Source organism: Methylocella silvestris (genome assembly GCF_002891535.1).
GTDB lineage: Bacteria > Pseudomonadota > Alphaproteobacteria > Rhizobiales > Beijerinckiaceae > Methylocapsa > Methylocapsa silvestris_A.
The window spans coordinates 1-47,015 of the sequence record NZ_PDZR01000027.1 but is presented as its reverse complement, the minus strand read 5'-3'; the positions used below and the strand labels follow the sequence as shown (position 1 = coordinate 47,015).

Here is a 47,015-nt window from a genome sequence, read left to right as displayed (position 1 = left end):
GCCGCGAACCCCGACGTCCCGGTCCGGCCGGCTGAAGCAAGGCTGTAGGCGGAGGATGCGCCACCGGCCACTGCCGCTCCGCCGCGCGCGGCGGCGGCGGTGCCGGAAGCCGCAGCCATCGCCCCCCTTCCGGCCAGGCCGAGCGCGCCGGCGCCGGCCATCGCCGTGCCAGCGACGGCGAGGCCAGTCCCAACAGCGGCGCCCGCGCCGAGCTGGGGGGCGCCGGAGACCAGGCCCGTTGCAATGCCAGGGCCGAAGATTCCGAGGCCTAGCATGGCTAGCGCGGCCAGCACGACGGACAGTGCCTGCTCGACGGTCGGCTGGCCGCCGGCGTAGGTCTGCGTGAACTGCGAGAAGAGGCCGGTGCCAATGCCCACGATCACCGCAAGCACCATCACCTTGACGCCCGACGCCACGATGTTGCCGAGCACCTTCTCAGCCAGGAACGCGGTCTTATTGAACAGCGCGAAAGGAATGAGGATGAAACCGGCGAGCGTCGTTAGCTTGAACTCGATCAGCGTGACGAAGAGCTGCACGGCCAGGATGAAGAAGGCGATCAGCACCAGCAGCCAGGACACCATCAGCACAGCGATCTGCACGAAGTTCGCAAAGAACGAGGTGAAACCCATCATCTGGCTTGCCGCATCGAGCAGCGGTTGACCCGCATCGAGGCCGACCTGGGCGAGCCGGCCCGGCCGGAGGAAGTCGGCCGTACCAATCGACGATCCACCGGCCTTCAAACCGAGACCCGCGAAGCTGTTGAAGACGATGGCGGAGAGGTTGTTGAAGTTGGTGATGATGAAGGCGAAGAAGCCGATATAGAGGGTCTTCTTCACCAGGCGCTGGAGGATGTCCTCATCGGCGCCCCAGGCCCAGAAGAGGCCCGCGAGCGTGATGTCGATGACGATCAGCGTCGACGACAGATAGGTGACTTCGCCCTTGATCAGGCCGAAGCCGGAATCGATGTAGGTCGTGAAGGTATTGAGGAAGGTGTCGATGACGCCGACATTGTTCATCGCGCGTCTCCTGGTGTGGGGTTGGCCGGCGCGGCCGACGGGGGCAACGACCGCACCGGCCTGCCGAAGAAGCGACGGCGGTTCTCCTCCCAGACCGCTTGGCAGCGTGGGTCTTCGGCATCCTGGGGGCCGAGCGCGCTGCACCGGCGCAGCTCGGCCGAAAGATCATCAGGCGTGGAGGTAGACTGAACGTCGGGCGCAGCGGGCGTGGCAGGACGCCGATTGATCGCGAAGAGCGTGGCGATGAAGACGCCGATCAGCACGACGATCGCCAGCGCGCGGAAGATGTCGGGCCGCCCCACGATCCGCGCCTCAGTTGCCGCTGAACATGGTGACGTTGCCGGGCTGGTAGCCGCTGCGCGTCGAGAAGATCTTGTATTGCTGCTGGCCCTCGGACTCCGACGCGGCCGTGCGCGCCTGTTCGAGCGCATCGGCCCGACCCTTGGCGGAGAGCACCGCGACGAGGTCGGAGAGCTGTTGGGATTGCAGGGCAAGGAGCTGGTTGCCGGCCTGTGCGGCTTGCAGCGCACCCGATGCTGACTGGCTGGCCGAGACCAGCGAGGACATGGCGGTCGAGTTGGTGGAGATGTTGCCGACGACGCCGGCCTGCACCTTCAGGCTATCCTCGAACGCGCCGACGGAGTTCTGCCAGCGGGTTTGGGCGGCGGCGAACAGCGTTGCGTTGGACCCTGTCGTCGGCGCTGCGCCGTAGGTGGACGAATAGGTGGTTTGAATCTGCTGGACGTTGAAGGAAATGTTCTGGGCTTGGGTGAGAAGGGATTGGGTCCGCGCGATGGTCGACTGAAGCTGAGCCAGCGTCGACATCGGCAGGCTGGCGAGGTTCTTCGCCTGGTTGATCAGGCTCTGGGCCTGGTTGGTCAGCATCTGGATTTGATTATTGATCTGCTGCAGCTCACGTGCGGCCGTGAGGACGTTCTGCGAGAAGTTGGTCGGGTCGTAGACGATCCACTGCGCCGAAGCCGGCGGCGCCATCAGCGGCGACATCGACAGGGGAAGCGTGAGAGCGGCGGCGAGCAGACCCGCGCGCAGCGTTTTGCGGGCAATCATGATTGCACCTCCAGATTGGTCAGGTCGGGGATGAGATCGGTGGCCCACAGGAGTTCGCGGTCCGCCAGCCAGGTGGGTGTGAAGGCGTCGCGGCCATGCTCGGTGAGCACGCGCTCGATCGCGGCGTGATCGGCCTTGGAGGACGCGGCACAGAAGGCGAGCGCGACAGGGCCGAGCCCCAGCTCGAACAGGCGATTGCCGCGCCGCGACTGGCAGTAGTAATCGCGCTTGGGGGTCGCCCGCGCGATGATCTCGATCTGCCGGTCGTTCAAGCCGAAGCGGCGATAGATGGCGGTGATCTGCGGTTCGATCGCGCGCTCGTTCGGCAGGAAAACGCGCGTCGGGCAGCTCTCGACGATCGCCGGCGCGATGCTGCTGCCATCGATGTCGGAGAGCGATTGTGTGGCGAAGACAACGGAGGCGTTCTTTTTTCTCAGCGTCTTCAGCCACTCGCGGAGCTGTTGGGCGAAGGCGGGATCGTCGAGGACGAGCCATCCCTCGTCGATGATGAGCAGCGTCGGGCGGCCGTCGAGCCGGCCTTCGATGCGGTGGAACAGGTAGGTGAGCACGGCGGGCGCCGCACCGGCCCCGATCAGCCCCTCGGTCTCGAAGGCCTGGACGGAGGCCGAGCCGAGATGCTCGGCCTCGGCGTCGAGCAGCCGGCCGAAGGGACCGCCGACGCAATAGGGTTGCAGCGCCTGCTTGAGGGCAGTCGATTGCAGCAGGACCGCGAGCCCGGTGATCGTCCGTTCCTGCACGGGCGACGAGGCAAGCGAATTCAGCGCCGACCAGATATGGTCCTTGGCTGTCGGATCGATCGGCACGCCTTCCTTGGCGAGGATCGCCGCGACCCATTCGGCCGCCCAGGCGCGCTCAGCCGTATCATCGATGCGCGCCAGCGGTTGCAGCGAGACGGAATCCTCGGCGCCAGCCGACAGGCTGCCGCCGAGATCGTGCCAGTCGCCGCCCATGGCGAGCGCCGCGGTCCTGATCGAACCGCCGAAATCAAAGGCGAAGATCTGGTTGTTGCGGTAGCGCCGGAACTGCATCGCCATCAGGGACAGCAGCACCGACTTGCCGGCGCCAGTCGGGCCGACGATCAGCGTGTGGCCGACATCGCCGACATGGAGCGAGAAGCGGAACGGCGTCGAGCCTTCGGTCTTGCCGAAGAAGAGCGGCGGCGCCTGGAAATGCTCGTCCCGCGCCGGGCCGGCCCAGACCGCCGAGAGCGGAATCATGTGAGCCAGGTTCAAGGTGCTGATGGGCGGCTGGCGGACATTGGCGTAGGCGTGCCCCGGCAGCGAGCCGAGCCAGGCCTCGATCGCATTCACGCCTTCGGACATGCAGGAGAAGTCGCGGCCCTGGATCACCTTCTCGACTAGCCGCGCCTTCTCGGCCGCGACGCCGGCGTCCTCGTCCCAGACCGTGATGGTGGCGGTGACATAGGCCTGGCCGACATCGTCGGTACCCAGTTCCTGCAGCGCCATATCGGCATCGATCGCCTTGTTGGCGGCGTCGGAATCCACGAGGGTCGAGGCCTCGTTGGTCATCACCTCCTTGACGATCGCGGCGATGCTCTTGCGCTTGGCGAACCACTGGCGCCGGATCTTGGTCAGCAGCTTTACCGCTTCGGTCTTGTCGAGCAGGATCGCGCGCGTCGACCAGCGGTACGGGAAGGCCAGCCGGTTCAGCTCGTCGAGAATGCCGGGATGCGTCGCGGTCGGGAAACCGACCACGGTCAGCATGCGCAGATGCGCACGCCCCAACCTCGGCTCGAGGCCGCCGGTCAGGGGCTCGTCGGCAAGCAGCGCATCGAGGTGCATCGGCGTCTCGGGGACGCGGACACGCTGCTGCCGGGTCGAGATCGTGGAATGCAGGTAGGTCAGCGTCTCGCGATCGTCGAGCCAGCCGATTTCGGGCATGAAGCCCTCGACCAGTTGCAGCACCCGGTCGGTGCGATCGGTGAAGCTGCGCAGCAACTCCCATGGATCGACGCCGGTCTGCGCGCGCCCCTCGTAGAGCCAGCCTTCGACACGCGACGCGTCCTCGGCTGGCGGTAGCCAGACGAAGGTCAGGAAATAGCGGCTCTCGAAATGCGTGCCGGCCTCCTCGAACGCATCCTGGCGTTCGAGATCGACCAGCGCTGACGCTGCGTCCGGGAACATGCTGTGCGGGTAGGTCTGGGCCGCAGCGCGCTGCGCCTCGACGAAGACCGCCCAGCCGGAGCCGAGGCGCCGAAGCGCGTTGTTCAGGCGCGCCGTCACGCCGACCAGTTCGGCCGGCGTGGCGCTGTCGAGGTCCGGTCCGCGAAACCGCGCGGTGCGCTGGAGCGAGCCGTCCTTGTTGAGGACGACGCCTTTCTCGACCAGGGCGGCCCAGGGAAGGAAATCGGCGAGGCCGGCGGGATGGCTGCGATATTCGGCGAGGTTCAGCATCGGAGCCTCACACGCCGAAATAGGGCGGATAGCGCAGATGCCGCCGCACCACGTCGACGAACTGCGGATCGCGCTTGGCGGCCCAGACGGCGGCGGTGTGCCCCACCGCCCACATCAGCGCGCCGGGAATCCAGAGGCGAAGGCCAAGAGCGATGGCGGCCGCCAACGTGCCGTTGGCAATCGCCACGGTACGCGGCGCGCCGCCCATGAGGATCGGGTCGGTCAGCGCCCGATGCACGGGCGCGAAGAAGCCGGGGACGTTCGGATCGCCGATCGTCGCCATCAGATCAGCGCCCCGCCGGAGAAGGAGAAGAACGACAGGAAGAAGCTCGACGCAGCGAAGGCGATCGACAGGCCGAAGACGATCTGGATCAGCCGGCGGAAGCCTCCGCTGGTGTCGCCGAAAGCCAGCGTCAGGCCGGTCACGGTGATGATGATGACCGAGATGATCTTGGCGACCGGCCCCTGCACCGATTCCAGGATCGAGTTAAGCGGGGTCTCCCAGGGCATCGACGAGCCCGAGGCATAGGCCGCCGGCGCGAAGGTCAGCGAGATGGCGGTGATCAAGACGAGGTCGGCGAGGCGCCGATGGGCACGGCGGACGGCGGCAACGGAACGGATCATGACGGCTCTCCAGGAAGCATGGGTTCGCCGCCCGCCCCGGCGGACAGGACGCGGTAATCGCCGGTGGCGGGATCGAGACCGGCGACGATGGCGAGTTCGGAGAGGCGGCGTTCGCTGCCGCGGCCGCGCAGCACGGCGACGAGATCGATGGTCTCGGCGAGCAGCGCCTTGGGGACGGTGACGACCGCTTCCTGAATGAGCTGTTCCAGGCGGCGGAGCGCGCCGAGCGCAGTGCCGGCATGGATCGTGCCGATGCCGCCTGGGTGTCCCGTGCCCCAGGCTTTCAGAAGGTCGAGCGCCTCGGCCCCACGCACCTCGCCGATTGGGATGCGATCGGGCCGCAGCCGCAGCGAGGAGCGCACGAGGTCGGAGAGCGACGCCACCCCGTCCTTGGTGCGCATGGCGACCAGGTTCGGCGCCCGGCATTGCAGCTCGCGCGTATCCTCGATCAGCACGACGCGATCGGTGGTGCCGGCGATCTCGGCGAGCAGCGCGTTGGTCAGCGTCGTCTTGCCGGTGCCGGTGCCGCCGGCGACGAGGATGTTCTTGCGGGCGGCGACGGCCTCGCGCAGCAAGACCGCTTGGCCGACCGTCATGGTGCCGGCGGCGACGTAGTCGTCGAGGGTGAACACCGCGACGGCGGGCTTGCGGATGGCGAAGGCGGGGGCGGTAACGACGGGTGGCAGAAGCCCCTCGAACCGCTCTCCCGTCTCAGGTAGCTCGGCCGAGACGCGCGGGCGTCCGGCATGCACCTCGGCGCCGACATGGTGGGCGACGAGACGAACGATCCGCTCGCCATCGGCGGCGGACATCGTCCGTCCAGTATCCTCCAGGCCTCCCGACAACCGGTCGATCCACAGCCGACCGTCGGGGTTGAGCATCACCTCGACGATCGAGGGATCTTCGAGGAAGGTTGCGATCGCCGGGCCGAGGGCGGTGCGCAACATGCGCGTGCCTCGGGAGAAAGCCTCGGAATGGAGTGGAGTGACCGCCACGATCGTCCCCGTCATAGGCCAATCGCGACATGCGATTGGCGACGGGGATGATTAGAAAAAGCAGAGAATGAGGTAGATCAACAAGGTTTTGATCGTCGTAGGAGCCCAGCGTAAAGCAGAGAAAAAATACTTGCTGGGTGCGGATTCGCATCCGGCCCGCTAGACACGCTTCGAATTATTTGTCGTACCGGATCATCCCTGCTGATGCATTGTCAGACCGCTTTCGATCTTCCGGTGTGAAAAGCTAATCACTAAAATCTGCTGCTGGTACCTCGAAATGCCTCTCAAGGACTTCGTTCATGGCGACTTCGAAGGTTTCTTGGGAAGCAAGCAGTGACGCCGTCTTATGCGCCCCTGATGTGTCTCCCATGGCGAATTGCAGAGCTGACGCGCGAAATAGGTACCGCGCTTCTTTCCCGGCCCCGATGTGGCCAGTGAACCGGCTCTTTTTGCCAGCGATGCCAAAATACAGTCCTGATGCTGCACCTCGTAGCATCGTCGTACTTAACCTTCCTTTGGGAAGACCCACGTCCGGCGTGATAAGGCTATTGAGGGTCGTGTTTCGCGTGCCGATCAGATATCCGACAAACAGGGCTGCTGACTTGACCCAGGTGAATTCTTTTTCATGACATGAATTTCCTTTTAGGCGGCAGATGTTCGAGTGGTGCTGAACGAAGGTTATTTTTTGACAAAAGCTTATCGCGAGGTTGTCCTCGATCATGAATTCCGATGTGAGGGCGGAATTTCGGAACCAATCGCTCCCTCTCCTTTTCAAGGGGCCGTCGTCCACGTCAGGATCATACAGGACAGCTTGAGGTATTGATGGCCTACCTCGGTCTGTGATCAGAAATCGAAACGCCGTCGGGCGATAATCGATTGCCTCAATCCAGTAAATTTCTTTCCCAGAAATGAGACGATCCCACGAAAACGCAAACTCTACGGTTCCGTATATTGAGCCGTTGCTCCAGGTGTTGCCAGAAACCCAGCTCACATGGACGCGAGTCTTATTCAGTCGGCTTTCGTCGTAGATCGGTCGCGCGGTAACCTGACCATCATCAGCAATCTTTCGGGCGTCGGGGATGTGGGCGACATGGGTCACTTCCGTCACGCTGGCGCTATTCCGACCTAAGATTGTGAAATCATATGCGCTCCACTCGGCCATCCGATTCGCTCCCGGTTCTTCAGCATCGCCTGCCATCTCGCTGACGAAGCCGGCAATCAATCAACTGGTCAGTGTGTAGATGAATTCTCGGGCTTTCGTCTCGCATGGACCTTGGTGGTCTGCGTCGGCGCTGATGGCTGGGCAGCGAGGTTGATGGTGACGGCATCGACTGTATGCCTCGTTTCCGCGCCACCTCTCGGTTTAGGAAGATCTAGGGTCGGAAAACGTCTGGATTCCATCCTAAACGGATAAGGCGAGGAAATCGATAAATGCGGCGCTTCATTGCGTGTCGTCGCTATTCGAGAACGACTCCTGAATATCGTCCGGGATTTCCTGCCGCAGCTTCGGTCCTTGGTTGAGTCGACGACCCAGCGCGGCGACGAAGTTATCGTAGCGCGCGCCGGCCTGTGCCCGCGCCGCCTGGGCGGCAGGTTCAGGCAATGGTGGCGTTGTGGTCAGCCAGAACCGGACGAACAGCGCCAGGGTCTCGACACAGATGCCGACATCGCGCTCGAGCCGTGCCAGGCGCCGGTCCTGTTGATCGAGGCGTTTGGCAATGGCGGCCTCGCGCCGCTCGTCAGCGTCGGGGGAGAGGAATGAAGCGATGGCGGCCTCGGCGATCAGCGACATCGGCTGCTCGCGCCGCGCGGCGTAGGCCGACAGGGTCTTCATCACTTCCGGATCGAGGTAGACCGAGAGCTGGGTCTTCTTCATCGGCGCGGCCATGCTTGCCTCACATGCCGAGATCGTCGCTGCGATCGAGCGGCGCCAGCCGGGCGGCGCCCTGCATGAGATCGTTCATCCGTCGGACGCGCGGAGCGTCCTCCTCCAGCTCGTCGGCAGTATCCGGCGAGAACTCGTTGTCGAGTCGCTCCTTCTTCTCGACGGATTTCGTCGGGTCCAGCTCGGGCTGCCGCCGCCGATCCGCCGTCGTCGGATCGTCATCCTCCGCCTGCTCGCCCTGGGGGGGGCTCTGCGATTTCCGGGCGCGGCGGCAACGGCCGCGAACTCCAATCGTCGAGCCGCGCCTCCTTCAGCCTCGCGAGCATGGGCGGTGGCAGAATGCGTTCCTGAAAACGCCCGTCCTCATAGTAGCGGGCCTTCCTCGCCCGGATCGGGTGGAGGCCCGACACCATGACGATCTCATCGCCGGGCGGGAGCTGCATCACCTCGCCGGGCGTGAGCAGCGGCCGCGCGGTTTCCGAGCGGGAGACCATGAGATGGCCGAGCCAAGGCGACAGTCGGCTGCCGGCATAGTTCTTCATCGCCTTCATTTCGGTCGCGGTGCCGAGCGCATCGGACACGCGCTTGGCGGTACGCTCATCGTTGGTCGCGAAGCTCACCCGCACATGGCAGTTGTCGAGGATCGAATTGTTCGGCCCATAGGCCTTCTCGATTTGGTTCAAGCTCTGCGCAATGAGGAAGCCCTTGATGCCGTAGCCCGCCATGAAGGCGAGCGCCGACTCGAAGAAGTCGAGCCGGCCCAGCGCCGGGAACTCATCGAGCATCAGGAGGAGCCCCCGTCGCCCGGCCTTGGCCTGCAGATCCTCGGTGAGCCGCCGGCCGATCTGGTTGAGGATCAGCCGGATCAGCGGCTTGGTGCGGCTGATGTCGGATGGTGGCACCACAAGGTAGAGCGTGGTCGGGCGATCTCCGCCGACGATGTCGGCGATGCGCCAATCGCAGCGCCGCGTCACCTCCGCAACCACGGGATCTCGGTACAATCCCAGGAACGACATCGCGGTGCTCAGGACCCCCGAGCGCTCGTTGCCGGATTTGTTCAGCAGCTCGCGTGCAGCCGACGCGACGACGGGATGGACGCCCGCCTCGCCGAGATGGGGAGTCTTCATCATGGCGGCGAGCGTCGACTCGATCGGCCGCTTCGGGTCGGAGAGGAAGGCCGCGACGCCGGCGAGCGTCTTGTCCGCCTCGGCATAAAGGACGTGCAGGATCGCGCCGACGAGGAGCGCGTGGCTGGTCTTCTCCCAGTGATTTCGCTTCTCCAGGCTCCCCTCCGGATCGACCAGGATGTCCGCGATGTTCTGCACGTCGCGCACCTCCCATTCGCCGCGGCGGACCTCCAGCAAGGGATTGTAGGCGGACGACTTCACGTTGGTCGGATCGAACAGCAGGACACGGCCGTGCTGCGCACGGAAGCCCGCGGTGAGCTGCCAGTTCTCGCCCTTGATGTCGTGGACGATGGCGGAGCCGGGCCAGGTCAGCAGCGAGGGGATGACCAGGCCGACGCCCTTGCCGGAACGGGTCGGCGCGAAGCACAGCACATGCTCCGGCCCGTCATGGCGGAGATAGGCGCGCTCGTGCCGGCCGAGCACCACGCCGTCGGGTCCGAGCAATCCGGCTTGCTCGATCTCCTTCGTTTGCGCCCACCGGGCCGAACCGTAGGTCTCAGCATTCTTCGCCTCGCGGGCGCGCCAAACCGACATGCCGATCGCGACGGCGGCCGCGATGATGCCGCCAGATGCGGCGATATAGGCGCCCTCGATGAAGGTCGACGGCGCATAGGCGTCGTAGGCGAACCACCACCACAGGAAGGCTGGCGGATGATAGAATGGAAAATGTAGCACCTCGAACCATGGGCGGCCGAGCTGCGGCTGGAAACCGAGACGCCAAGCTGTCCATTCCGTTGCGGTCCACATCGTCAGCAAGACGATGGCGAAGACGGTGAGGACCTGGCCCCAGAGGATCTTGGTCGCGGACATGGCGGCGGTCCTTTCGTGAAGTCGCTGGTTGGATAGGCTAGTCACAGGCCGAGCCCCCGTTTCCGGCCGAAATCCCAGTCGACGCCGCCGTCGCCGCGGGCGACCCCGGAGACATGGCGGCCGAGCTGCCTTTCGAGGGACGGCGACCAGGGCACGAGCTGGAAGCCGAGCCCGTCATCGATCATGGCGAAGCGCCCTGAGGCGAGCGCGACGCGCTGCCGATAGGCGCCGGCGACATACTCGCCGGTGGGAGATGAATTGAACGGCCGGCCGGTCTCGGCAGCGAGCTTGTCTCCAAGCGCCTGAACCTCGCGCTTGCGCAGCGTATCGATCAGGTTGCGGCTGAAGGTGATGCCGCTGGCCTGCCGCTCGGCGAGGCCTTGGCCGATGAGCTGCTCGGCACGACGCTCCATCGCGTCGCGCACCTCAGCGCCGAATCCGGCCTGGCCGAGGGCCGCCGGCTCCCGCGCGATTGCTTGTCGGTCGAGCCAGGTGGCGCCCGTCGCCGTGATCTGCCGTTCGATCGAGAGGTCCGAGCGGACAGCAAGGGCTACCCGCCGCCGCCCTTGCGCGTCATCGAACTTGCGCAACTCGACGATCGAGCCGGGCGGGCTATCGCCGGCGGCGTCGAGATCGGGCAGCTTGACATGGTGGGTGCGGCCATCGACGCCGTCGACCACGGCATAGGCCGAGCCCTTCAGCTCGTCGTCGAGGCCGCGATCGACTAGGCGGCCAATGACCGGGACGTCGAGGCTTTCACCGGCCAGCACATAGCTCGCCGTGCCACGCTCGATGCCGCGTTCGGTCAGACTACGGTGGATGCGCTTGATGATGTCGCCGCGCTCGCCGAGGTCGCGCAACGTCGCCTCGGCATTTTCCGATAGCGCCCACTGACCCGGACCGACCTGATCGGCGAGGCCGAGCGACTCCAATTTCCGCAGCCGGCCAACCTTTAGCGCATGGAATTCATCGGGCTGGCGATCGGCATGCGGCGCCATGTCGATGACGCCGGAACGATAAGCGTCGCGGGAAAGCTGCCGATCGAGATTGGTCCAGCGCTCGCTATCGATCTGCCGTTCGAGGGTGCGGCGAATCTCCTGATCGGTGCGCGGCCCCAGCTCCTGGGTGATCAGGTCCTGGGCGCGGTTGCGCATGCCCTGCTTGATGTAGTCCCGGTCGATGACTAGGTCCTGGCCGTCATCGGTGCGACCGCGGATGATGATGTGGACGTGCGGATGCTCGGTGTTCCAGTGGTCGACGGCAACCCAATCGAGCTTCGTGCCGAGGTCCTTTTCGACCTGGGCCATGAGGTCGCTGGTGAAGCCCTTGAGGTCCGCCATCTCCACCGCGTCGTCGGGTGAGACGATGAATCGGAAATGGTGCCGATCATCCTCGCAACGCTCGGCGAAATCCTTCGGGTCGGCATCCTCGGCGCCTGGACCGAAGAGTTTCGCCTTTTCCCCGTCGCGAGTGACGCCTTCGCGGCGCAGATAGCCAAGATGGGCGGCGAGCTTGCCGCGCTGCGTCGCATGGCGCAGGAAGCGCCCCTTGACCACGGCGCCACGCGAGCGGCTGGTGAGGAGCCGGTTGGCCTGAACGGCGGCGACCCGGCCTCGGCCAAAGCGGGAGCCGCGACGGCCTGTGATCGAGCCATCTCGGCCGATCCGCCCGCCCGCCTTCTGGGTGGCGGCGAGGGCTTGGGCGATGAACGGCTTTGTCCGTTGAGCGCGGGATGATCGGATGCGGCCCGGACGGACCTGGAAATCGTCTTCACGCGCCATCGCCGGCCTCGGCAATGTGCGGAAAGGACAGTCTCAGCAATGAGTTGGTATCGGCGCGCACATTGCGCGGATCGGGCGCACGTTGCCCGAACAGTGAAAAAACCTTGGAAAAACAAACCCCCGACCGAGCCGCACATTGCCGGCTTTTATCCTGCCCTCGTTCGGTTGGTGCCTGCTCGTCTCCCCTGCCCGCTGTCCCTCCTTCGCCAATCCACGCCAATATACGCCAGAGCACGAATTCTCGCTGACCGGAGGCCAAAGCCAGCGGCCCGACGGATACATGCACGATCGCAGCAACGTCGATGCAGACGGGAGCGCATCTATCGCCCGCTTGATTGCGCGAACGATGGCCGGTCATTGCGTACGCCCCGTCGTTGAGAGAGCGACGAACAGGCCCTCCGACTGCGGCGCGATGGCCGAGACATCGCGCACCGGAACGGCAGCCGGAGCGCCAGGTGACGGACGATCGGGCGACGCTCGATCTGCGTTCTTCGCGCCCTCAACGCGCACGATGAAGAGCGGCGCCTGTGTCCAGGACGACGGATCGGATGCCGCCAAGAGGACAGGCCCAGCGATCTCGCCGCCCTCGACAAAAGGGACGAGGGCCGTGACATAGGCCAGCGTCTCGGGCGGCAGCGGCCTGTGTCGGTCGCGATAATCCTCGTAGCGGCCGGGACCCGCATTGTACGCCGCGAGGAAGCCCGGCGAACCGTAGCGGTCGTGCATCTCGCGCAGGAAGGCCGCGCCAGCCAGAATGTTGTCGTGTGGATCGAAGGGATCACGGCCGAGGCCATACCGCGCGCGCAATCCCGCCCAGGTCTCCGGCATGAGTTGCATGAGCCCCATCGCACCTTTGGACGAGATCGCGCGCCTGTCACCGCGGCTTTCGATGCGCATGACGGCGCGTACCCAGGCGGCTGGAATGCCGAAGCGCTGCGAGGCTTCCGCCACATGCGCGGCATAGGGATCACTTGCCGCATGCCGTTCCACCGGCGCTGCCTGTGCAGAAGCGGACAGCATGGGCGCGCCGATCACGACCAGGCTGACAAGGAGATAGAGCGCGAAACGGGAGCATGCCCTGTCTCCGCCACGACGCCAGCGGGCCATCGTGCTCGCCTCCGTCAAGGGCAAGGCGCAAGCGCCGGCCGATGGCCGCCCTTGACCTCGTCTGCGCGCGACGGCCGACGGATCGTCGAGCGGGACGAAGGGATGAGACGGTCTTTCCGCGAACAAAGGGATGGGGCTTCGGCGGACCATCCCGCACGCGATGAGGACCACGTATCGCATGCCGTCAGTCCCGCTCGCCGCGCTTGGGCGGACGGTTCCAGTTCAGAATCCAGACCGACTTGTCATCGGTCGACTGGAACAGGTTGGCGCGGACCGGCTGCGTCAGGGCTGGATCGTCAAGCACCAGCGAGACGTAGTCGCCGGCCTTCTCGCCGGTACGTTTCCAACCGGCGCCGACCTCCGGCCCGTCACCGTCACCGAGATGAATGCGATAGTCCGGCGCGTTCTCGGTATCGCTGTGCTCGGCGGGCACGAGCACCAGCTCGGCGTCGAGCGAGAGCGTGTGGATGCGGCCGGAATAGCCGGACTTGCTGCGGGTGAGCTGACCGATCTGTGCCATGATTTGCCTCCTTGGCGGTGGGTTGAATGACGGGTTCAGTCGGTGGCGGCGCGCCAGACGAAGCGGCCGTCGCCGTCCTCGTCGGTCCAGAGCGGGACCGCGCGAGCGACGATCGAGGTGGTGGGAAGCGGGCCGAAGTAGCGGCCATCCAGGCTGTCCGGGACGGTCGGGTTCATGAGGAAGACTTCGCCCGTGTGGATGGTCCGGCAGCCGTCCCACTTCGGCAGCGGGCGGCCCAGATGATCGCGGTTGCGCGCATCGCCAGCGGCGATGCCGTCAACGGTTATGGCGTCGCCGGTGCGGCAGACCGTCTGTCCGGGCAAGGCCATGACGTGCTTCAGCAGCGACACGCCCATGGGCAGGAAGCCGCCATCGGCGAGGAAGCTCGCGATCGGTTCGGGCGGCCGGACCGCGACCAGCTCCATCGTATGGAGGCGGCCGACCGGACGCAGCGCATAGAGCCCGGTCGGCGTGCTCGCGGTGGCGTTCCAGATCAGCCGGGGCGCGGGATGGAAGAACGCCAGGCCGCCGATCGCGAGCATGGCGAAGTACGTCGTCATGACGTAGCCGAAGCGGGTCATAGCGTGACGCTCCGGCGCTTGAGCCAGGCGTCATGCTGCTCGCGGCTATAGGCGCGCGGCTCGTGGCCGGCGGCGAGACGGTTGTGGAGGTGACGCCAATATTCTGGAGCCGCGTCAGCCGGATCGACATCGAGCGCCTCAACCGCGTCGATGAATTGCAGAACCCGCTCGACCTTGGGCCAGCCGGCGACGCGCAGCAGGATTTCGCCGCCCGGCCGCACAAAGGGCAGCGTCTGATAGCGCTCGCCAGGTGCGACGGTGCGCACGATGTCCATGCGCGAAATCACCGTGCCGAAGTCGTTCGACGCCCATCGCACGAAGGCGAAGATGCTGCCGGGCCTGAAGCTGGAAATGCTGCGGCGGCGATCGAGAATCTTCTCCTCGGCGCGGCGGCCGAAGCGAAGCCAGAACTCGATCTTCTTCTCGATCCACGTCAGCTCGACATGGGTCAGAGGCACGGCGCACCGATGCGAGGGCGGCACGACGCGCAACACGGCGGGCGTTTCGTTATCGTTCATGACGACTCTCCGGGATCGGCAGGAAATTCGCGGGCGAGGAGGTCGCGCAGCATGTCGGCGACCGTGGCGCCGCGCTGGAAGGCGACGATCTTGATCCGGCCGCGCAGCGCCGGCGTGATGTCGATCGTCAGACGCGCGGTGAAGCCAGCGATCTCGGTTGCACGGGGTGATGGCGCATCCGGCGTCTTGATCCAGCTTTCGGCATCGGTTGGTCGGGACGCGAAGCCGCGCTTCTTGGAGCGATCGTTCACAACGCGATCCTCCCGATCTCAGCGGCGAGTGCCGTGACCTCGCGCGCGGCATGGCCCTGTTCGGCTATCTCGGAGACGAGCCGACCGGTCTGCGCGGCATCGGCGAAAGCGACACGCTGGCCGATTGTGGCGGCGAGCATGGGAGGATCATGATCGGCCAGCGTCTCGGCCGTCTCGCGGGCGATGACGGTGCGTGCGCCGCAGCGGTTCAACACGAACCGCGCGGCAAGCTGTGGCCGATAGATGTGCGCCTCGCCGAGTAACGAGAGTATCTCAGCCGAGGCCCACCCATCGAACGGCGACGGCTGCACCGGGATCAGCACCAGGTCGGCGGCGAGCAGCGCCGAGCGCATAAGACCGGCGACGCGCGGCGGTCCGTCAATGACGACATGATCGGCGCCGCGCGCCAGCTCCGGCGCTTCCCGATGCAACGTGTCGCGTGCCAGGCCGACGACACTGAACAGCCGGGAGACGTTCTCCCGCGCCCGCTGCTGCGACCAATCCAATGCCGAACCTTGTGGATCGGCGTCGATCAGCGTGACGCGCTTGCCCTGCCGAGCCCATTCACCAGCGAGATGCAGGGCCAATGTCGTCTTGCCAACGCCGCCCTTCTGGTTGAGCAGGGCGACGATCATCGGCCGCCCCTGTCGGTTTTGCACCGATCTGCAGGGCACCCAACTACAGAAGAGTTAGTTTCTTCTATGTTAGAGTCTAAGTTAAGGCTCGGAATCGCCGTTTCAGGCCAAAGCGTTAACTGCCCTCGGCGCTCCCGAAATCCCGATAGAGCCACTCCCGAAGTCCCGATAGCGGTCACGCCCGAAGTCCCGAGCGTTTCCACAGCGCCATCCACAGGCCCTGTGGATAACCGGGCGGGCAGGATGCGCAGTAACTCGCGCCGGCCGTCCCGCTCGATCCGAAGTCGGTAGCCGGGCAGCGGCTGGCGCAGAACGATGCGGCGGATGTCGAACGCGAAATCCGCGACCTTCGCCAGGCTGCCGGACTTCTCGTGGAGATGGGCGATCTCGAATAGCCAACCCTTCGGCTGGCGGCCGGCGTGCTTGCGGGCGACGCGATACAGCCAGCGCTCGATGCCGCCGGTCAGCCGGAAGTAAGCGGGATCGATAGCGAGAACGAGCGAGCGGTCGATGACGCCGCGGTAGAACCAATCGGGCAGCACGAACTCCATGCCCTCGACGCGGCCGTCGCGCGTCGTGCATTCCTCCCACTCGTTGATCCAGGAGAACTGGTGGCGCCGCCAATGCTCGTTCTGCCGAATGGTGGTGCGGATGACGGTCGATTGCAGGCGGGCGAGCGCTCCCTTCAGCAGCTTGTAGTCGCGCGCGCCGGTCTGCCGCCCGATCGCCATCAGGAGCTGGTAGGGCGTGAATCGCAGGAAGCGGGAGGTCTTGAAGCCGAGGTTCTCGGCCTCGACGATCTGGCTGGCCGCCCAGATCAGCACATCGGCGTCCCAAATGGTCGCCATGCCATGCTCGGGCACGGCATAGACCTCGACGCGCGTGCCGCCGGCCTCATAGAGGATTGGCGTGGTGCGCTTGGCCTTGCCCAATGAGAAGAACGGGCGCTCCATCAAGTCGCGCTGATCGCGCGGCGAAGCGTCGCCGGTCGCCACGACGAAGGGGTCGAGTTTACTTCGCTCGCTGGGCGTGATGAGGCGGCGCGACATCGGTGCCCGTCCTCAGCGGCGATATTGGCCGGCGGACACCGGCGACGATGGTTTGGGATGATGGCTGGCGGCCTGGCTATTCGGATCGACCCGCCCGGCGGCGCGCGCCTCGTCGTAGCGCGGGTCGGAGGTCGAACGGCACGCCGCCTGGTCGGCCCAGGCTTCGAGGTCGTCGATGGCGTAGACCACGCGCCCGCCGAGTTTGCGAAAAGTCGGGCCGCTGCCGTGACAACGGTATTTTTCCAGCGTGCGCGCCGAAAGACCGAGGAGGCGCGCCGCCTCGTGGGTCCTGACGTAGCGGGCCGAGATCTCCGCGAGCCTGTCGGGCATTGGTAGCCTCCGTGTCTGTCGAGGACGCCGCAGCCAAAGCGCGGCGTGTCGGGATCACGGTGGCGAAGAAGACGGGCGCAGGAGGAGGACGAAGATTTTCGCGGAGTGATGTCCCCCCTGGTGCGCGGCCAGGACGATACGAGGCGGCTCCGGCACATGCCGGCGCGGCCCGGCGTAGAAGAATGGTGTAGAGGGGAGAATGCGAACCCGGTGTCAGCCGCCGCGCAGCAGGCGCAGATAGCCGCCGTTCACGAGCGCGGCGGAATCGCGGATCAAGCGGTTCGCCTTTCGGCGGGCCGCCGAGCTTTTCCATTCGATCGAGGGAAGGGCCGCCTCGACGGTTGCGCCGAGCACCTCCGTGGCGACGTCCCGTGGTTTGCCTCCCTCCGCCCGTAGGTCGAAGGCATGCAGAAGTTGGATCAGCCGGGCTTTCTGCATCAGGGTAAGGTGAAGGGCGCGCGGCATGAGGCTGATCCGCCGGCCCCGAAGCCGCCGAACGAGCCGCAGGGCGATGTCAAGGCGCAGATCGAACATGCTGTCGACCGGAAGGATCACAGCCGGGCGGCTCGCAGCATCGGCGTCCTGTAGCCAGATGTGCAGCTCGCCGGAGAGGGTGCCGATAGTCACCTTGCGGCCATCAGCGTCGATATGGTCGGCGAGAACTGGCCCCAGAACGGCGGGGTCGAAGACGGCGACGGTATCGAACCCGGGCGGGGCCGGCGTGAGGATCAGTGTGCCGGGCGAGACTTCTGGCCGCCAGAGCGCCGGCTCCCGCCCGGCGAGCGCGTCAGGGTCGTGGACGAAACCGCAACCCCCAGCGGCGCGCCAACTCGGACCGGGCGCTGCCCGGGTCGGCCTGGCCGTGCGCGATCTGACGAAGGGTGCGCTTGTAGTCGTGACGATAGCCGGCGTTGCGACGCAGGAATTCGAGCGCGAAGCCAGGGCGTTCGAGGCGGTTCAGTTGTTCGAACGCATCCGATGACCGCCAGAAGGATATGGGCATGGGTGCCTCCCTTGACTGGCCCCTCTTTCCGGGAGGGGAAACACCCACGATCTCGAAACTGGGAGCTGAAACTAGACCCGAACGTTGCATCGCGTGCGACCGCCAGTTGCGCAACGCACTTAAAGTTGCCGACAGCAACTCGGGTTGTCGGCGGCTATTGCATTCGCGGTTCGAGAAGATGCCTGTAACCGCACTCCGTCATCCAGCGGGCGCGCGCCAAGTGGCTGTCGTGGACACTTTTGGCCCGATCCGGTTCGCTTGCCGGGTCGAGGCCGAAGATGATCAGAACCGCTTCGCGCCAGTCCGCGCCTTCCTCGTCGGCGTCAAGGAGCCGGAGATAGGTCACGAAATGCCGCTCGTCGTAAGCGTTCACGCGCTCTGTCTGGGGTGGGTGGTCGTCGAAGGGTAGCGTCGCCATGTCGGGCCTCCCCCAAGGTCCAATCAGCAAAACTTTACCACAAAATAATCACAACACTACGCGAGTGATGTGCCGATTCGAGGCACTATACTGATGCGCGTGAGGCATCGCGTGCATCAGTAATGCCGACAAGAGCGGCGTTCGACTCGGTCGAGATTAGCACGCCCCCTGACGAATCGGAACTATCGTTCCTGGAACGATAGTTCCTAATTCGGCTCCCTTGTCGCCATGGATCTCAAGGAGGTCATGGCGATCAATCTGCGTCGGTTACGTCATGCGAAACAGATGACGCAGGAAGAGTTGGCGGAGAGTGCTGGATTGAGCGCCCGGTATGTCGGCGCGATCGAACGTGCCGACGTGTCCGCCAGCGTGACCGTGCTGGGACGGATCGCGGAGGCGCTCCAGGTTGAAGCGGCTGAGCTGATCCAGCGGTCGGCGCCGAAGGCATCGGCCGAGTCGTCATAAGTCCAAAGCGTGAGCGACGTGCATTCGCGAGCCGGGCGCAGCCCGGCGAGCGGCGGCCGTGGCATGGACGCGGCCGTACCCGCCGATCCGGGTTTGCGGATCGGCGGAAAATTGGCGATGCGGGGAAGCTGAAAGGCGTAAAGCCGTGCAAGCCGGTTTACGGCTGCACGGCTCTGCTGAATTTAGGCGGCGCGATCCAACAGCTTCTTCGCCTTGCCTTCAAGGTCTAGGCGGGTGTCCTGATTGGTCTTGCTGCGAGCGAGCGCGGTGATGCCCTGCACGAAATCGAAGATGCTTTCCGGCTTGCGGCCTTCCTCGTCCAGCACGGTTTCAATGATCTTCGTGGTCTCCGGCTTGGAGAAACCCCGCTTGCGCAGGAAGCTCTCGCGGTCCTCGTCGGTGCGGGCGACAACACGCTCGCGCGCCGCCTTGATACCGGCGACGAACGGCGCGGGGGAGGAGTTGGCGAAGCTGGTCAGCGCGGGCGCGACCTCATGAGCGAAACGCTGCGCGGCGAACTTGCTATGCCGGATGCTGATTTCCTCGAAACCCTCGACGCCCCACAGGTTGCGGTTCTGGCAAACCGCGCGAAGATAGAAAGAGGCGATGCCCAAGGTCTTCGATCCGACTTCGCTATTCCACGCATAGAAGCCCCGGAAATAGAGGTCCGGCTCTCCATTCGGCAGGCGGCCCGCCTCGATAGGATGGGTGTCGTCGACCAGAAACAGGAACACGTCGCGGTCGCTGGCGTAGAGCGTCGTCGTGTCCTTCGTCACGTCCACGAACGGATTGTGCATCATGGTCGCCCAGTCCAGCACACCCGGCACCTTCCAACGGGTATCGCCCGTGCCGTTGCCCGCGATCTTCATCACGGCGGCGACAAGCTCGTGATCCCAGATGCGGCCATAGTCCGGGCCGGTCACGGCGCGTAGCTCTATCCGCCCATCGTGTGCCTCAAGCGTCTTCACCAATTCGGCGCGATGCGACAGCAAACCATGCTGCAGGTTGATCCCGGCCAGCGGGGCGGGAAGCTGGCGCATGTAGGACGCGGGCGCGCTCACAAGGCTGCACAACTGCCCGAAGCTCCAATGCGTCGGGGAAATGGGTTCGTCCCGGCCCGGCACGATCAATGACAGGCGTTCCGCGTCATCCCGGCTCGCCTCCACGCGCACGGCGCGGCTCTCCACGGTTCTGGCATGGGCGCGTTCGGCGCGGCGCCGCACGGTGTCGTAAAGCTCGGTGAGGTTCAAATAGCGTTCGTCATCGGGCCGGGAAAACCATTCCGAGGAAACGCGGCCGATCCGCTCACCGCGCGACACGTCCACGCGAAAGCCGGAGGAAACAGGCTGCTGGTTCAGGGTCAGGGTGTTCATGGTCTTTGCTCCTAGTGGGCTTGGGTTGAAGCGCAGCGCTGCGCTGCAACCCTGCCCGTCGGCGAGACCGGGGTAGCAAGGTGCAAGGGCGGCCGGGACGGAGGGGGATCGCCCGGCCTGCACAAGGCGAAGCCGCGGAAGGCTGGGGAGACCGTCCCGGCCGAGCGTCAGCGATCCCTTGCGCCGCGCGGGGGCGGAGCCCTTAGGAAATCCTGGCCGGCGTGAGCGCTAGCGGGAGCCGGGATCAAGGGCCGATCAGGATGTGCAAAGCCGGAACAGCGCAAAACCTGACATCCTGATTTCCGTATTCCCTGAAAGGCGGTGCGGTTTTGAACATGACGAAGCCCCGCTCGGGTGAGCGGGGCTCCTTGAGGTGTTCGGCCTCAGTCGCCGTTGCGGCGGGACCAGATGAGATTGTGGCCTTCGCCGTCCTCGGCCTCGACCAGGCTGGCGTAGATCGGCGCCGGGAAGCTCGGATCGTCCAGCTTGACGGAGATGTAATCCCGGCCGGCGTTAGAGGTCTTCTTCCAGGCAGCGCCGAACTCGGTGGCGCCGGCGAAGATGCGGTAGTCGGGGCCGCGCTCGTTTTCGCCCTCGGCGGGGGCGAACTTGGCCTTGACGTTGAGGGTCAGGGTCTTGACCGAGCCGGTGAAGCCATTGTCGGTCTTGGTGAAGCTGCCGATGGTTGCCATTGTCGTGTTCCTTTTCCATTCGGACCGCGCCCATCGCGGCCTCGATGGGGGTCGGCCGACCGGGGACGATCGGCCCGCACCCGGCAGGGCTGGAACGTCAGTGAAAGGCGGCCGGCGACGGCTTTTTTGCTTCGCGATGCAAAGCCGCAGGCAGCGGAAAAAAGTTGGCGACGGCAGTTGCGGGAAGACGATTGAGGCGCAGCCGGTCTTCGGTCAGACCCAATCCATTCGAGGCCGCAGATGGGGCGGCGCGCATGGAATCTCCGGAACACGACAAGCAACAACATCGGTTGCCGCCAAGACCGGCAAGCGGAACCGAGCTGGTTTGAGACCCTGGCCTTCAACGGCAAGAGCTGCCCCTGCATGCTTGGGCGAATGAGAGCGAGGTCGTGGCACGATGCTTTCGCGGCTCCATCGAATGCGGTGATGCGGCAGAAGATGTCCTCGAACTGCGGCACGATCTCGTCCCGTCTTGCTGCCGGTCCGATGCGTCGCGCTCTACACCAGCCTGGTCGAGGCCAAGGATGGCGTGCCCCCGATCTCATGAGTCCTGTCGCAACGGCGACTGAGGCCCAACACCCAACGGCTCGATCGTCCGAGCGGGGCTTCGTCTTGCGAGAGGACCCGGCCGCTACCCTTGCGTTAGCGATCGAAGCCGAATGGCGGAAACACGCCTATGTGGTTCCGGCGCAGCCGAGAGCGCGGCCCAAAGGGCAACGCCCAACCGCGACCTGCCCTATGTCAGGGTCGGCTCAGCCTCTGGTTCGCAAGCGGATCGCCGGCAGCCATCAATCGCAAGAGCGCCGAGACGCCCACGAACACACCGCCCGTGATGCAGAAGAGTTGCTGCCAGATGGCCGAGGGGACGTATTCGTGGGCGACGCCCCACACCAGTTCATAGCCCGCGACGGCGGCGGGTGCGGCGAAGATCAGCGCGATGGCGATGCGCAGGATCGGCGGGCGCAAGGCTGCGAACAGGAACACCAGCACCCCGAACACGACGAGTCCGGCAACGAAGCCGACAAGGCCCGCGCCGATCAGCTCGGAGCCGGTGTGATAGGCGAACCGGGCGGCCGCAAGTCCGGCCATGAAAGGTACGGCATAGGTGGCGAGATTGAAGGCGAGCACGCAAAGCATGCCGATCAGCACCACGCACGCGATGATGGCAATGATCATAGTCTGCCTCCTTCATTCCCGCCGACCGCCTTTCGCCGGGTCGGATTTGCTTGGGATCGAACGACCAGATTCTCCCCCCGACAGATGCCTCTGTCGACTGGAAAGGTGACGTTGGCGTGTGACGTCGCCCCTGGATCGGAGCGCGACCGCAACGGAAACGCCTCAACGGCGGCGCTTTGCCGGGCGAGTTTCCAGGCCAATGCGTCGATTTCGGCGCGGCGCTTGAAGCGCAGGATGGCGAGATTCTCGCGATAGAGGCGCTCATCCGGCGGTGTCCAGGTGCTCTTGCCCCTGCCGAACTGGCGGACCTTGGTGCGGAAGGTGATCACCATCCGCTCGGCGCGGGCCGCGATCTGATGTTCGACGATGGCGAGATGGCGAGCGGTCTCGGCGCACGCTCTCTCCATGCGCGCCAGCGCAGCGCGCATTTCCGTACGATTCGGCATGGTGATGTCCTGCTGTCGAGGTCATCTGGCTGCTGGGAAGGGAAGCCGGGACCGCCTGCGCGGCCCCGGCTCGCCTCTCACTCGGCGGCGATGGGATAGCCGTCGCCGTCTTGTGCCTGCGGGACACCCTCCGCCTCAGCAACCTCGCGCGCCTCCGGCTGCTCCGCTGCCAGCCACGCGGGTTCCGGCGTCCGCATAAGCGAGGGCAGCCAGCCGGTCCCGGCGAGCAACTGCTCGGCGGCCTCGGCCATCGGCTGCTTTTTCATCCCCGCAATCCGGTCGGCGGCTTCATCACTGACCGCCTCGCGCACGGCGGCGACGATGTGCGCCTTGGTGACGCGGCCGAGATAGGTCCGCGTCGTGGGCGTCCAATGCGCCGCCATGTCGAGGGCCAGCGCCGTCGCCAGCTTGTCGGCGGTCTCGTGGGCTCGGGGCTTGCGCTCCCAAGGCTGCTTCACCGCGTTGATGGTCAGCGAGGCGCAATGCGCGAACAGCGCCATGACGCTCGCCTGATCCAGCCCGACGATGAAGCCCCACAGGTCTGCCACATCACGCGGCACGTCCGCCGCCCATGCCGCATGTCGATCCGCCAGCACCTTGCCCGCCGCCGTGTCCTCGATACCGTCCGCATGGCTGGCAAGGTTTACGCTCGTCGGGCGGATATCGAGGCAATGCGCTTCCACCGCCCGATAGAAGGTCTGCGCGGCAAGCGCATGGGTGACGGCCAGCAACGCCATGTCCGGCTGCTCGCCAAGGGCGAGGCGCAGGCCCAGGGTCCGATGGGCGGTCAGGTCGCGGATGAGAAGGTCTGACAGCGGCTTGCCGTCGTCCTCCGCTTCCTCGTCCTCGGTTTCCGAGGCCGAAACCCGGTCCCGGTCGCCATCCTCTATGATCTCGCCATCCTCGGTTACGGCGTAGCCTTGCTCGTCCGCCTCGGCGTCCACTTCCGGCTCGGGCTTTTCGTCCTCGGTGCGGATAAAGCCGCGTTCGATCCGCGCCGCCCCATCATGGTTCAGCACCACGAATACGCCGCCGCGCGCGATGTCATCGGCATCGTAGGCATGACGCTTCGCGTCCATGCGCTCGATCTCGGCCTCAAGCTCTCCGAAGCGCTGATCCACGTCGTCGGGAAGGTCCTCGGCGCTGTCATATTGCTCGGTCAGCGCGTTGTATTCCGCCTGTGCGGCTTCGTAGGCGGCTTCATCCTCCGCCGACAGGTCCACCGGCTGCGGATAGCTGCGGCGGAGACCGTGCGCGTGGGGATGATCGATGTGAACGCTGGTCCACTTCCACCCTTCCGCCTGAACCTCGGCGGCGACCCGCTCCAGCTTCTCGATAACCAGCCGGTCCAGAAGCGCCACGTCTTCATAGAAGCCGCCGTGATCCTCGGTGAACAGGTCGCGCAGGATGATCCCACCCGCCTCCGCGTAGGCTTCCGGCCCGACGAAGATGACGCGCCGGTCCGTCGCGGCGATGTGCATCCGAGTCAGATCGCGGCGGATTTGCGAAGGATCACGGTTATAGGAGAGGTTGTCGTAAACCTGCTCCTGCCGGGCATGATCCTCGACGATGGCGAAGGCCATCAACTGGTCCAGCGTCAGCCCGCCGTCGCGATAGACCTGCATCAAGCGGGACGATACCGCGCCGAGGCGCAGGCGCTGCCGCACCACATGCGGCGTCACGCCGAAGCGCGCAGCGATTTCCTCCGCGCCCCAGCCTTTTCGCTCGGAAAGTTCCCGGAAGCGCTCGAACTGATCGGCGGGGTGCATGGCCTCGCGCGTGACGTTCTCGTCCAGGCTGATCTCCTGTGGGTCGTTCTCGGTGTCGAGAACGCAGCGGATCGGCTCCGTCTTCTTGATCTGCTTGCGCTTGGCGCGCAGCAATTGCGCCAGCCTGCGGCCTTCGCCAATCGTGACGAGATAGCTGCCGGTCGGCCCGCCGTCCGCGTCCTGTTCGGGCTCCACCACAAGGTTTTGCAGCATTCCCTTCACGGCGATGCTTGCCGCCAGCGCCTCGACATGCGCCTCGCTGTGCGGGGTCTTCCGGGCGTTCCGGGGCGACTTCTTCAGCTTGTTCAGCGGCACGAAGATTTCCGTCCCGCTCGCGGTGACGGCTTCGATGTTCACAATGTCAGTCATGGTCTTTCTCCTATGGGCTTGGGTTGCAGCGCGCGCTGCAACCCTGCCCGTCGGCGAGACCGGGGTAGCAAGGGCAAGGGCGGCCGGGGCGGCGGGGGATCGCCCGGCCTGCACAAGCGGATTTTCGGAGTTGCGGAAGTGCTGAAGGACGTATCCGCGCGGAAGGTCGGGGAGACCGCCCCGGACGGCGCCGGTTCGCCGGCGCCTTACCCTTGCCCGCGCGAGGGCGGAGCCCTTAGCGAAAACCCGCCGGCGTGAGCGTCAGCGGGAGCCGGGCAATAATGCGATCAGGGATGTGCGTCTTGGGAGCCTTGATGGTGTGCGTTTCTGATCTCCGCAGCATAGGGGCGTTGCGGGGGGATTTCCCCGCAGAAGGGGGTGCGCCGGCGACTACGGCGTCGGCCAGGGGGAAGACTTTCCCCTCAAGGGTTTATCCCCGCACGTCCCGCTGATGAGTTCCAATCGTCATGGGGCTGACTTCCAATCAGCCGCCCCGATTCTCCCGCGTAAAGGCAGTTCACGACCGGCAGGGGTAACCGCTGCTGGGCCGGGCGATCAGGCGCGCGAGAATGACGTCAAACATAGGGCGTCTCGGTCCCCACATGCTTTCGCGGAGCGTTGAACGGGCCGTCGAGAAAGAAGGCAAGATACTCGGCGACGAGCCCCAATTCCTCGTTTTCCTGACCTGCGGGCGCCCGCGTGAAAATCTCCAAGGCGATCGCCAACAGCCGATCGAACGGGCGCGGATGGATGGCGAAGCGCGCGGAGAGCGGAAAGCCGAAATCGCTGGCCATCGCTGCGAACATCGCGCGCTGGATATGCCCGTTTCCGTCCAGAAAGGGGTGAATCTTGCCGAACCAGCAGAACGTGTAGGCGAGGCCGATCAGCTTGCCGTAGTCATCGGCTTCGGCGTCGCCGAGCCAATCGTGGGTGTTGTTCAGCACCTCCGCCATTCGCGCAGGTACTTCGCCTGGCAAGCAGAACTCATATATGGCGCCAGGCTCAAGCTGGCTTTCGGACGACATCCTTCGATCGGCGAGCGTCGTGCCCGGCGTGCCGCGATAGGCGCCGGCATATTCACTGTGACCTTGCGGTGCGAAGGGGGCGAACAGCTCGCGGTGGAGATTTCGCGGATCTGCGAGGATACCCTGTCGCCGCGCCGGATCAGAAGCGATCTGGACTAGAAGCGCGGCGCAGCGGGTCGCCATGTCGCGATCATAGTTGGCCGCATCGTGGGCCTGCCATGGCAGCGGTGGCTTCGCCATTCTGCGGCTCTCCTCCAGAATTTACCTCGCCGCGAGGGCCTATCTGTGATGACTCGGCCCGGACGCTTCACCGAACTGCGCCTCCGCCTCCGCCTCCCGGAGGCAGCGATCCCAGAAAGCCAGGGCGGCGTGAATCTGGGGCAGGACCGGCCTGCCCGCGAGATCACGGAATTCCGGTGCGTCGAACGCTGCGACCCGGGACGCGCCGCCGGGCATCGACGGATCGGCCACGACGGCGATCGAGCCAAAGGCGTCGCTATGGAGCTGAAGACCGCCCTGAAACTCCTTCAGCAAAGCATTTCGCGTCGGTTCGATGAAGTCCCCGAAAATGGGTTCCTGCTTCCAAATCCGCCACCGCGCCTTACTCCAGTCGCGTCGACCGGCGTCGCTGCAGTCGACCTTCTCGAAGACATGGCCGACCGACCGCAAGAGGGCGATGATCGCGATATATTGGGATTGGTAGTCGGCGACCGCGCGCATCACGCTCTCGTCGCGCTCGAAGCGGGCGACGAGCTCGGCGATGAAGTTGAGTTGCGCGCGGGCGACCAGCATTCGTCAAAGCGCCCGAAACGCCGCTTCGATGTCGGCGGCAGCGGTGGTGTCGTCGAAGGCATGAAGCACTGCGCCGGTCTGGGTGCGATCGCGGATCTCGATCTTCTCCGTCTCATGATTGTAGGCGAAGACGTAAGTCTTGCCCGAAATGGTCACCCACAGCATGTTGGCGGGGCTGCCAGCGAAGCGGCGGATCCGGATAGAGTCCGGCTCGCCGCGCCAGATGATCCCGCCCAATAGCGCCAAGGCGATGCCTTTCACCTGGCCGGCGTGGTGATCGGCGCGTCCCATGACGCCCTCGGCATAGGTGTGGAGTTCTTCGACATCCTTGGCGGTAATGGCCATTCTTCCCCCGGATTCTATGCGCTGCCGACCGTCAGGCGCGCCTCAGCATGCGTTCGATCCGCACGCGTTGAAAGCCATGCGTGTGAATCTGCTGACGGAGCTGGCGGATATCCCGGACGCCGAAGGCTACGGCGGCCTTCAGCGGACTGGCGAAGGTCGCGTAATAGGTCCAGCGGGTGTTGGCCGGGAGCGGCGCGTTCTGCCGCCGGTCGGTGATGGCGACGTCGCGCGGATCGCTAGTGTTGCGGAAGGCGTGGAACGTGACCCAGTCCGGCCGCCGGTAACGTGCGGCTTTGGAGAAGGGCACCGACTGGAGCTTCACATCGACCTGGTCGAGCACCCAACCCTGCTGTTCCAGAATCTGCCGCACCATGTGCCCGATCATTTGCTTCACTCGGTCGGCCAGCACCTCTTCGCGGAATTCCTCCAGGAGCTGCTCCTCGATGCCCTCGACGGCGGGCTTGCCCAAACCTGAAGCGGTCTCAAGGCGGGCAACTTGTTCGGGTCGGGTGAGAAACGTCCAGATGCGCTGACCGAGGTCAGACGCATAGAGTGAGGCGAACTTTTCGGGGCGATAGGCAAACATGAGAGGCCTTCCTTTGCCGGGCAAATATGGACGGTTATAAGGCAGTGTCAAGGGTGGCGCGTGCGCCGATACGACGGGGAGATTGGTTTGGACTTCGAGGATCTTGTGACGGCGTTGGCGCCGCCACCCAATCGGGCGGGAAAGTCCGAGGGTCCGCATGAGCACCATCTCTATGAGGGGGCGGTCATGCTAGCCTACGCGATGCACCTGCTGCGCACGGCGAGCGCGCGAAACGTCCGCATCCATCCCGACGGCGAGCATGGGAAACAATTCGACTTCGCCGGCTGGTTCGTGCGGCGCGGATTCGCGAAGGTCTCCAGCCTTGGCGGCACCACCTATGGCGGGGTCTATAGGGACGAAGCGGGCCAGACGGTCACGGTCCATCCCAAGTCTGGGCTTGGTGACGTCGTCGCCGAGGCTGGCGGCCAGATCATCTCAGCCGAGTGCAAGGGCGGGATCATCAACACCCGGCACCCCGGCCAGGTCTCGCGCCTCTACAAGGGCCTGTGCGAAACCGTCGGCCTGCTGATGGCGACGCCCTCGCAAGGACGCCAGGTGGCGGTGGTGCCATTGACGCAAGCGACCTTGCGCTTGGCAGAGCGGCTCGCGCCGCGGTGCGCCTTGGCGGGGATCGAGATTGCACTGGTTGGCAGTCGTGGCCAGGTCACCGATGTGCGTGCGCCGATCGGTTCGCCAAACGCTGCCGGCAGCCAGAGCCGGGACGAAGACGGGATGGCCGGACGGCCGGGAGGCGCTTGATGAGACGGGTACTGACGGTCGGGCTGACCTACACCGGCGATCCCATCGCCGAGGTGGAGATCGAGAATCTCGGGCTGTGCCAGGCCAGCGTGGATCGGGAGCGGGCCGCGTTCGCGCTCTACGAGTACGACACGATAATCATCAATCCGGAAAGCTACTCGCATTTCCTGTTCGGCAGGGCCGGCGAGTTCTCTAACGAGGCCCATGAACTGGGGCTGCTGAAGCGCCAGAACGACAGCTATGACCTCGACGCCGCCTTTGACGCCGAGGATCGCCGCAAGGAGCTGGAGGCGGCGATCACCGACGGCGCCACCGTCATCTGGTGTCTGTCCGAACCGAAGCGGATGAACTTCTTCGGTTATCGCGAGACCCATCTCGGCTACGCGGCGCCCACCGTCGCGAGCTTAGTGAAGCGCTCGAACCTTCTGGTAAAGAAGGGCAGGCGCATGGGCGGCGTAGATCCGGACAGTCCGTTCGTCCGCTATTTCGAGGTGCTTTCGCGGACGGGCTGGACCCTATGCCTGGCCGATCCAGGCGAGGGGTTCGCGTCGATCGCAGCAACGCCGGAGGGCTACAGCCTCGGCGGCAAGGTCACGCTCGGCCCGACGACCGGCTGGCTGCTGGCGCCGCCCACGTCGCAGGACGCCGCCAACCAGCTCGTCCGCGATAGTCTGGCGCTGGAGAAGGCCAATCCGGCGCACGAAAAGTATCACGGCCTCTTCCTCAGCCACACCGGCGTCGACAAGCCCTTCGTGCGGCAGCTCCGCACCGATCTGATGGCCCGGGGCGTGGAGCGCGTCTGGTTGGACGAGGCGGAGATCGACATTGGCGATTCGCTCATCGCCAAGATCGAGGAGGGCATCAAGCTCAGCCGCTATATCGCGGTCGTGCTGTCGACCAAGTCGATCGGCGCGCCCTGGGTGAAGAAGGAGCTTGATGTGGCGATGAATCGGGAGATCGCCAGCGGCGAGGTCGTCGTGCTGCCCCTGCTCATCGAAGCGTGCGAGCTGCCCGAATTCCTGAAGGGCAAGCTTTACGCCGACTTCTCTAAGCCCGAGGAGTACGAGGCCGTGCTGGCCAAGCTGCTGCGTCGGCTTCGGATCGCCTGATGGACGCCGTCCGGCAAGGCCCGAGCCCCGCGATGCTGGAGACGATGGCCGAGCTGTGGCGATTGCGACCGCCCGGTCCCGACAACATTCTCGCGCACCCGGCCTTCGAACGCCTGCGCGCGATCTGTCGCGACGGCTATCCGAACGCCGGCAAGACCGGTCCTGCCTTCGCGCTATCGACCGCGCTGAGGGCGCTGGGCTTGCCGTGCGAGCTTCGTGGCGACGCCGCCCATCTCGCCTCGCCCGTAGCGGAGGCGGCGAATGGACTTGATGCCGCGCTGCGCGCCACACAGGCGCGCCGCCTGCATCTCGCGCCCCTCGATCTCGCGCAGGACCTCCCGCCGCTGTCGTTCGGCCCCGCCAAGGTGTGTCGGTTCGCGCCGGATGAGTTGCGCGCGCTGGTGGATGAGCGCCGGCTGAAGCGGGCGCATCAGCGCCAGGATTTCGACGCTAATCGCCTTTCGGAGTTTCATTGGCTCGTCGTCGAGGAAACGGTACCGCTCGACCAGGAGCCCGAGGCACGCGCCGTGCCGTTCTTGTTCATGAACCTGAGCGAGGACATGGGGCGGATCGAACCGCACAAAGGACGCTTCCCGCCCGCTCTCGAAGCGGCATTGTTCTTCCTTCTGCTGGCGCCTTGGGAGACCTGGTCGACCATGGCGGAGGTCGATTGGCGGGGCTTCCGCGTGCCGTGGGTCTACACGGTCGACAGCGACATCTTTGTGCGCGCCAGCGCGCCGCCCTCGGCCAACACGCTGAGCTGGGAAGACCGCGTCTACACGGACCGCTATGGCCAGACCTTCGAGGAAGAGCGCCCCGTGGAGCTCCCCCTCGCGGACGCCGCCGTGCCCGAGCTGGCGCTATGGGATCAGAGCCGGTGGGCGATCGTCGAACAGGCGAAGCAGTCGGTCCTGTTCGAGACGCCGATCACCCACTTCCTCGTGCGCGCCTTCCTGGCCGAGGGCGTGGACGAGTTCCTGGCGCACATCACGACCATCGAGGCGGCGCTGGGCCTGCGCGCCGATTATCAGAAGTGCTTCCGCGTCGCGCTTGACCGCCATAAAGGCATGCGGGCGACCGACCGGATGCGCGGGCGCGTCGCCGGGCTGCTCGGCGGCCGCCAGCATGCAGACCAGTACGAGCGCGTCTTCGAGGTGAGGAGCGCCTTCCTGCACGGACGCGCCATGACCGCGATCTCGACCGAAGAGCGGGTGATCGCGCGTTCGCTGGCGCGTCAGATCGTCGAGGCTCTGATCCTGGCGACGCGCGCCGGTCCGATCGCGTCGCGGGAGGGTTTTCTCGATAGTCTGCTCGATAAGGGCGCGCCCCTAATCTAGTAGGGCGGCCCGAAATTGAGCCATTTTCCTCCGACGATCGTGGAAGAGCTAGGAGGCGAGTACGCCTTCGCGCCGCCTTCCGCTATGCTGATGGGGGCAAGTCTTCACTCCGCTATTGCATATTCTGCCCAACTTGCCTATTTTGCTCAGCGGAGGACATATCATGGGCACTCTGAAGCAGGTGCACTCGGCCAGAGCCGCTCTGGCGAGGGCGATTGAGAGCAAGGTCGAGCGCATGGACATGGCCGGCCTGGTGGAACTCGCGGTCACATTGAACGTCCCGGTGCCGGCCTCGGCCAGAGCCATTCGCGGACGCGAGCGAAAGCCCGTGGCGCAGCCGCCCATGCCGAAGGACAAGGTTCTGCAGGGCAGCGGCATCGGCCCCGTGGTGTCGGCCGCGGAAGGCGGCCGGCTACTCGATGCGATCACGGTCGATGACGAGTCCGCGGACTGGGTCGAGAGCGATCTCGTCGGCGCCGGCGAGTTGGTCAACCGGCTCAACATCTCACGCGGCACGCTCGATAACTGGCGCAAGGCGAACAAGATAATCGCTTTGCGCAAGGGTCTGCGGAACTTCCTCTACCCGCTTAGACAGTTCGAACGTCGCAGGCCCGTCGAGGGTCTCGATGTCATCGCACCTCTGTTCACCTCCCCCGAAGAGACGTGGGAATGGCTGGTTGCCCCGAACCACATGACAGACGGCAAGCCGCCAATCGACAAGCTCCGCGATGGTGATGTCCCGGTGGTCAAAAGCGCCGCGGAAGGCGCGTTTGACTACGCGTGAAGATCGTCATCTCCAAGCTTCGCGAGCGGGTCATCGAGGCGCGTATCGCCGACTGGCCGCGCATTCTCCCGAGCCGACATCGATCGACGCCTGCCAACACAGGCTTCGGCTCGAGCCGCTTCTCGAGCCCATCGGGCGCCTTCCGGGTGCTCTATGCGGCCGACAATTTCCCGACCGCATTCGCGGAAGCCGTCGTGCGCGACCGTTTCGAAGGCAAGACCAGGCGTTTCCTTTATCGGCCACACCTGGAGCAGCTTTGTGTGACATCGATCAGTTCGAGCCGCGAACTGGCGCTGCTCGATCTGCGAGGTGCCGCCACCTACGAGGTTGGAATCGATACGGATACCAACCGCGCACGCATTCACACTTCAGGCCAAGCCTTGTCCGAAGCAGTGCACGCCGAGATGACCGACATCGACGGCATCGTTTTCAACTCACGCCTGACCACTGGCGACTGCGTGTCGATCTACGATCGCGCCTTCTCGACGCTTTCGGGCACGCTGCCGGTAGCGCTGCTCCAAGCAACGCTATTACCTGTCGAACTTACCCGCCTCGGCATTACGGTTCGCCGGAAGCGCGGACACGCGACGCCATGATGCTCGCAATATTGATGCGCGCCAGCGTGGGACCCCGCTGATGGCGCCGAGGCTTCACATTCTCTCCCCCAAGCGCAACAAGCGGCTGCAGACAGGCTGGGAGGGTTTCTTCCCCTATTATGCCGGCTTCCCAGAGTTGTTTGCGCGCGAGTTGCTGCAAAGCGCCAGGCTCCCCCGTGGTGCAGTCATTCTCGATCCCTGGAATGGCAGTGGTACCACCACATACGTGGCAAGTGACCTTGGCATGACCTCGATCGGCATCGATCTCAATCCGGTGATGATCATCGTCGCGCGGGCACGACTGCTGCCGCCAAGCGAGGCTGATCATCTGCGGCCCCTCGCTGCGACCATCCTGTCGCACGCACATTCCGCGCCGCCAACCCTGGACTCGAACGATGCCTTGCTCGGCTGGTTCGAACCTACCACGGCTGCCTTCATCCGTGGCATCGAGCAGAACATCCGCCGCAGCCTAGTCGGCAGCATGACCAAATCGCCCGATGGCATCCATCTCGACAAGATCTCCGGCACTGCGGCGACGCTCTATGTCGCGCTGTTCGCCGCTTGCCGTAAGCTCGTGGCGCCTTTTCGCTCGTCAAACCCGACTTGGTTGCGCATGCCCAAGGAGACCGAAGCGCGCCTCGTGGCACCTCAGATTACCGTCGCGCGCTTTTTCGCCGACAATGTGAGGGGCATGTCGGCGGCATTGGCGACCAAGCTTGATGCCGATCTGCTAATCGCCGACACACCGCGGGCTGGGGAGTGCAAGATCAACCTCTCCGATACGGCATCAATGAGACTGGATGCCGGCAGCGTCGACTTCGTGCTGACCTCACCGCCTTACTGCACGCGGATTGATTATACAGCAGCAACCCGCATCGAACTCGCGGTGCTCGGGCCGTTGATGAGCACAGGTGCTCGCGCGCTAGGCAAGAAAATGATCGGCTCCACCCAGGTGCCAAGCGCTTCGATCGAGATCGACGACAAGTGGGGCAAGACATGCGCCCACTTCCTGGAAGCGCTGAAAAAGCATCCTTCCAAGGCGTCCGGCGGATATTATTATCGCACTCACCTCGACTATTTCGACAAGATGTCGCGTTCGATCGAGCGCATGTCAGACGCGCTAAAACCCGGCGGCCGTGCGATCCTTGTCGTGCAGGATTCCTACTACAAGGATTTGCATAACGACCTGCCCAAGGTCATCTCCGAAATTGGGGTGAAGCACGGCCTGAACCTCAAGCGGCGCGAGGATTTTCACCTGCGCTCCATGTCCGACATCAACCCAGGGCGTCGAACTTATGCGCGCCCATCGGGCGCGACCGAGTCGGTCCTCTGCTTCGCCAAATAGCGTCCCCTAGCCTTACTTACGCAGGTAAAGGAACAAATCGCCGGAGAGTCGACCGTTAGATCTGCGCTCACGAGGACAAGCGTGGTATTGCGTGGAAGAGCGTGGAAGAGTATATAGGGTGCATGTCACGTGCACTGCCCCTAGCTGATCAACTCACCCGCAACGCCAAGCGGCAGCAGGACGCCTATGCCGAGCTGATGAAGGCGCTGGGAGCGGTGGATCAAGCGGGTCGGGAACGCGCGCAGGCGAAGATTGCCGAGCTGACGGCCGAATATCAGCGCCTCTCCGATGCCCTCCGCTTCAGTGAACTGGAAGCGCGCGAGATCGCGACGCCACGCGCGCGCAAGCCCGGGAAGCCGCTTCGCGAACTCGCGCTCGATGCGCTCGACGACCTGGGTGTCCCGTCTGCACCCGCGCTCATCGCCGATCTGACCGCGGCGCTCACCGGCACTCGGCCCTCGCCGTCGCGCTTTGCCAGCCTCAGGCGTGATGAAGAGAATGCAGCGCGTCGCAATCTTGCGGCGCGCCCGGCCTGGATCGTGCCCGCGATCAGCGCCGCCGAGCTTACCGCCATTCCGAGGCTGCTCACGAGTTCGACCTGGAGCCTGGAGCGCCGCATCATCGGCTCGCGCAGCATGCGCACCGACAGTCTGCGGATCGCGATTAGCCTCGCGCACCGGCTCGCCCACCTCCGTGAGATCGGGGCTACCGAGGCAAAGAGCGTCGAGCGGCTGCTCTTCCCATTCGCGCGGTCGATCCCGGGCGCTAATGACACCGGCCAGCCGATCGATCCCAAGCGCGTGACTGAAGCTGTCGGGGCCGAGCTGACGATGCTCGAAGAGGCGGACCTTGCCGAGCGACAGGCTGCTGCCGCCCGGCTTTCATCGAGCAGCACAGTTTTCAAGCTGTGGGGCCGCCCAGTCATGGTCGACAGCAAAGCGGCCGAGAGGGCGATCCGTTGACGCCCGCCAACGCGCGGCTTGCCCGCCTGCGTGGCGGCATTCCGGCCGTCGAGGTCGGGGCGCGAGGTATCGAGAGCGTGGCGCGGAATGCGGGCTGTACCCGGCTCCGCGCTATCGTCATCTCGGGGCTCACGCCGACCGAGATCATCAAGCATGTCTTCAACGCCGAACCCGACATCATGTCGCCGTTCGCGATGACCCTGAGCCAAGCGTATGAGCGCCGCCTGCTAGAAAATGGCGGCGCCTCGCTCCTGACCGCGTATCGCGAAAAGGGACACCTGGCCACAAGCGAGGTGAAGATCTCATCGGTGGCCGATCATGCTCCAGGTGGTGGCGTGCTCGCCCGTCAGCGGCGTGAACTCGAGACCCAGCGACTGCTGGATATGAAGCACGCGGGCAACCCGCTCGCCCCGAACTTGATCCTCAATCCCCGCCTGCCGCTGGCGCTGGTCGGCGTGACGCACGCGATCGAGCTCGACTATATGGTCGCGAGCGACGACGCGCGCTCCTACCGCGTCGGCGTCATCAAGTCCTATGCCGATCGCGGCGGCAAAACTGACAAGGCCGACATTCGTGCGGCCTGTCGGGAAGCGGCGGTGGGGACGCTAGCTTTGCGTCAGCATCTCGAAAGCCGCGGCGATGATCCCGATCTCGCGGGCGACCGTATCGATATGGTGCTCCGCGCCCCTGGCTCCTTCGTGCCGCGCCTGTTCGCATCGATGCGTGCCGAGTCCGAGATGGCGTCGCTCGTGCGGACGCTATCAACTGCGCCCGCAGACCTCGACGAAGTCGAGCAGCTAGTGCCGGCCGGCACCAGCTTTGCCGATCCGCGAGTGATCAATCAGATCCCCAACAACTACCGGTCGAATTGTAAGGAGCATTGCGCCTTGTGGGAGCGTTGCCGCGCCCAGGCGCTTGCCGCCGGTCAGCCGATCATCCTGGGTGATGCTGCCGCCGAGCAATTGGCCGCCGCGGGCTCGATCACGCGTGCGCTCGACTTGCTCGACGGGCGCGGCCGGCCGCCGGACAACCGTGCCGAGGCCGCGCTCGCGACTGAACTGCGCGCGGCCGCCTTACTGCTCGATAGGATCGCCAATGGCTGACTTTGTTCATGTCGCAGCGCGCTTGCGAGCGCTTCAGCGCGGCCAGGCCGTGCCGATCGTCTCGCAGCGCCAACTGGTAATTCAACCCCATGCACGCATCCTGACGCTGCTCGCCATGGCAGGCGAGGATACGTCCGTGCATGCCGTGGCGCTCGGCCGCTTCGGTCATCCTCCTGAAATTAACGTCGTCGCCGATCCGCGTCGCCGTGACGATCAATATGCTCTGTTGCGCTGGCTGTTGCCCTTCTTCGAGGACTATTACGCCGAATGTCTCGCGGCTGGGACGTTCCCGCAGATCTGGGTGTCTTCCGCCGGCGCGCTTGGCCATCTCGACACACTTGCCGATCGCCTTCGCTTCACCGATGAGGACGATATCAAGCGGCTCGGCACCTTGTGGACCTATGCCGGCGAGCGCTCGCCAGTGGCTGGGCAGCAGGTTCTGATTAGCGCGACGACGGTACTCCGCGCGCACTATGCGACCGGTCAGCAAGAAGCCGAGGACGAGCATCTCGGCTCGCTGTTGACTTGGATCGAGCCGCCCGCCGGCCGCGATATCTTTGCAGCCGTCGCCACGGCAGAAGCGCAGCCGATGGCGGTGAAAACCGACCCGCACTTTGACCGAACCACGCTGCAGCCCGCGATCGAAGACTACAATCGCGCTCGCTCTGCGGGGAAACCCGAGTCCGTGATCGCGTTTAATCGCGCGCGCATCCAACAGATGCTCGAAGGTGTAATCCGCCCGATCTATGCCGCCACCCAGCGAGCAATCTCGTTGCTAACGGCCCCCCGCTGGCAACTAAATCCCGCGCTGGACGCATTGGCAGATCAGGAAGCGCGAGAGTTCGAGCGCTTCATGGCGGCTCGCGAAGCAGGCTTTCATCTGCCGTATCATGACAAGCCGAAGGCGGGCGCCATGAAGATCGTCGCGCGCGAGCGCGCCGTGGCCAACCTGGAAGCGGGGTTGCTGCGCCATGACCGCTCCGCGCGCGAAAAAGGTGTCGTCAGCGGCAGCGTGCTCCGCGCGCAGATCGTTGATATTCGCAAAGAAAAGATCCGTCCGCGCCTGTTTGAATATGACTTTGTGCTCTCCAGCCATCAGGACAGCCTCCACCTTCGTGCCGGCGACGAGCTGTGGACGCTGGATGACCCTAAGATATCGGTGCGCATCGACGATGTGGAGCGACGTGGTCCCTTCACATGGGTCACCGGCAGGGTGCTCGACGGCAAGAATGCAGTGAAGCGCACGTCGCTAGGCATAACCCTCGACTTCGGACCGAAGGCGCCCAACTGGGAAGGCATCGGTAATGACCTCAGGCAGATGAGCGTGCGACTGACCAACGAGCCCTGGACGCATGGCGACACGACGCCGGCACCAACCCCGGTCAACCGGCCCATGCCCGCAAATCTGCTCGCCGCGGTGGAGAGCCTCGCATGACCGAGCCCTTCGATCCGCAGGCCGCGGCCGACGCGGCTCTTGAGCGAGTCCTCGCCAGTCAATGGCAAGGTGTGCCGGCGGTGGTTCTGCGCTCGCCTCCCGGCGCCGGTAAAACCGGCGTCGCGCAGCGCGTTGCCCTTCAGAGCGCCACCATGCTCGATCAGCGCTGCATGGTCGTCACCCAGACGAACGAGCAGGCGTTCGATCTGACGCGCCGGCTCGCCGGCAACGCCCAAGCCCTGCCCATTCATCTGTTTGCCCGGCGCGGCCTCGCTTTGCCGGCGGACGTTGCAAGTCTTCCCAATCTCGTGGTCGTGCATGACGTACTGAGCCTGCCACAGCAGCCTTCGATCACGATCGGCAATGCTGCGAAATGGTCCTGGATCCAGACGACCGAGCCCTGCTTCGATCTTCAGATTGTCGATGAGGCGTTCCAGCTTCCGGACTATCGTTTCCAGCTAATCTCGAACCTCGCCCCACGGCACGCGCTGATCGGCGACCCCGGCCAGATCGATCCCTTCGTCAATTGCGAGATCGAGCGGTGGCGCTGTGATCCGGCCGGCCCGCAGGTCTCATGCCCGGCGGCGCTGGTGCAGCGCCATCCTTCAGTGCTTCAGCTCGACCTGCCCGTCTCCCGCCGCCTCAACGCCGATACGGTCAGCCTCGTTCAGCCAGCCTTCTACCCGGACATGCCGTTCCGCGCGATGAGTCAGGATCGGTCGGTGCATTTCCAGGTCGCCGGGATCATGCCATTCGACGCCGCGCTCGACGCGGTCGCCGCAGGGTCATCGATCGTCATGGTCGAACTGCCAGCGCAGATCACCGGAGAGGCGGATGGTGAGCTTGCACAAGAGCTTGTCGCCTCGATTGCGAGGCTTCTGCGCCGGCGCGCCTGGATGAGCGATGACGGTCAGGTCTCGGAAGTGACGCCCGACAAGATTGGGGTTGTCTGCGCGCATGTGAGCCAGGTCAACGCTGTGCGCGAACGGATCGAGCCTGATATGGTAGGCGTGTTCGTCGAGACCGCCAATCGCTTCCAGGGGATCGAGCGGCCATTCATGTTCGTGCATCATCCCTTGTCTGGAAGGGCTGATGCAACCGCGTTTCACCTCGACGCGGGCCGTCTTTGCGTCATGCTGTCGAGGCACCGCATCGGGTGCTGGGTTTTCGGCCGACAAGGCATCGGGCAACAGTTGATGCGGTTCGATCCGGCAGGTGATCGTGCACTCGGTATCGACGACGATCCCGAATATCGGGGTTGGCGGGCTCATCTGACGCTTATGGTCGCGCTTGCCCGTGCCGGGCGCGTATTTCCCGCGGTAAACGGGCTGGCTCCATCGCCGGCCGGTCAGTTGGCGAGATGACCTACGATAGCTTGTCACCACGGCGTCTTTCTGCGGGCAATAGATGCAGGTCCTCGCGCTCGCCACGTCGTAAGCACCCTCGTTGCGCGTGTCGCCAAGCGACGTTACGCCGCTTGCCGCGAAACGCCGGCGTCCTTGGTCCGCTTTGCGCCGTCCAGGAGCGAAGCGATCTCGTCGCTCGTCCGTGTCGCGGCCAGCTTCAGTGCTTCGTCGATATGGATGTAGTCCTGGGTGACGCTCTGCGAGCCGTGACCGAGAAGGGCCCGAATGGTCAGTTCCGAGAAGCCCAGGTCTCCCGCAACGCTCGCGAACGTGTGGCGCAAGGTGTGCGGTGTGACGCCTTCGAGCCCGACCGACACGCATAGCCTTTCCAGGCAGGGCTTGGCGGCTGTGAAGTGCCCATCGCTGACTTCGGACGGGAAAACGTAGGGCGAATTGACACGCACCGGCTGCTCGGTGATCGCATTCACGGCGGACGGCCCGATGGTCCTCACCTGCGCGTCGCCCTTGGTGTCAGGGAAGCCAACATAGCTGCCCTCGGCGAACACCCACGCGCGCTCAAGACCCTGTCCCTCGGAAATCCGGAATCCGGACAGGAGCAGAAGCCGCACGATGGCCAGCGCGATGGGACTCTCTGTCTCGTTGCGCGCCGCATGGCGCATCGCCTGACCAAGCTTCTCGATCTCGGGGACGCTGAGACGCCGGGTCTTCTTCTTTCCGGCCAGCTTCCGAGCGCCCTTGCTTGGATGCGCCTCGATGCGGTCCAGACGCGCCGCGTGGCCGAGTATACTCTGCAGTGTCGAGACGGTTCGGGCCGCCACGCCAGGACCGCCCGTTGTCACACCGCCTCGGCCCTTGCCCCGGGACTTGGCGGTCTTCCCGTCGACGATGTCCGACTGCATGCGCTCGATGTCGGCGATCTTGAGGGTGTGGACCAGGGTCTTTCCCAATAGAGGCTTGATGTGCGTCTCGATGCGGCTCTTGTCCATGGCGAGCGTCGAGGCTTTGATCGGTCGGTTGCGGCGACCGAGAATGCGACCGGCCTCGGCCTCCTCGGTATACCAGTCGCACAGCGCCGCTACGGTGGTCCTCCGCCGGGTGTCGGGCTTCTTCGCTGGATCGTCGCCCTTGGCGAGCTGGCCGAACTTGACCTTCGCAAGATCGCGGGCGCTTTCGACCGTGATCGCGCCAAAACGCCCCAGCTTGATCCGGCGAGATCGCCCGTCGGCATCTCGATATTGGAGGATGAAGGTCTTCAGGCCCGAGTGGACGGCCCGGACGCCGAAGCCCTTCAGCTCTCCGTCCCAGAGGAATGACTGGCCGCCCTTCTCGCTGGGCGGCGTGAGGCCTTCCACACCCGTCTTGGTCAACCTCCCGCTCATGGGCCTTTCTCCTCACGCGACGATCTGCTTACATTATCAGGTTCGGAAAAAATTGTAAGCACTATGTAAGCAGTTTAGCGCAAACCGGCGGTGCTTTCCGGCGGGCCTGGCGTACGAGAACTTCCGTAAGTCATTTATTTATCGTATTTTGGAGAAGTGGAGAGAGGCGGGTAGTTGATGGATATGAACCTTGCCAAGGTTGGGGTCGAGGGTTCGAATCCCTTCGCCCGCTCCAAAAATGGCTTTGAAGTCAATTATTTGCACAAGGCTCGCGCAAGCGGGCCTTTTTGCTGTTGGGGCGCGGAACCACGGCGGAACCGAATGGCGCGCCGAATGCCGTTGCGTGTCGGACGATCAAGCCGGCGCTTGAAATTCCCGGCGGCCACGTGCGGGGCGTCGTGGCGTGCGCTCTTGGCTCGTCGACAATGGCTTCGACCTTGCCCAACTCGCAGTTAGTCTCGCGTCGCTGGCGGTCGCAATCAAATAGCAATCGTCAAAGGAATGCGGCCGAGGGCGCGCTTCTCATACCCGGCTAAAGCGCGGCGCTTCTCACTGATAATGCCGGGGCCTCGCCGCGTGGCGCTATCGGCTCAATCTGCGATTGATCGCAGGGCACAAAGGCCGGCCTACGCGCCCGTCAATTTTCCGGACGAATTCGATATCGAGCCGCAGATTTCGCGCGGATGGGCGCCGGCGTTTGTGAGCGTCCGGCGAACGGCCTCGCGCCAACCTTCGAGTAATTGCGCGCGCGACGCCGCCGTCATGCGCGGCTCGAATCGGCGTCCGAGCGTCCAGACCTTGGCGATGGCGGCGAGATCGGAATAGGCGCCGATCGTGAGGCCGGCGAGGTAGGCTGCGCCCTGCGCCGTCGACTCGAGCACGAGCGGCCGCTCGACCGGCGCCTCGAGGATGTCGGCCAGAAACTGGCACAGCCAGTCGTTCGCGGCCATCCCGCCGTCGACGCGCAGGGCCGCGCGGCCGCTCGACCCATCTGGCGCCATCGCCTGCATGAGATCAAGAGTCTGGTAGGCGACGGCTTCGAGCGCCGCGCGCGCGATATGCGCAGCCGTGGCGTCGAGCGTGAGGCCGCAAATCAGACCTCGCGCGTGCGCATCCCAATAAGGCGCGCCAAGACCGACGAAAGCCGGCACCATATAGACGCCGTGATTGCCGGGAAGACGCGTCGCCATGTCATGGGTCTGCGCCGCATTCGTGATGAGGCCGAGGCCGTCGCGCAGCCATTTGACGGCGGCGCCGGCCGCGAAAATCGCGCCTTCGGCGGCATAGGTGGGCGTCCCGGAGATCCGGTAGGCGAGCGTGCCGAGGGTTCCCGCGGCGGGCGGGGCGGATTGCGCTCCCGTGTTGAGCAGGGCGAAACATCCGGTGCCATATGTCGCCTTCGCCATGCCCGGCGAGAGGCAGGCCTGCCCGACCATGGCCGCGTGCTGATCTCCCGCAAGGCTGGCGATCGGGATCGACAGATTGAAAAGGCCCGGCGCCGTCACGCCGAAATAGAAGCTCGTATCCTCGATGCAAGGAAGCAGCGGCGCCGGAATACCGAAGAGTTCGAGAAGATCCTTATCCCAGCACTGGCGGTGAATATCGAACAGAAGAGTCCGGCTGGCGTTTGTGGCGTCGGTGGCGTGGACCTTGCCGCCGGTCAGGCGCCAGAGCAGGAAACTGTCGATCGTGCCGAAAGCGAGATCTCCTCGATCGGCGTCCGCGCGCGCGCCCGCGACATTGTCGAGGATCCAGGCAAGTTTGCTCGCCGAAAAATAGGGGTCGAGCAGCAGTCCGGTGCGACTGCGAACCAGTTCCTCTGCGCCTTCCGCGCGCAGCCGGTCGCAATCCTCCGCGGTTCGTCGATCCTGCCAAACGATGGCGGGATAGATCGGCTTGCCCGTCGCCCGCCGCCAGACCACGAGGGTTTCGCGCTGGTTCGCGACGCCCATCGCCGCGATCGGGCCGCCGGCATTTTCGACGGCTTCGCGCGCGGTGGCGAGAACGTCGCGCCAGATGTCTTCTGGATCGTGCTCAACCCATCCCAGCTGCGGATAATGTTGCGGCAACTCGCGCTGCGCGCTCGCGATCAATCGGCCGCCTACGTCGAAAACGAGGCTGCGCGTCGATGTCGTGCCCTGATCGATCGCGAGAAGACGGATAGGGCTCATGCTTGCGGGCCTCCACAGGACGTCGTCATTTTTTCGCGCGTTCACAGATATAAGCGCCGACGCGCCGACGCTCGTCGGGGGTCATGTGAAGGCCGAGCTTTGACCTCCGCCAAAGCAGGTCCTCTTCCGTCCGCGCCCATTCGCGCTCCGCCAGATAGTCGATCTCGACCTCATGAAGCCCGGCTCCAAAATCCTCGCCAAGATCGCCAAGCCTTTGCGCCGAACCAAGTATGGTCTCGACGCGCGTTCCATAGGAGCGGGCGAGCCGCAACGCCAGCGGCTCCAGCAGCCATGGCCGCTGCGCTGTCAATTGAGCGACAAAGCGATCGAAATCGCCGTCAGGGAAATCGCCGCCGGGCAGCGGCGCCGAAGCGGTCCATGGTTTTGGCCGGGGCGGGGCGAGCCGCTCCGACAGCATGTCGACGGCGCGCTCCGCCAGACGCCGGTAGGTCGTAATCTTGCCGCCATAGGCCGAGAGAAGCGGCGCGGTTCCAGCCGGGGCGTCGAGATCCAGAAAATAGTCGCGCGTGGCGGCGCTTGGGCTCGGGGCGTTGTCTTCATACAGCGCGCGCACGCCGGAAAAATGATGCGCCACGTCTTTCGGATCGAGCGGCTTGTCGAAATAGCGCGAGGCGGCGCGGCAGAGATAGTCCACCTCGTCCGCATCGATCGCAACCTTTGCAGGATCGCCCTCGAACGCGATTTCGGTCGTGCCAATGAGCGAGAAGCGTTGCGCGAATGGCGTCACGAAGACGACGCGGCCATCGTCATTTTGTAAAATGTAGGCATGGTCGCCGGCGTAGAGCCTTGGCGTGATGATGTGACTCCCCTTGACGAGACGCAGCCGGCGCGGCGCGGGTCCGCGGCAGAGGTTCGCTACCTCATCCGCCCAGGGGCCTGCGGCGTTGACCAAAGCGCGCGCGCGAATGATCGTCTCGCTCCCTTGATCTTTCAGCGCGACCCGCCAGCCCGCCTGCTCGCGTCGCGCGCTGTGACAACGCGTCCGCGTGCGGACGTCAGCGCCTCGCTCCGCCGCGTCGACAGCGTTCAACGCCACCAGCCGCGCGTCGTCGACTTGGCAATCGGAATAGGAAAAGCCGGTCCCAAAGCGCCGTTTGAGCGGCGCTCCTTCGGGACGGCCGTGCAAATCGAACCGCGACGACGCCGGCAGATGTTTGCGCGGCGCCAGCCGGTCGTAAAGATAAAGGCCGAGGCGGATCATCCATTGCGGGCGCACCCCCTTGTCATACGGCAGCACAAAAGTCATCGGCCAAACGACATGCGGAGCGATCCTGAGCAAAATTTCGCGCTCGCGTAGCGCCTCCCGAACGAGCCGAAAATCGTAATGTTCGAGATAGCGCAGGCCTCCGTGGATCAGCTTGCTCGAGGCCGAGGATGTGGCGCATGCAAGATCGCCCTGCTCGCACAGCAGGACCGAGAAGCCGCGGCCCGCTGCGTCCCGAGCCATTCCCGCTCCGTTGACGCCGCCGCCGATGATGAGAAGGTCGACGTCAGCCTCCGGCGTCATCGGTCCTTCCTGATGCTTTGGCGATCGCGGCGGCTGATGCGTCAGAAGCTGACGCCGTCGAACCGAACGGCCGCTCGTCGTACATTGCCGTCCAAAGTCGTCTGGTCTTCGTCCCGCCACGCCCGGGATCGAGCAGGCGGACTGGCGGGTCTCCGGCATCGACGGCGCGGCCGGCGCCCGCATGCCGGCAGATGCGCTCGTTCAAAAGCTGCCGCAGCGCCGCCACATCCCTGTCGATCGTTTCCGATGAGCGCCCAAAACGCGCCTGCCGGAATACGGCGAGCTGTGTTTTCAGCTTTTCGATGAGGAGGGCCCTGGCCGGACTCTCGATGACGAGAACGGCGACGTCGCGTTGCAGATCGCGGGCGACGCGACGCAAACCATCTGGAACCTGCAGCAAATCACCAGCCGAAAACGACATGCCCATATCTATCACGAGGATGCCGCAAACACAGCCAAACTCATAATGTGATAGCAATATCAACGGAATGAGGCTGGCTCAAAGTGAAGCAGACGCTCATAAATCCCCTGTTGGTGCCGGCCGTTCACGCCAGAACCGCCGGGAAAGACCTCTTTCTGAATGAAAAACAGCTCCCAATTCTACGGCGTTCGAGGCTACGCGCCATAGCCAGCTTAACCAGGCTTAAGGAATAAACGTGCAGACTAAGGTCGAGGCTTTGAGGTCTGAGGACGTGGGATCGTCAGACAGGAGCCAGGTCTTCGTCGCCGCGCACGCTGGAGATGTCGGAGTGAGCGGCGTGAATGCAAGAAGCGCGGCTCGAACCGTCCAACGCCGCCGGGCCGCACCGGCAGCCAATGCGTCGTCATCAAGCGCCGCCGAGAGGCCGTCTTCCAGGCTGCCGATCAAGCGCGACTGGAACGCGCTCTTTCTTCAGCTTCGCCGATGGCGAAAATGCACCACTGCGCCGTGGAGCCAACAGCGCGCGGCGCCTTCATTCGTGCGCGCGGTCATCATCCTGTTGGCGGCTCTCGGCGTCTTCTCAGCAACGAACATCGCCTATCATGTCGTGCGAAAGCCAACAGAGTTGTTCTTTCCCGTGAGCGGCGCGCTCAACAAGACGCCCTCGGAAACCTGGCGGCAATATGCGCCGCTCTTCCGCGAATATTCTACCGCCTCCATCACGCCAGATCTCCTGGCGGCGCTGGCCCAGGTTGAAAGTATGGGCAATCCAGTGGCGCGCACTTACTGGCGCTGGCGCCTGAGCTGGAACCCTTTCGAGATCTACCGGCCCGCCTCAAGCGCCGTCGGAATGTTCCAGTTGACCGAGGCGATCTTGGCCGACGCCAGGCATTTTTGCATACGCAACCACCAAGTCGTCGCGGAAGGCGCCTGGACTGATTGGCGCTCATGCTGGTTCAACAGGTTCCGTTCACGCGCCCTGCCGAGCCATGCGATCGAGCTTGCTGCCGTGTCTTTGGACCGGAAAGTGACGAAAATCCTTGCACGTCGGCTACACGGCGGCGCGACTTTGCAGCAGAAGCAGGATCTCGCCGTGATCGCTCATCTCTGCGGCGCGGGTCCGGCGGCGACGTTCGCCCGTAGGGGGTTTCAATTAAGCGACGACGAACACTGCGGCGACCACGACGTCGCCGCCTACGTCGCCCGCGTCAACACGCTGAAGCGGCAGTTCAGGGGTCTCGCCAAATGACCTTGGACGTCCCGCCTTGCGGCTGAGGATCAATTGGCGACCGCCAAGATTCGGCCCGCTCACGTCATCAGGGGCGAGCTGCAGCGAACGCACCCCGCATCGGCGCCTTTTGAGCCCCGTTCCGCCACTTGTAAAAATTGTTCCAAGTGCGTTGGATCTACTGACGCAAACGGCTCCTTTCGGCGTGGCGCTAATTGCTGAGAATTTGAGCCTTCGGCGCCGTCTTGGCGACGGACTCCTCGCCAGTCTCGTTCACGACGTCAGCGATTATTTCGAACGAGCGCAGACGCGTGGCGTGATCGAACACATCCGAGACGATCATCAATTCGTCGGCCCCCGTCCGCGCGACCAAGCGCTCGACGCCTGCGCGCACTTTGTCTCGCGAGCCGACGATCGAACAGGCCAGCATATTTAAGGCCTGCGCCTTTTCCGCCCAAGACCAATAGGCCTCAATATTGTCGATGGGCGGCTTGCTCAGACCACGCATCCCGCGACGCAGATCGGTAAAGGACATTTGCTGCGTCGTCGCCAACCGGCGCGCCTCCTCGTCGCTTTCAGCCGCGATGATGTTGACGCCGACCATCGCGTGCGGCGCGGCGAGCTGTTTTGAGGGCTTGAATCTTGCGCGGTAGATTTCGAGCGCAATATCCAACGCGTCGGGCGCAAAATGCGAGGCGAAGGCGTAAGGCAGGCCGAGCTCGGCCGCGAGCTGCGCGCCAAACGTGCTCGAGCCGAGAATCCATAAGGGAACCTCCGTGCCTGCGCCAGGAACGGCCTCGATCGTCTGGCCAGGCTGAACGGGAGCAAGCAAAGCCTGCAGCTCGAGGACATCGCGGGGAAATCTGTCGGCGCTCTCTGGATTGCGCCGCAGGGCTCGCAGCGTCATCTGGTCGGTTCCTGGGGCGCGGCCGAGGCCAAGGTCGATGCGGCCTGGAAACAGCGTCGCCAGCGTCCCAAACTGTTCGGCGATGATCAAAGGCGCGTGGTTCGGCAGCATGATTCCGCCTGCCCCGACGCGTATCGTGCTGGTTCCAGCCGCGATATGGGCGATGACCAGAGACGTCGCCGCGCTGGCGATGCCGGGCATATTATGGTGCTCCGCCACCCAGAACCGGCGATAGCCCCATTTTTCGGCGTGCGCTGCGAGATCGCGGGCGTGATCGATCGCCTCCCGCGGCGTCGCATTCTGCCGCACGCGGACGAGGTCGAGAATAGATAACGAAACCATGGGGCGCTCCTTCCCGGCGCATGTGGGGACGCCATGACCTTTGTGTTAGGGACCGCGGCCATTTGTGGCGGCGACCTCTCCTGAGCGACACCCCCGCCGGCGCCGCCGCCGAGCGGAGCGTTCGAGGCGCGGAACCACGGTCCGCGTCGCCGTCGCGCTCGCGCGGCTTTCATCGCGTTTGGCACTGACCGCCCGGGAAATTTGGGCCCGCCCATTTCGCGACCGGCCGCCGCAGCGTTCCGCTGACAGCGCAGCGGCTTCCGGTGCAGGCGCCGCGAGCTCTCCGCGAGGGTCCCACAACGCCGGGTTCTTGCCGGCTTGAAGGTGGCCTTAAGCCGACCGTGAGCCTGATCTCGATCGGGTTCCGAATCTCGACGGCGCTATCGGAAATCATCTTCGAAACAAGTGCGCAGCTATTCATTGGCGCCGGCATTGTCTCGGCCATCCTGGCGCGGATGAGCCCTGGATCGCGTTTCTCGGGCGCATGCACGCGGACGTGCGAGGGCGGCCGATTATCTGCTTGGCTGGATCGCAGCGTCCAGCTCCCAGAGTGTCCGGTGCTCGCTGTGAAATGATTCGTAAGTCAATGCCAATCAACCAGAAGCCAACTAGTTTGGAGGAGAAGAAAACGCCGACGCCAATAAATCACGTTGAGCAGCGCTCCCAGAAGTTGCGCGCTTGCCCAACGAAGCGAAGGTCGTAGAGCTACCAGAGATTTTATCCGTCCTTTCTGGAGACCAAATATCACATGATTACTAGCTATTTATGGGTTGGCCTCGGAAGCGCTCTTGGCGGCATGAGCCGCTTCTGGTTCGCCTCGTTCGTAACGGGACTCACAGGGCCGGCATTTCCTTTGGGCACCCTCCTGATCAACATCAGCGGCTCCTTCATCATTGGGATGTTCGCCTATCTTACCGGCGATGGCTGACGTTTCGTGGTAGCGTCAGACGTCCGCATTTTTGTCATGGTCGGGGTTTGCGGGGGGGAGGGG

The 47,015-nt window shown here is 64.7% G+C and carries 49 protein-coding genes, 1 tRNA gene and 1 pseudogene; 14 read left to right on the top strand and 37 right to left on the bottom strand.

Annotated features, from left to right (window positions below; translation table 11 throughout):
* The 23 genes and pseudogenes from trbL to CR492_RS17610 form a co-directional block, all read right to left on the bottom strand.
* Positions 1-1,016: P-type conjugative transfer protein TrbL (trbL, locus tag CR492_RS17715; protein ID WP_102845062.1), on the bottom strand; the 1,016-nt coding region annotated here is incomplete at its 3' end.
* The gene (gene trbK-alt, locus CR492_RS17710; RefSeq protein ID WP_180982601.1) at positions 1,013-1,318 is read right to left on the bottom strand and encodes a putative entry exclusion protein TrbK-alt; all 306 of its coding nucleotides are present in this window, start codon (positions 1,316-1,318) and stop codon (positions 1,013-1,015) included. The genes trbK-alt and trbL, both read right to left, overlap by 4 nt.
* 10 nt (positions 1,319-1,328) lie before the next feature.
* Positions 1,329-2,084 (bottom strand): P-type conjugative transfer protein TrbJ, encoded by a 756-nt coding sequence (gene trbJ / locus CR492_RS17705; protein WP_102845061.1) that lies wholly within the window; start codon positions 2,082-2,084, stop codon positions 1,329-1,331.
* Positions 2,081-4,519, bottom strand: coding sequence for a conjugal transfer protein TrbE (trbE, locus tag CR492_RS17700; RefSeq protein ID WP_102845060.1), 2,439 nt, complete (start codon positions 4,517-4,519; stop codon positions 2,081-2,083). The genes trbJ and trbE overlap by 4 nt, the downstream gene beginning before the upstream one ends.
* A gap of 7 nt (positions 4,520-4,526) precedes the next feature.
* Positions 4,527-4,802 carry a VirB3 family type IV secretion system protein gene (locus CR492_RS17695; protein ID WP_180982600.1) on the bottom strand — a complete coding sequence of 92 codons (276 nt, stop codon included), beginning with the start codon at positions 4,800-4,802 and terminating at the stop codon, positions 4,527-4,529.
* Positions 4,802-5,143, bottom strand: coding sequence for a TrbC/VirB2 family protein (locus CR492_RS17690; RefSeq protein WP_102845058.1), 342 nt, complete (start codon positions 5,141-5,143; stop codon positions 4,802-4,804). The genes CR492_RS17695 and CR492_RS17690 overlap by 1 nt, the downstream gene beginning before the upstream one ends.
* On the bottom strand, positions 5,140-6,138 hold the full coding sequence (gene trbB, locus CR492_RS17685) for a P-type conjugative transfer ATPase TrbB (protein WP_210200265.1): 999 nt from the start codon (positions 6,136-6,138) through the stop codon (positions 5,140-5,142). The genes CR492_RS17690 and trbB overlap by 4 nt, the downstream gene beginning before the upstream one ends.
* Positions 6,139-6,382: 244 nt before the next feature.
* Positions 6,383-7,360, bottom strand: coding sequence for a hypothetical protein (locus CR492_RS17680; protein WP_102845056.1), 978 nt, complete (start codon positions 7,358-7,360; stop codon positions 6,383-6,385).
* A 219-nt stretch (positions 7,361-7,579) separates the two neighbouring features.
* Positions 7,580-8,026 carry a CopG family transcriptional regulator gene (locus CR492_RS17675; protein ID WP_102845055.1) on the bottom strand — a complete coding sequence of 149 codons (447 nt, stop codon included), beginning with the start codon at positions 8,024-8,026 and terminating at the stop codon, positions 7,580-7,582.
* Positions 8,027-8,033: 7 nt separating this feature from the next.
* Positions 8,034-10,020 (bottom strand): annotated as a pseudogene (locus CR492_RS17670) (conjugal transfer protein TraG).
* A gap of 41 nt (positions 10,021-10,061) precedes the next feature.
* Entirely contained in the window at positions 10,062-11,801 is a 1,740-nt protein-coding gene (locus CR492_RS17665; protein ID WP_102845054.1) for a relaxase/mobilization nuclease domain-containing protein, read from the bottom strand.
* Complete coding sequence (locus CR492_RS20580; protein WP_146030317.1) at positions 11,791-12,159, bottom strand: hypothetical protein; 369 nt, start codon at positions 12,157-12,159, stop codon at positions 11,791-11,793. Before CR492_RS20580 ends, CR492_RS17665 begins: the two co-directional genes overlap by 11 nt.
* Positions 12,156-12,908 (bottom strand): lytic transglycosylase domain-containing protein, encoded by a 753-nt coding sequence (locus CR492_RS17660; RefSeq protein WP_348626731.1) that lies wholly within the window; start codon positions 12,906-12,908, stop codon positions 12,156-12,158. Before CR492_RS17660 ends, CR492_RS20580 begins: the two co-directional genes overlap by 4 nt.
* Positions 12,909-13,092: 184 nt before the next feature.
* Positions 13,093-13,428, bottom strand: a complete 336-nt coding sequence (locus CR492_RS17655) for a DUF736 domain-containing protein (protein ID WP_102845052.1) — start codon at positions 13,426-13,428, stop codon at positions 13,093-13,095.
* A gap of 35 nt (positions 13,429-13,463) precedes the next feature.
* Positions 13,464-14,009 (bottom strand): S26 family signal peptidase, encoded by a 546-nt coding sequence (locus CR492_RS17650; RefSeq protein ID WP_102845051.1) that lies wholly within the window; start codon positions 14,007-14,009, stop codon positions 13,464-13,466.
* Positions 14,006-14,527, bottom strand: coding sequence for a DUF2840 domain-containing protein (locus CR492_RS17645; RefSeq protein WP_102845050.1), 522 nt, complete (start codon positions 14,525-14,527; stop codon positions 14,006-14,008). The genes CR492_RS17650 and CR492_RS17645 overlap by 4 nt, the downstream gene beginning before the upstream one ends.
* Positions 14,524-14,778 carry a hypothetical protein gene (locus tag CR492_RS17640; RefSeq protein WP_102845049.1) on the bottom strand — a complete coding sequence of 85 codons (255 nt, stop codon included), beginning with the start codon at positions 14,776-14,778 and terminating at the stop codon, positions 14,524-14,526. Before CR492_RS17640 ends, CR492_RS17645 begins: the two co-directional genes overlap by 4 nt.
* Complete coding sequence (gene parA / locus CR492_RS17635) at positions 14,775-15,413, bottom strand: ParA family partition ATPase (protein ID WP_102845048.1); 639 nt, start codon at positions 15,411-15,413, stop codon at positions 14,775-14,777. Before parA ends, CR492_RS17640 begins: the two co-directional genes overlap by 4 nt.
* Positions 15,410-16,462 (bottom strand): replication initiator protein A, encoded by a 1,053-nt coding sequence (locus tag CR492_RS17630; protein WP_102845047.1) that lies wholly within the window; start codon positions 16,460-16,462, stop codon positions 15,410-15,412. Before CR492_RS17630 ends, parA begins: the two co-directional genes overlap by 4 nt.
* 12 nt (positions 16,463-16,474) lie before the next feature.
* Complete coding sequence (locus tag CR492_RS17625) at positions 16,475-16,792, bottom strand: helix-turn-helix transcriptional regulator (RefSeq protein ID WP_102845046.1); 318 nt, start codon at positions 16,790-16,792, stop codon at positions 16,475-16,477.
* A gap of 213 nt (positions 16,793-17,005) precedes the next feature.
* Positions 17,006-17,521 (bottom strand): DUF2285 domain-containing protein, encoded by a 516-nt coding sequence (locus CR492_RS17620; protein WP_432431221.1) that lies wholly within the window; start codon positions 17,519-17,521, stop codon positions 17,006-17,008.
* Between the two features lie 58 nt (positions 17,522-17,579).
* Positions 17,580-17,795: a transcriptional regulator domain-containing protein gene (locus CR492_RS17615; RefSeq protein WP_102845044.1), complete on the bottom strand. Its 216-nt coding sequence runs from the start codon at positions 17,793-17,795 to the stop codon at positions 17,580-17,582.
* A gap of 154 nt (positions 17,796-17,949) precedes the next feature.
* Positions 17,950-18,213, bottom strand: coding sequence for a DNA -binding domain-containing protein (locus tag CR492_RS17610; RefSeq protein WP_102845043.1), 264 nt, complete (start codon positions 18,211-18,213; stop codon positions 17,950-17,952).
* Positions 18,214-18,441: 228 nt separating this feature from the next.
* Between CR492_RS17610 and CR492_RS17605 the strand changes: the two genes are divergently transcribed.
* Positions 18,442-18,678, top strand: a complete 237-nt coding sequence (locus CR492_RS17605) for a helix-turn-helix domain-containing protein (RefSeq protein ID WP_102845042.1) — start codon at positions 18,442-18,444, stop codon at positions 18,676-18,678.
* Between the two features lie 182 nt (positions 18,679-18,860).
* Here the strand turns inward: CR492_RS17605 and CR492_RS17600 are convergent, their stop codons facing one another.
* The 9 genes from CR492_RS17600 to CR492_RS17560 form a co-directional block, all read right to left on the bottom strand.
* Positions 18,861-20,051, bottom strand: a complete 1,191-nt coding sequence (locus CR492_RS17600) for a DUF932 domain-containing protein (RefSeq protein ID WP_102845041.1) — start codon at positions 20,049-20,051, stop codon at positions 18,861-18,863.
* Positions 20,052-20,434: 383 nt separating this feature from the next.
* Positions 20,435-20,743 (bottom strand): DUF736 domain-containing protein, encoded by a 309-nt coding sequence (locus CR492_RS17595; RefSeq protein WP_102845040.1) that lies wholly within the window; start codon positions 20,741-20,743, stop codon positions 20,435-20,437.
* A 741-nt stretch (positions 20,744-21,484) separates the two neighbouring features.
* Positions 21,485-21,919 carry a hypothetical protein gene (locus tag CR492_RS17590; RefSeq protein ID WP_102845039.1) on the bottom strand — a complete coding sequence of 145 codons (435 nt, stop codon included), beginning with the start codon at positions 21,917-21,919 and terminating at the stop codon, positions 21,485-21,487.
* Positions 21,916-22,365, bottom strand: coding sequence for a hypothetical protein (locus CR492_RS17585; protein WP_245412152.1), 450 nt, complete (start codon positions 22,363-22,365; stop codon positions 21,916-21,918). The genes CR492_RS17590 and CR492_RS17585 overlap by 4 nt, the downstream gene beginning before the upstream one ends.
* Positions 22,366-22,442: 77 nt before the next feature.
* A complete protein-coding gene (locus tag CR492_RS17580; RefSeq protein ID WP_102845038.1) occupies positions 22,443-24,503 on the bottom strand; it encodes a ParB/RepB/Spo0J family partition protein in 2,061 nt (686 codons plus the stop codon).
* Between the two features lie 575 nt (positions 24,504-25,078).
* Positions 25,079-25,768, bottom strand: coding sequence for a Fic family protein (locus CR492_RS17575; protein ID WP_102845037.1), 690 nt, complete (start codon positions 25,766-25,768; stop codon positions 25,079-25,081).
* A gap of 39 nt (positions 25,769-25,807) precedes the next feature.
* Positions 25,808-26,320, bottom strand: a complete 513-nt coding sequence (locus CR492_RS17570) for a hypothetical protein (RefSeq protein ID WP_102845036.1) — start codon at positions 26,318-26,320, stop codon at positions 25,808-25,810.
* Positions 26,321-26,323: 3 nt separating this feature from the next.
* The gene (locus CR492_RS17565) at positions 26,324-26,665 is read right to left on the bottom strand and encodes a hypothetical protein (protein WP_102845035.1); all 342 of its coding nucleotides are present in this window, start codon (positions 26,663-26,665) and stop codon (positions 26,324-26,326) included.
* A 31-nt stretch (positions 26,666-26,696) separates the two neighbouring features.
* A complete protein-coding gene (locus CR492_RS17560; protein WP_102845034.1) occupies positions 26,697-27,251 on the bottom strand; it encodes a hypothetical protein in 555 nt (184 codons plus the stop codon).
* Between the two features lie 87 nt (positions 27,252-27,338).
* Between CR492_RS17560 and CR492_RS17555 the strand changes: the two genes are divergently transcribed.
* The 10 genes from CR492_RS17555 (at position 27,339) to CR492_RS17510 (ending at position 38,045) form a co-directional block, all read left to right on the top strand.
* A complete protein-coding gene (locus CR492_RS17555) occupies positions 27,339-28,010 on the top strand; it encodes a hypothetical protein (RefSeq protein ID WP_102845033.1) in 672 nt (223 codons plus the stop codon).
* Positions 28,010-29,119 carry a toll/interleukin-1 receptor domain-containing protein gene (locus CR492_RS17550; protein WP_102845032.1) on the top strand — a complete coding sequence of 370 codons (1,110 nt, stop codon included), beginning with the start codon at positions 28,010-28,012 and terminating at the stop codon, positions 29,117-29,119. The genes CR492_RS17555 and CR492_RS17550 overlap by 1 nt, the downstream gene beginning before the upstream one ends.
* 32 nt (positions 29,120-29,151) lie before the next feature.
* Positions 29,152-30,456 (top strand): hypothetical protein, encoded by a 1,305-nt coding sequence (locus CR492_RS17545; protein ID WP_102845064.1) that lies wholly within the window; start codon positions 29,152-29,154, stop codon positions 30,454-30,456.
* A 163-nt stretch (positions 30,457-30,619) separates the two neighbouring features.
* Positions 30,620-31,240, top strand: a complete 621-nt coding sequence (locus CR492_RS17540; protein WP_102845031.1) for a hypothetical protein — start codon at positions 30,620-30,622, stop codon at positions 31,238-31,240.
* The gene (locus CR492_RS17535; protein WP_102845030.1) at positions 31,237-31,836 is read left to right on the top strand and encodes an RES family NAD+ phosphorylase; all 600 of its coding nucleotides are present in this window, start codon (positions 31,237-31,239) and stop codon (positions 31,834-31,836) included. Before CR492_RS17540 ends, CR492_RS17535 begins: the two co-directional genes overlap by 4 nt.
* A 40-nt stretch (positions 31,837-31,876) precedes the next feature.
* Positions 31,877-33,181 carry a DNA methyltransferase gene (locus CR492_RS17530; protein WP_102845029.1) on the top strand — a complete coding sequence of 435 codons (1,305 nt, stop codon included), beginning with the start codon at positions 31,877-31,879 and terminating at the stop codon, positions 33,179-33,181.
* A gap of 122 nt (positions 33,182-33,303) precedes the next feature.
* Positions 33,304-34,143: a hypothetical protein gene (locus CR492_RS17525; protein WP_146030316.1), complete on the top strand. Its 840-nt coding sequence runs from the start codon at positions 33,304-33,306 to the stop codon at positions 34,141-34,143.
* Positions 34,140-35,246, top strand: a complete 1,107-nt coding sequence (locus CR492_RS17520) for a hypothetical protein (protein WP_102845027.1) — start codon at positions 34,140-34,142, stop codon at positions 35,244-35,246. Before CR492_RS17525 ends, CR492_RS17520 begins: the two co-directional genes overlap by 4 nt.
* Complete coding sequence (locus CR492_RS17515; RefSeq protein WP_102845026.1) at positions 35,239-36,681, top strand: hypothetical protein; 1,443 nt, start codon at positions 35,239-35,241, stop codon at positions 36,679-36,681. The genes CR492_RS17520 and CR492_RS17515 overlap by 8 nt, the downstream gene beginning before the upstream one ends.
* Positions 36,678-38,045 (top strand): AAA domain-containing protein, encoded by a 1,368-nt coding sequence (locus CR492_RS17510; RefSeq protein ID WP_102845025.1) that lies wholly within the window; start codon positions 36,678-36,680, stop codon positions 38,043-38,045. The genes CR492_RS17515 and CR492_RS17510 overlap by 4 nt, the downstream gene beginning before the upstream one ends.
* A 104-nt stretch (positions 38,046-38,149) precedes the next feature.
* Here CR492_RS17510 and CR492_RS17505 read toward each other — a convergent pair whose 3' ends face one another.
* Positions 38,150-39,427 (bottom strand): site-specific integrase, encoded by a 1,278-nt coding sequence (locus CR492_RS17505; RefSeq protein ID WP_102845024.1) that lies wholly within the window; start codon positions 39,425-39,427, stop codon positions 38,150-38,152.
* Between the two features lie 166 nt (positions 39,428-39,593).
* Between CR492_RS17505 and CR492_RS17500 the strand changes: the two genes are divergently transcribed.
* A tRNA-OTHER gene (locus CR492_RS17500) sits at positions 39,594-39,662 on the top strand.
* A 391-nt stretch (positions 39,663-40,053) separates the two neighbouring features.
* On the opposite strand, the gene glpK is transcribed toward CR492_RS17500, so the two are convergent.
* Genes glpK through CR492_RS21395 form a run of 3 tightly spaced genes read right to left on the bottom strand, consistent with a single transcriptional unit; the run spans position 40,054 to position 43,547 of the window.
* A complete protein-coding gene (glpK, locus tag CR492_RS17490) occupies positions 40,054-41,598 on the bottom strand; it encodes a glycerol kinase GlpK (protein ID WP_102845022.1) in 1,545 nt (514 codons plus the stop codon).
* Positions 41,599-41,623: 25 nt separating this feature from the next.
* Positions 41,624-43,126: a glycerol-3-phosphate dehydrogenase gene (locus tag CR492_RS17485; RefSeq protein ID WP_102845021.1), complete on the bottom strand. Its 1,503-nt coding sequence runs from the start codon at positions 43,124-43,126 to the stop codon at positions 41,624-41,626.
* Positions 43,110-43,547: a hypothetical protein gene (locus tag CR492_RS21395; RefSeq protein WP_146030315.1), complete on the bottom strand. Its 438-nt coding sequence runs from the start codon at positions 43,545-43,547 to the stop codon at positions 43,110-43,112. The genes CR492_RS17485 and CR492_RS21395 overlap by 17 nt, the downstream gene beginning before the upstream one ends.
* Before the next feature lie 538 nt (positions 43,548-44,085).
* Between CR492_RS21395 and CR492_RS17475 the strand changes: the two genes are divergently transcribed.
* Positions 44,086-44,796 carry a transglycosylase SLT domain-containing protein gene (locus CR492_RS17475; protein WP_245412151.1) on the top strand — a complete coding sequence of 237 codons (711 nt, stop codon included), beginning with the start codon at positions 44,086-44,088 and terminating at the stop codon, positions 44,794-44,796.
* Positions 44,797-44,986: 190 nt separating this feature from the next.
* Here CR492_RS17475 and CR492_RS17470 read toward each other — a convergent pair whose 3' ends face one another.
* Positions 44,987-46,024, bottom strand: coding sequence for an LLM class flavin-dependent oxidoreductase (locus tag CR492_RS17470; protein ID WP_102845019.1), 1,038 nt, complete (start codon positions 46,022-46,024; stop codon positions 44,987-44,989).
* A gap of 748 nt (positions 46,025-46,772) precedes the next feature.
* Here CR492_RS17470 and CR492_RS20575 point away from each other — a divergent pair.
* On the top strand, positions 46,773-46,952 hold the full coding sequence (locus tag CR492_RS20575) for a CrcB family protein (protein WP_146030314.1): 180 nt from the start codon (positions 46,773-46,775) through the stop codon (positions 46,950-46,952).
* Positions 46,953-47,015 lie beyond the last annotated feature (63 nt).

What these genes read in the sequence shown, in the direction of transcription:
- CR492_RS17470 (WP_102845019.1), bottom strand. Translation starts at nt 46,024, where the DNA reads ATGGTTTCGTTATCTATTCTCGACCTCGTCCGCGTGCGGCAGAATGCG.
- parA (WP_102845048.1), bottom strand. Translation starts at nt 15,413, where the DNA reads ATGATCGTCGCCCTGCTCAACCAGAAGGGCGGCGTTGGCAAGACGACA.
- CR492_RS17660 (WP_348626731.1), bottom strand. Translation starts at nt 12,908, where the DNA reads ATGGCCCGCTGGCGTCGTGGCGGAGACAGGGCATGCTCCCGTTTCGCG.
- CR492_RS17665 (WP_102845054.1), bottom strand. Translation starts at nt 11,801, where the DNA reads ATGGCGCGTGAAGACGATTTCCAGGTCCGTCCGGGCCGCATCCGATCA.
- CR492_RS17505 (WP_102845024.1), bottom strand. Translation starts at nt 39,427, where the DNA reads ATGAGCGGGAGGTTGACCAAGACGGGTGTGGAAGGCCTCACGCCGCCC.
- CR492_RS17570 (WP_102845036.1), bottom strand. Translation starts at nt 26,320, where the DNA reads ATGCTGGTCGCCCGCGCGCAACTCAACTTCATCGCCGAGCTCGTCGCC.
- glpK (WP_102845022.1), bottom strand. Translation starts at nt 41,598, where the DNA reads ATGAGCCCTATCCGTCTTCTCGCGATCGATCAGGGCACGACATCGACG.
- CR492_RS17675 (WP_102845055.1), bottom strand. Translation starts at nt 8,026, where the DNA reads ATGGCCGCGCCGATGAAGAAGACCCAGCTCTCGGTCTACCTCGATCCG.
- CR492_RS17625 (WP_102845046.1), bottom strand. Translation starts at nt 16,792, where the DNA reads ATGCCCGACAGGCTCGCGGAGATCTCGGCCCGCTACGTCAGGACCCAC.
- CR492_RS17510 (WP_102845025.1), top strand. Translation starts at nt 36,678, where the DNA reads ATGACCGAGCCCTTCGATCCGCAGGCCGCGGCCGACGCGGCTCTTGAG.
- CR492_RS20575 (WP_146030314.1), top strand. Translation starts at nt 46,773, where the DNA reads ATGATTACTAGCTATTTATGGGTTGGCCTCGGAAGCGCTCTTGGCGGC.
- CR492_RS17630 (WP_102845047.1), bottom strand. Translation starts at nt 16,462, where the DNA reads ATGTCGCGCCGCCTCATCACGCCCAGCGAGCGAAGTAAACTCGACCCC.
- CR492_RS17690 (WP_102845058.1), bottom strand. Translation starts at nt 5,143, where the DNA reads ATGATCCGTTCCGTTGCCGCCGTCCGCCGTGCCCATCGGCGCCTCGCC.
- trbJ (WP_102845061.1), bottom strand. Translation starts at nt 2,084, where the DNA reads ATGATTGCCCGCAAAACGCTGCGCGCGGGTCTGCTCGCCGCCGCTCTC.
- CR492_RS17565 (WP_102845035.1), bottom strand. Translation starts at nt 26,665, where the DNA reads ATGGCCATTACCGCCAAGGATGTCGAAGAACTCCACACCTATGCCGAG.
- CR492_RS17540 (WP_102845031.1), top strand. Translation starts at nt 30,620, where the DNA reads ATGGGCACTCTGAAGCAGGTGCACTCGGCCAGAGCCGCTCTGGCGAGG.
- CR492_RS17615 (WP_102845044.1), bottom strand. Translation starts at nt 17,795, where the DNA reads ATGCCCATATCCTTCTGGCGGTCATCGGATGCGTTCGAACAACTGAAC.
- CR492_RS20580 (WP_146030317.1), bottom strand. Translation starts at nt 12,159, where the DNA reads ATGACCGGCCATCGTTCGCGCAATCAAGCGGGCGATAGATGCGCTCCC.
- trbE (WP_102845060.1), bottom strand. Translation starts at nt 4,519, where the DNA reads ATGCTGAACCTCGCCGAATATCGCAGCCATCCCGCCGGCCTCGCCGAT.
- CR492_RS17600 (WP_102845041.1), bottom strand. Translation starts at nt 20,051, where the DNA reads ATGAACACCCTGACCCTGAACCAGCAGCCTGTTTCCTCCGGCTTTCGC.
- CR492_RS17560 (WP_102845034.1), bottom strand. Translation starts at nt 27,251, where the DNA reads ATGTTTGCCTATCGCCCCGAAAAGTTCGCCTCACTCTATGCGTCTGAC.
- CR492_RS17605 (WP_102845042.1), top strand. Translation starts at nt 18,442, where the DNA reads ATGGATCTCAAGGAGGTCATGGCGATCAATCTGCGTCGGTTACGTCAT.
- CR492_RS17695 (WP_180982600.1), bottom strand. Translation starts at nt 4,802, where the DNA reads ATGGCGACGATCGGCGATCCGAACGTCCCCGGCTTCTTCGCGCCCGTG.
- CR492_RS17590 (WP_102845039.1), bottom strand. Translation starts at nt 21,919, where the DNA reads ATGATCATTGCCATCATCGCGTGCGTGGTGCTGATCGGCATGCTTTGC.
- CR492_RS17645 (WP_102845050.1), bottom strand. Translation starts at nt 14,527, where the DNA reads ATGAACGATAACGAAACGCCCGCCGTGTTGCGCGTCGTGCCGCCCTCG.
- CR492_RS17545 (WP_102845064.1), top strand. Translation starts at nt 29,152, where the DNA reads ATGCTGGAGACGATGGCCGAGCTGTGGCGATTGCGACCGCCCGGTCCC.
- CR492_RS17610 (WP_102845043.1), bottom strand. Translation starts at nt 18,213, where the DNA reads ATGGCGACGCTACCCTTCGACGACCACCCACCCCAGACAGAGCGCGTG.
- CR492_RS17575 (WP_102845037.1), bottom strand. Translation starts at nt 25,768, where the DNA reads ATGGCGAAGCCACCGCTGCCATGGCAGGCCCACGATGCGGCCAACTAT.
- CR492_RS17655 (WP_102845052.1), bottom strand. Translation starts at nt 13,428, where the DNA reads ATGGCACAGATCGGTCAGCTCACCCGCAGCAAGTCCGGCTATTCCGGC.
- CR492_RS17485 (WP_102845021.1), bottom strand. Translation starts at nt 43,126, where the DNA reads ATGACGCCGGAGGCTGACGTCGACCTTCTCATCATCGGCGGCGGCGTC.
- CR492_RS17525 (WP_146030316.1), top strand. Translation starts at nt 33,304, where the DNA reads ATGTCACGTGCACTGCCCCTAGCTGATCAACTCACCCGCAACGCCAAG.
- CR492_RS17580 (WP_102845038.1), bottom strand. Translation starts at nt 24,503, where the DNA reads ATGACTGACATTGTGAACATCGAAGCCGTCACCGCGAGCGGGACGGAA.
- CR492_RS17650 (WP_102845051.1), bottom strand. Translation starts at nt 14,009, where the DNA reads ATGACCCGCTTCGGCTACGTCATGACGACGTACTTCGCCATGCTCGCG.
- CR492_RS17550 (WP_102845032.1), top strand. Translation starts at nt 28,010, where the DNA reads ATGAGACGGGTACTGACGGTCGGGCTGACCTACACCGGCGATCCCATC.
- CR492_RS21395 (WP_146030315.1), bottom strand. Translation starts at nt 43,547, where the DNA reads ATGTCGTTTTCGGCTGGTGATTTGCTGCAGGTTCCAGATGGTTTGCGT.
- CR492_RS17595 (WP_102845040.1), bottom strand. Translation starts at nt 20,743, where the DNA reads ATGGCAACCATCGGCAGCTTCACCAAGACCGACAATGGCTTCACCGGC.
- CR492_RS17585 (WP_245412152.1), bottom strand. Translation starts at nt 22,365, where the DNA reads ATGCCGAATCGTACGGAAATGCGCGCTGCGCTGGCGCGCATGGAGAGA.
- CR492_RS17515 (WP_102845026.1), top strand. Translation starts at nt 35,239, where the DNA reads ATGGCTGACTTTGTTCATGTCGCAGCGCGCTTGCGAGCGCTTCAGCGC.
- CR492_RS17530 (WP_102845029.1), top strand. Translation starts at nt 31,877, where the DNA reads ATGGCGCCGAGGCTTCACATTCTCTCCCCCAAGCGCAACAAGCGGCTG.